General features: G+C 61.6%; 51 protein-coding genes and 1 tRNA gene. 20 read left to right on the top strand and 32 right to left on the bottom strand.

Translation table 11 applies throughout. The features are described from left to right. Positions 1-13: 13 nt before the first annotated feature. The 6 genes from CHEJ32_RS0121120 to chvE all read right to left on the bottom strand — a co-directional run bounded on the left by CHEJ32_RS0121120 (position 14) and on the right by chvE (position 7,807). Complete coding sequence (locus CHEJ32_RS0121120; RefSeq protein ID WP_028035559.1) at positions 14-946, bottom strand: Gfo/Idh/MocA family protein; 933 nt, start codon at positions 944-946, stop codon at positions 14-16. A 12-nt stretch (positions 947-958) separates the two neighbouring features. Then, positions 959-2,704: an L-arabinonate dehydratase gene (gene araD, locus CHEJ32_RS0121115; RefSeq protein WP_028035558.1), complete on the bottom strand. Its 1,746-nt coding sequence runs from the start codon at positions 2,702-2,704 to the stop codon at positions 959-961. A gap of 241 nt (positions 2,705-2,945) precedes the next feature. After that, positions 2,946-3,917, bottom strand: coding sequence for an AraD1 family protein (gene araD1, locus CHEJ32_RS0121110; protein ID WP_028035557.1), 972 nt, complete (start codon positions 3,915-3,917; stop codon positions 2,946-2,948). A 4-nt stretch (positions 3,918-3,921) separates the two neighbouring features. Further along, positions 3,922-5,154 (bottom strand): multiple monosaccharide ABC transporter permease, encoded by a 1,233-nt coding sequence (gene mmsB / locus CHEJ32_RS0121105; RefSeq protein WP_028035556.1) that lies wholly within the window; start codon positions 5,152-5,154, stop codon positions 3,922-3,924. After that, complete coding sequence (gene mmsA / locus CHEJ32_RS0121100) at positions 5,147-6,679, bottom strand: multiple monosaccharide ABC transporter ATP-binding protein (protein ID WP_028035555.1); 1,533 nt, start codon at positions 6,677-6,679, stop codon at positions 5,147-5,149. Before mmsA ends, mmsB begins: the two co-directional genes overlap by 8 nt. 60 nt (positions 6,680-6,739) lie before the next feature. Beyond that, positions 6,740-7,807, bottom strand: coding sequence for a multiple monosaccharide ABC transporter substrate-binding protein (gene chvE, locus CHEJ32_RS0121095; protein WP_028035554.1), 1,068 nt, complete (start codon positions 7,805-7,807; stop codon positions 6,740-6,742). Positions 7,808-7,984: 177 nt separating this feature from the next. Here chvE and CHEJ32_RS0121090 point away from each other — a divergent pair, with 177 nt between their 5' ends. Both CHEJ32_RS0121090 and CHEJ32_RS0121085 read left to right on the top strand, forming a co-directional pair. Further along, positions 7,985-8,923, top strand: a complete 939-nt coding sequence (locus CHEJ32_RS0121090; protein ID WP_028035553.1) for a LysR family transcriptional regulator — start codon at positions 7,985-7,987, stop codon at positions 8,921-8,923. Positions 8,924-9,008: 85 nt separating this feature from the next. Next, complete coding sequence (locus CHEJ32_RS0121085; RefSeq protein ID WP_028035552.1) at positions 9,009-9,929, top strand: carbohydrate kinase; 921 nt, start codon at positions 9,009-9,011, stop codon at positions 9,927-9,929. Positions 9,930-9,999: 70 nt separating this feature from the next. Here the strand turns inward: CHEJ32_RS0121085 and cysQ are convergent, their stop codons facing one another. From cysQ to CHEJ32_RS0121065, 4 genes are all read right to left on the bottom strand, one after another. Then, positions 10,000-10,812 (bottom strand): 3'(2'),5'-bisphosphate nucleotidase CysQ, encoded by an 813-nt coding sequence (gene cysQ / locus CHEJ32_RS0121080; protein ID WP_034658903.1) that lies wholly within the window; start codon positions 10,810-10,812, stop codon positions 10,000-10,002. Beyond that, positions 10,809-12,731: a sulfate adenylyltransferase subunit CysN gene (cysN, locus tag CHEJ32_RS0121075; protein ID WP_028035550.1), complete on the bottom strand. Its 1,923-nt coding sequence runs from the start codon at positions 12,729-12,731 to the stop codon at positions 10,809-10,811. The genes cysQ and cysN overlap by 4 nt, the downstream gene beginning before the upstream one ends. Next, a complete protein-coding gene (gene cysD, locus CHEJ32_RS0121070; RefSeq protein ID WP_084032897.1) occupies positions 12,731-13,702 on the bottom strand; it encodes a sulfate adenylyltransferase subunit CysD in 972 nt (323 codons plus the stop codon). Before cysD ends, cysN begins: the two co-directional genes overlap by 1 nt. 112 nt (positions 13,703-13,814) lie before the next feature. After that, positions 13,815-14,933, bottom strand: a complete 1,119-nt coding sequence (locus CHEJ32_RS0121065) for a DegT/DnrJ/EryC1/StrS aminotransferase family protein (RefSeq protein WP_028035548.1) — start codon at positions 14,931-14,933, stop codon at positions 13,815-13,817. 218 nt (positions 14,934-15,151) lie between these two features. On the opposite strand from CHEJ32_RS0121065, the gene CHEJ32_RS0121060 reads away from it, so the two are divergent. Further along, a complete protein-coding gene (locus tag CHEJ32_RS0121060) occupies positions 15,152-16,507 on the top strand; it encodes a phosphomannomutase/phosphoglucomutase (protein WP_028035547.1) in 1,356 nt (451 codons plus the stop codon). Positions 16,508-16,616: 109 nt separating this feature from the next. Here CHEJ32_RS0121060 and CHEJ32_RS0121055 read toward each other — a convergent pair. Beyond that, a tRNA-Gln gene (locus CHEJ32_RS0121055) sits at positions 16,617-16,691 on the bottom strand. A 236-nt stretch (positions 16,692-16,927) separates the two neighbouring features. On the opposite strand from CHEJ32_RS0121055, the gene CHEJ32_RS0121050 reads away from it, so the two are divergent. Together CHEJ32_RS0121050 and CHEJ32_RS0121045 are read left to right on the top strand one after the other, a co-directional pair. Next, positions 16,928-18,862 carry a nucleoside-diphosphate sugar epimerase/dehydratase gene (locus CHEJ32_RS0121050; protein WP_028035546.1) on the top strand — a complete coding sequence of 645 codons (1,935 nt, stop codon included), beginning with the start codon at positions 16,928-16,930 and terminating at the stop codon, positions 18,860-18,862. Positions 18,863-18,918: 56 nt separating this feature from the next. Next, positions 18,919-19,449: a sugar transferase gene (locus CHEJ32_RS0121045; protein ID WP_028035545.1), complete on the top strand. Its 531-nt coding sequence runs from the start codon at positions 18,919-18,921 to the stop codon at positions 19,447-19,449. A gap of 83 nt (positions 19,450-19,532) precedes the next feature. Here the strand turns inward: CHEJ32_RS0121045 and galE are convergent, their stop codons facing one another. Both galE and CHEJ32_RS0121035 read right to left on the bottom strand, forming a co-directional pair. Then, entirely contained in the window at positions 19,533-20,522 is a 990-nt protein-coding gene (galE, locus tag CHEJ32_RS0121040) for a UDP-glucose 4-epimerase GalE (protein WP_028035544.1), read from the bottom strand. 90 nt (positions 20,523-20,612) lie between these two features. Next, positions 20,613-21,215: a biotin transporter BioY gene (locus CHEJ32_RS0121035; RefSeq protein WP_028035543.1), complete on the bottom strand. Its 603-nt coding sequence runs from the start codon at positions 21,213-21,215 to the stop codon at positions 20,613-20,615. 91 nt (positions 21,216-21,306) lie between these two features. Here CHEJ32_RS0121035 and CHEJ32_RS0121030 point away from each other — a divergent pair, with 91 nt between their 5' ends. After that, positions 21,307-22,215, top strand: a complete 909-nt coding sequence (locus CHEJ32_RS0121030) for an MBL fold metallo-hydrolase (protein WP_028035542.1) — start codon at positions 21,307-21,309, stop codon at positions 22,213-22,215. Here the strand turns inward: CHEJ32_RS0121030 and CHEJ32_RS0121025 are convergent. Then, on the bottom strand, positions 22,212-22,997 hold the full coding sequence (locus CHEJ32_RS0121025) for a DUF1499 domain-containing protein (protein ID WP_028035541.1): 786 nt from the start codon (positions 22,995-22,997) through the stop codon (positions 22,212-22,214). The two genes, CHEJ32_RS0121030 and CHEJ32_RS0121025, sit on opposite strands and share 4 nt — an antisense overlap. Positions 22,998-23,202: 205 nt before the next feature. Between CHEJ32_RS0121025 and CHEJ32_RS0121020 the strand changes: the two genes are divergently transcribed. Then, a complete protein-coding gene (locus CHEJ32_RS0121020) occupies positions 23,203-23,565 on the top strand; it encodes a hypothetical protein (RefSeq protein WP_034658902.1) in 363 nt (120 codons plus the stop codon). A gap of 10 nt (positions 23,566-23,575) precedes the next feature. Here CHEJ32_RS0121020 and ppdK read toward each other — a convergent pair whose 3' ends face one another. Further along, a complete protein-coding gene (ppdK, locus tag CHEJ32_RS0121015; RefSeq protein ID WP_028035539.1) occupies positions 23,576-26,239 on the bottom strand; it encodes a pyruvate, phosphate dikinase in 2,664 nt (887 codons plus the stop codon). A gap of 190 nt (positions 26,240-26,429) precedes the next feature. Between ppdK and CHEJ32_RS0121010 the strand changes: the two genes are divergently transcribed. Next, positions 26,430-26,777: a VOC family protein gene (locus CHEJ32_RS0121010; protein WP_028035538.1), complete on the top strand. Its 348-nt coding sequence runs from the start codon at positions 26,430-26,432 to the stop codon at positions 26,775-26,777. A 2-nt stretch (positions 26,778-26,779) separates the two neighbouring features. Here the strand turns inward: CHEJ32_RS0121010 and CHEJ32_RS25635 are convergent, their stop codons facing one another. The 5 genes from CHEJ32_RS25635 to CHEJ32_RS0120980 form a co-directional block, all read right to left on the bottom strand. Continuing rightward, positions 26,780-27,187 (bottom strand): hypothetical protein, encoded by a 408-nt coding sequence (locus CHEJ32_RS25635; RefSeq protein ID WP_156936761.1) that lies wholly within the window; start codon positions 27,185-27,187, stop codon positions 26,780-26,782. Positions 27,188-28,215: 1,028 nt separating this feature from the next. Then, complete coding sequence (locus CHEJ32_RS0120995; protein WP_028035537.1) at positions 28,216-29,007, bottom strand: phytanoyl-CoA dioxygenase family protein; 792 nt, start codon at positions 29,005-29,007, stop codon at positions 28,216-28,218. A gap of 182 nt (positions 29,008-29,189) precedes the next feature. Then, a complete protein-coding gene (smc, locus tag CHEJ32_RS0120990; protein WP_028035536.1) occupies positions 29,190-32,648 on the bottom strand; it encodes a chromosome segregation protein SMC in 3,459 nt (1,152 codons plus the stop codon). Positions 32,649-32,693: 45 nt separating this feature from the next. Further along, positions 32,694-33,386, bottom strand: a complete 693-nt coding sequence (locus CHEJ32_RS0120985) for a DsbA family protein (protein WP_028035535.1) — start codon at positions 33,384-33,386, stop codon at positions 32,694-32,696. 106 nt (positions 33,387-33,492) lie between these two features. Next, positions 33,493-34,011: a DUF721 domain-containing protein gene (locus tag CHEJ32_RS0120980; RefSeq protein WP_028035534.1), complete on the bottom strand. Its 519-nt coding sequence runs from the start codon at positions 34,009-34,011 to the stop codon at positions 33,493-33,495. A gap of 55 nt (positions 34,012-34,066) precedes the next feature. On the opposite strand from CHEJ32_RS0120980, the gene mutY reads away from it, so the two are divergent. Beyond that, positions 34,067-35,170, top strand: a complete 1,104-nt coding sequence (mutY, locus tag CHEJ32_RS0120975) for an A/G-specific adenine glycosylase (RefSeq protein WP_034658899.1) — start codon at positions 34,067-34,069, stop codon at positions 35,168-35,170. A 5-nt stretch (positions 35,171-35,175) separates the two neighbouring features. Beyond that, positions 35,176-35,787, top strand: a complete 612-nt coding sequence (locus tag CHEJ32_RS0120970) for an HAD family phosphatase (protein WP_028035532.1) — start codon at positions 35,176-35,178, stop codon at positions 35,785-35,787. A 227-nt stretch (positions 35,788-36,014) separates the two neighbouring features. Here CHEJ32_RS0120970 and CHEJ32_RS0120965 read toward each other — a convergent pair whose 3' ends face one another. Beyond that, positions 36,015-37,148, bottom strand: coding sequence for a site-specific DNA-methyltransferase (locus CHEJ32_RS0120965; RefSeq protein ID WP_028035531.1), 1,134 nt, complete (start codon positions 37,146-37,148; stop codon positions 36,015-36,017). 187 nt (positions 37,149-37,335) lie between these two features. Between CHEJ32_RS0120965 and CHEJ32_RS0120960 the strand changes: the two genes are divergently transcribed. Continuing rightward, positions 37,336-38,025, top strand: a complete 690-nt coding sequence (locus tag CHEJ32_RS0120960; RefSeq protein ID WP_028035530.1) for an HAD family phosphatase — start codon at positions 37,336-37,338, stop codon at positions 38,023-38,025. A gap of 463 nt (positions 38,026-38,488) precedes the next feature. Then, entirely contained in the window at positions 38,489-39,352 is an 864-nt protein-coding gene (locus tag CHEJ32_RS0120955) for an alpha/beta fold hydrolase (RefSeq protein ID WP_034658905.1), read from the top strand. 314 nt (positions 39,353-39,666) lie between these two features. Here the strand turns inward: CHEJ32_RS0120955 and CHEJ32_RS0120950 are convergent, their stop codons facing one another. Continuing rightward, a complete protein-coding gene (locus tag CHEJ32_RS0120950) occupies positions 39,667-40,230 on the bottom strand; it encodes a hypothetical protein (RefSeq protein ID WP_051469826.1) in 564 nt (187 codons plus the stop codon). A gap of 126 nt (positions 40,231-40,356) precedes the next feature. On the opposite strand from CHEJ32_RS0120950, the gene thrC reads away from it, so the two are divergent. The 6 genes from thrC to dmeF all read left to right on the top strand — a co-directional run bounded on the left by thrC (position 40,357) and on the right by dmeF (position 48,014). Next, positions 40,357-41,754 (top strand): threonine synthase, encoded by a 1,398-nt coding sequence (gene thrC / locus CHEJ32_RS0120945; RefSeq protein ID WP_028035527.1) that lies wholly within the window; start codon positions 40,357-40,359, stop codon positions 41,752-41,754. A gap of 14 nt (positions 41,755-41,768) precedes the next feature. Next, a complete protein-coding gene (locus CHEJ32_RS0120940; RefSeq protein WP_028035526.1) occupies positions 41,769-43,061 on the top strand; it encodes a pitrilysin family protein in 1,293 nt (430 codons plus the stop codon). Between the two features lie 8 nt (positions 43,062-43,069). Then, positions 43,070-43,666, top strand: a complete 597-nt coding sequence (locus CHEJ32_RS0120935; RefSeq protein WP_028035525.1) for a GNAT family N-acetyltransferase — start codon at positions 43,070-43,072, stop codon at positions 43,664-43,666. 41 nt (positions 43,667-43,707) lie between these two features. Further along, positions 43,708-46,557, top strand: a complete 2,850-nt coding sequence (locus tag CHEJ32_RS0120930) for an EAL domain-containing protein (RefSeq protein ID WP_156936762.1) — start codon at positions 43,708-43,710, stop codon at positions 46,555-46,557. A 223-nt stretch (positions 46,558-46,780) separates the two neighbouring features. Next, positions 46,781-47,059, top strand: coding sequence for a metal/formaldehyde-sensitive transcriptional repressor (locus CHEJ32_RS0120925; protein WP_028035523.1), 279 nt, complete (start codon positions 46,781-46,783; stop codon positions 47,057-47,059). 7 nt (positions 47,060-47,066) lie between these two features. Beyond that, positions 47,067-48,014, top strand: coding sequence for a CDF family Co(II)/Ni(II) efflux transporter DmeF (dmeF, locus tag CHEJ32_RS0120920; RefSeq protein ID WP_156936760.1), 948 nt, complete (start codon positions 47,067-47,069; stop codon positions 48,012-48,014). Positions 48,015-48,060: 46 nt separating this feature from the next. Here the strand turns inward: dmeF and CHEJ32_RS0120915 are convergent, their stop codons facing one another. Continuing rightward, entirely contained in the window at positions 48,061-48,669 is a 609-nt protein-coding gene (locus CHEJ32_RS0120915) for a YqgE/AlgH family protein (protein WP_034658898.1), read from the bottom strand. A gap of 134 nt (positions 48,670-48,803) precedes the next feature. Here CHEJ32_RS0120915 and CHEJ32_RS0120910 point away from each other — a divergent pair, with 134 nt between their 5' ends. Together CHEJ32_RS0120910 and CHEJ32_RS0120905 are read left to right on the top strand one after the other, a co-directional pair. Next, positions 48,804-49,607 carry a protein-disulfide reductase DsbD domain-containing protein gene (locus CHEJ32_RS0120910; RefSeq protein ID WP_028035520.1) on the top strand — a complete coding sequence of 268 codons (804 nt, stop codon included), beginning with the start codon at positions 48,804-48,806 and terminating at the stop codon, positions 49,605-49,607. Positions 49,608-49,687: 80 nt separating this feature from the next. Next, positions 49,688-50,173 carry a peroxiredoxin gene (locus CHEJ32_RS0120905; protein ID WP_028035519.1) on the top strand — a complete coding sequence of 162 codons (486 nt, stop codon included), beginning with the start codon at positions 49,688-49,690 and terminating at the stop codon, positions 50,171-50,173. Here the strand turns inward: CHEJ32_RS0120905 and rnhA are convergent, their stop codons facing one another. The 9 genes from rnhA to CHEJ32_RS25630 all read right to left on the bottom strand — a co-directional run. After that, positions 50,174-50,671 carry a ribonuclease HI gene (gene rnhA, locus CHEJ32_RS0120900; RefSeq protein ID WP_028035518.1) on the bottom strand — a complete coding sequence of 166 codons (498 nt, stop codon included), beginning with the start codon at positions 50,669-50,671 and terminating at the stop codon, positions 50,174-50,176. It lies immediately after the preceding gene. Then, a complete protein-coding gene (locus CHEJ32_RS0120895) occupies positions 50,668-51,636 on the bottom strand; it encodes a homoserine kinase (protein ID WP_028035517.1) in 969 nt (322 codons plus the stop codon). The genes rnhA and CHEJ32_RS0120895 overlap by 4 nt, the downstream gene beginning before the upstream one ends. 75 nt (positions 51,637-51,711) lie before the next feature. After that, positions 51,712-52,716, bottom strand: coding sequence for a 4-hydroxy-3-methylbut-2-enyl diphosphate reductase (ispH, locus tag CHEJ32_RS0120890; RefSeq protein ID WP_028035516.1), 1,005 nt, complete (start codon positions 52,714-52,716; stop codon positions 51,712-51,714). Between the two features lie 50 nt (positions 52,717-52,766). Beyond that, positions 52,767-53,516 carry an SURF1 family protein gene (locus CHEJ32_RS0120885; protein WP_028035515.1) on the bottom strand — a complete coding sequence of 250 codons (750 nt, stop codon included), beginning with the start codon at positions 53,514-53,516 and terminating at the stop codon, positions 52,767-52,769. 252 nt (positions 53,517-53,768) lie between these two features. Then, on the bottom strand, positions 53,769-54,653 hold the full coding sequence (locus CHEJ32_RS0120880) for a cytochrome c oxidase subunit 3 (protein WP_028035514.1): 885 nt from the start codon (positions 54,651-54,653) through the stop codon (positions 53,769-53,771). 1 nt (position 54,654) lies between these two features. Then, positions 54,655-55,260, bottom strand: a complete 606-nt coding sequence (locus CHEJ32_RS0120875; RefSeq protein ID WP_028035513.1) for a cytochrome c oxidase assembly protein — start codon at positions 55,258-55,260, stop codon at positions 54,655-54,657. 7 nt (positions 55,261-55,267) lie between these two features. Then, the gene (locus tag CHEJ32_RS27485) at positions 55,268-55,426 is read right to left on the bottom strand and encodes a hypothetical protein (RefSeq protein ID WP_198023898.1); all 159 of its coding nucleotides are present in this window, start codon (positions 55,424-55,426) and stop codon (positions 55,268-55,270) included. A gap of 1 nt (position 55,427) precedes the next feature. After that, positions 55,428-56,360, bottom strand: a complete 933-nt coding sequence (locus CHEJ32_RS0120865; protein WP_028035512.1) for a heme o synthase — start codon at positions 56,358-56,360, stop codon at positions 55,428-55,430. A gap of 63 nt (positions 56,361-56,423) precedes the next feature. Continuing rightward, a partial coding sequence (locus CHEJ32_RS25630; RefSeq protein WP_034658897.1) for a cbb3-type cytochrome c oxidase subunit I occupies positions 56,424-56,931 on the bottom strand: 508 nt, incomplete at its 5' end.

Here is a 56,931-nt window from a genome sequence, read left to right as displayed (position 1 = left end):
TTTGTGCCCTTATCTATTCGTGGAAAGCCTCCACGTCCACCTTTCGCCCGAGAAGAAATGCATCGGCCACCAGCCTGTGCGGTGCAAGGTCGACATCACTCTCGCCCGCCTTCAAAAGCTCGGCAAAGCGATGATAGATACCGTCATATTCGGCTTCCAATCCGCTTGGCTGCTCATGGCCATCGATGGACATCCTGCTGCCGCCCTCGGAAAGGAGAAGCAGGCCCGCCTCCGTCTCGATGCGGATATCCCAGGTCTGTGGCCCCTCCTGGCGCCAGTCGAAATCGGCCGTGACACGGAAACCTGCAAGACTGCTCATGAGAAGATTGGCGGCGATCGGCGTCTGGCGGTTCTCCGGCATCTTCAGTGTCGCTTCGGTGACGAAGACCGGCTGCACGATGGCCGTCAAAATCGACAGCGCGTTGATCCCGGGGTCGAAAACGCCGAACCCCCCGGGCTCCCAGATCCAGGCCTGTCCCGGATGCCAGCGCCGCACGTCCTCTTTCCAGACGATATCGATGTGGCGGACCGCCTTGCCCTGCAGCCATCGTCGTGCCGGCTCAACACATGGCGCGAAGCGCGAATGCCAGGTGGCGAAGAGCGTCACGTTCTTCTCGCGCGCAAGCTCCACTAGTGCCTCAACTTCCCCGACTGTAGTGCCGGGCGGCTTTTCGAGGAGGACATGGCGGCCAGCCCTCAACGCCGCCACCGCCATTGCGTAACGCGGCACGGGTGGGACGCACAGCGCCACGGCCGGGATGTCCGGCCGCTCGCGCAGCATAGTCTCCAGATCGGTGTAATTGTCCACCCCGTCTACCTTGCCATGCCGGCTGACGGCAGCCGCGAGCTCGAACTCGGCGGAGCGCGCAATCGAGGGAAGATGCTGGTCCCGAGCGATCTTGCCGATGCCAACGACGGCGATCTTGGTGCCGGCTTCACTTACCATGGCTGTCTCCCCTCAGTGGGAATCCCTGCCCACGGCGCTGCCGCGGCAACCCTTGAGAAAATCGAAGTCCGCGCCCGTATCCGCGCCCTGCACATGGTCGTGGAAGAGCTGCGCATACCCACCCTCCGGCCTATGAACAATCGGCCGCCACTCGGCCAGCCGACGCCCCAGCTCCGCCTCGGATATGTCGAGATGCAGGCGCCGGTTGGGAACGTCGAGTTCGATCACGTCACCATTCCTCACCACCGCAAGCGGCCCGCCGACCGCCGCCTCAGGTGAGGTGTGGAGCACCACAGTGCCATAGGCCGTGCCGGACATACGGGCGTCGGAAATGCGCACCATATCGGTGATGCCCTTGCGCAGCACTTTGGGCGGCAGGCCCATATTGCCGACTTCCGCCATGCCGGGATAACCCCTCGGTCCGCAATTCTTCAGGACCAGCACACAGCTCTCGTCCACGTCCAGCGCCTCGTCATTGATCTTCGCCTTGTAGTCGTTGATGTCCTCGAAAACGACAGCGCGGCCGCGATGATGCATGAGATGCGGCGACGCGGCCGACGGTTTCAGCACCGCTCCCTTTGGTGCCAGGTTGCCGCGCAAGACCGCGATACCGCCCTGAGGCGTCAGCGCCCTTTCCACGGGGCGGATGACGTCGTCGTTCCAGTTCTTGACGTCCTTCACCTCGTCCCAGATCGGGCCGCCGGAGACGGTGAGCGCGTCCTTGTGCAGCAGACCGCCTTCGCCCAGCCTCTTGATCACCACCGGCAAGCCACCCGCGTAAAAGAACTCCTCCATCAGGTATTTGCCCGACGGCATCAGGTTCACGATCGTGGGGACGTCGCGTCCGAGCCGATCCCAGTCTTCCAGCGTGAAGTCGATGCCCACGCGGCCGGCGATCGCCAAGAGATGGATCACAGCATTGGTGGAGCCGCCGATCGCTCCGTTTACCCGAACCGCATTCTCGAAGGCGCGGCGGGTGAGGATGTCGGAAGGCTTGAGATCATCCTTCACCATCTGGACGATGCGCCGGCCGGACAAGTGTGCCATCACGCGCCGGCGACTGTCGACGGCTGGAATTGCAGCATTGCCGGAGAGGGCCATGCCAAGCGCTTCGGCCATGGAAGCCATGGTGGAGGCGGTGCCCATCGTGTTGCACGAGCCAGGCGAACGGCTCATCGCCTGCTCGGCGTCCAGGAAATCGTCCCGGCTCATGGTACCCGCCTTGATGGCCTCCGACATCTGCCAGAGCGCAGTGCCGGAGCCCACGCGCTCGCCGCGGAACCAGCCATTGAGCATCGGACCGCCCGAGACCAGGATCGCGGGGATATCGACGCTGGCAGCTCCCATCAGCAGTGCCGGCGTGGTCTTATCGCAGCCGGCAAGCAGGACAACCCCATCGAGCGGATTGGCGCGCAACGCCTCCTCAACGTCCATCGCAGCCAGATTGCGGTACATCATAGCGGTCGGGCGAAGCGCACTCTCGCCCGGCGAGAAGACCGGGAACTCCAGCGGCAGCCCACCCGCCTCGTAGATGCCGTGCTTCACCCGCTCGGCGAGGTCCCGCAGATGCGCGTTGCATGGGGTGAGCTGCGACCAGGTGTTGCAGATGCCGATCACCGGCCGGCCATCGAAGAGATCGGCCGGCAGACCCTGATTCTTCATCCAGGAGCGATGATAGATGTGGTCGCGCGAGGTACCGCCAAACCATTCCTGGGACCTTAGCTTCCTCGGCCAGGGTTTTGGGGTGAATCCGCTCATGCCAAACTTCCTTTCCGGTCCGCCGCCCGGGCTTCTTCTGCTTCGTCATCCGGGACGCCGGGAAACAAGCTCTCGGCGGCCAATTGCCGCGAGACGTGGAGTGCGTCCGGACTGCGATATCGACACCTTTCAGCACCGTCTCTGCGGAGATCGCGCCTTTCAATGGGCCCAAGTCTCGCTTCGCTCGGCGGGGATGACGGGTGTTGCATTGGCTCCGATCTAAAACCCGTGCGCCTTGGTCCTAGAGCGCCATCACCTTCGTATCGCGCTTCTTCTCCCGCCGGTGCGGATTCCGCAGCGGCAAGCCGAATTCGGGTGCGGAGATCTCGAACAGGTCACCTTCCCCGCAGGAAATACCATCCGTAAAGGAAAGCGTTGCCGTGCCGAACATGTGCACGTGCAGGTCGCCCGGTTGGCAGAAGAGCGCATATTTGAAGTGGTGATGCTCCAGATTGCCGATGGTGTGGGACATGTTGTCCTCGCCTGAGAGGAATTCCTTTTCCCAGACCACTTCGCCATCACGCCAGACGCGGGACACGCCGCGGATATCCGCAGGCAATTCGCCCACAAGAAGCTCGGGACCGAAGGAAGCCGGCCTGAGCTTGGAATGCGCCAGATAGAGATAATTGATGCGCTCCGTCACATGGTCGGAAAACTCGTTGGCCAGCGAGAAGCCGACGCGGAACGGCCGGCAATCCCTGCCGATAAGATAGAAGCCGGCAATCTCCGGCTCCTCACCTCCATCCAACGCGCAATCAGGTGAGACGAGCGGATCGCCGGACGCCACGGCATTGACGCCGGTTCCCTTGTAAAACCACTCGGGCTGCACCCCCTCTTTGCCCGGCCCCGGCTTGCCGCCCTCGAGACCCATGCGGAACATCTTCATCGAGTCCGTCATGCCGGCCGTATCCGCCGCCGCGTGCATCGCATCGCGGGCCGAGGCCGAGCCGAGATGCGTTAGGCCCGTGCCGGTCAAGAACATATGGGCGGGATCGGGATGGCGCACCGGCACATCCAACGCACCCTCCGCCGCAAGCCTTTCGAGATTCACCGCCTGGCCCAGCCCGCGACGCTCGACCGCCGCCGAGAGTTTCTCGCCCGTCTCGATCGCCTCCATGGCAAGCGCATAGGTGCTTGCCACCCCGTTCACGAGCCGTGCATCGGGACCGCGGCGGCAGATCACGCCGCCCTTCTTCAACTGTGAAAGATGCATGTTGCTAGGCCGCCTTGTTCTTGTTGTAGACGTCGAAGATCACGGCTGCGAGCAGCACGAGTCCTTTGATCACCTGCTGATAGTCGATGCCGATGCCGAGGATCGACATGCCGTTGTTCATCACACCCATGATGAAGGCGCCCACGACCGCGCCGGTGATCTTGCCCACACCGCCCGACATGGATGCCCCGCCGATGAAGACGGCAGCGATCACATCGAGTTCGAAGCCGACGCCCGCCTTCGGCGTCGCCGTATTGAGCCGGGCGGCGAAAATGAGCCCCGCGAGAGCCGCCAGCATGCCCATATTGGCGAAGGTGAGAAAAGTGAGCCGCTCCGTGCGGATGCCCGAGAGTTTGGCCGCCTTCTCGTTGCCCCCGAGCGCATAGATGCGGCGCCCGATCGTGGTCGAGTTGGTGACGAAAGTGTAGATCACCGTCAGCACCGCCATGGTGATGAGCACGTTCGGGAAGCCGCGATAAGTCGCAAGCAGGTAGGAGAGAAAGATGATCGCTGCGGCTATCAAGCCGTTCTTGGCGACAAAGAAAGCGAAGGGCTCGCCTTCCATGCCGTATTTGGTATGACGCTGGCGGTTGCGCATGGCCATAAAGACCAGCACCGCCGCGGTGATGGCGCCGAGCAGGATGGCGGTTATATTCGGCCGGCCGACGCCAAAGACGTCCGGGATGAAGCCGGTGCTCAGCAGTTGGAAGGAGCGCGGAAACGGCCCGACCGACTGTCCCGCCAACACCCAAAGCGTGAGGCCGCGGAAAACCAGCATGCCGGCAAGGGTCACGATGAAGGAGGGGATGCGCCAATAGGCGATCCAATAACCCTGGGCCGCACCTATGAGAATTCCGAGCAGCAGGCATGCCGGAATGACGCCGAGTGGGGAGATGTCGTACTGCACCAGCATGACGGCCGCGACTGCGCCAACGAAGCCTGCCACCGAGCCCACCGAAAGGTCGATATGGCCGGCGACAATGACGAGCAGCATGCCGAGCGCCATGATGACGATATAGCTGTTTTGAAGGATCAGATTGGTGAGGTTGACCGGCCTCATCAGCGTGCCGTCGGTGACCACCTGAAAGAAGCCCATGATCACGACGAGCGCGATCAGCATCCCGTACTCGCGCACATGGGTTTGCAGGTGGCTGCCGATCGAGGATACGGCTCCTTCCGCCTTGGTCTCGCCGAGAGGCTCGGCCGTCTTTCTCTGACGAGCAGACAACTCAGACATTGGATTTCGACCTCACGATCATGGACATGATCTTCTCCTGGCTCGCCTCGCTCCCTGCGAGCTCGCCTGCGATTGCACCCTCGTTCATGACATAGATGCGGTCGCACATGCCCAGCAGTTCCGGCATTTCGGATGAGATCATGAGGACCCCCTTCCCCTGTCCCGCCAACTCATTGATGATGCTGTAGATCTCGAACTTCGCGCCCACATCGATGCCGCGCGTCGGCTCGTCGAGGATCAACACCTCCGGCTCGGTGAAAAGCCATTTGGCCAAGACCACCTTCTGCTGGTTCCCGCCCGAAAGGTTCATCACCTTTTGGAACACGGTCGGCGTGCGCACACCCAGCGCCCTGCGATACCGCTCCGCCACCTGCCGTTCCTCGGCATTGTCGATCACGCCGCTCTTCGCCACACGCATCAAATTGGCGAGCGTGGTGTTGCGCAGGACATTCTCTTCCAGGATCAGGCCCAGCGCCTTCCGGTCCTCCGTCACATAAGCGAGGCCGTTGGCGATGGCGCGGTTGACGGTGGAGACGTCGATCTCCTTGCCGCGCAGCTTCACGGTCCCAGAGATATTGCGGCCATAGCTCCGGCCGAAAAGGCTCATGGCGAATTCCGTGCGGCCCGAGCCCATCAGGCCGGCAATGCCTACAACCTCTCCGGCAGCAACCCTGAGCGAGACATCGCGGATCATCTGCCGATCCGACTGGAGAGGATGCCAGACGTTCCAGTTCGTGACCTCAAGAAGTGTTTCGCCGATCTTAGGCGTGCGCTCCGGATAGCGGTGTGCCATGTCGCGACCTACCATGTCGCGGATGATATGCTCCTCGCTGATTTCTTCGGCCCCGCAGTCGAGCGTGGAAACGGTACGCCCATCGCGCAGCACCGTGATGGTGTCCGCGACCCGGTTCACCTCATTGAGCTTGTGCGAAATGAGGATCGAGGAGATGCCCTGTGCCTTGAATTCAAGGAGCAGGTCGAGAAGCTTCTGGCTGTCATTCTCCTGGAGGGCGGCGGTAGGCTCATCGAGAATGAGAAGCTTCACCTCCTTGGAAAGCGCCTTGGCAATCTCCACGAGTTGCTGTTTGCCGACGCCGAGCGTGTCGACCCTTGTGGAAGGGCTTTCCCGCAGGCCCACTTTCTTGAGCAGTCGCTCGGTGCGCGCGTTCGTCTCGGGCCAGTCGATAACGCTGCCCTTTGCGATCTCATTGCCGAGAAAGATGTTCTCGGCAATGGACAGAAGCGGCACCAGAGCCAGTTCCTGGTGGATGATGATGATGCCGATCTTCTCGCTATCGGCGATGCCGGAAAAGGCCACCGGACGGCCCTCGAAAAAGATCTCGCCCTGATAGGAACCGTGCGGATAGACACCCGACAGCACCTTCATCAGCGTGGATTTTCCGGCACCATTCTCTCCGACCAGCGCATGGATTTCGCCCCGCGCCACCTTCAGGTTGACGTCATCGAGAGCCTTCACGCCAGGAAAGCTCTTGGTGATGCCGCGCATCTCCAGAATAGGTTCCATGGGTAACCGCACCTAAAACGACCCGCCCGAACGGACGGGCGGGTCGGATCGCAGCATTCGTTACTGAATCTGGTCCTTGGTGTAGTAGCCGCTACCGATCAGCACTTCCTCCCAGTTCGACTTGTCGACCAGAACCGGCTTGAGGAGATAGGACGGCACGACCTTGACGCCGTTGTCATAGGTCTTGGTGTCGTTGATCTCGGGCTCGCCACCCTGCAGGAGCGCGTCGACCATACCGACCGTCACCCGTGCAAGCTCGCGCGTATCCTTGAAGATGGTGGAATATTGCTCGCCGGCGAGGATCGACTTCACCGAGGGTATCTCGGCATCCTGGCCTGTGACGATCGGCATTTTCAGGTCGCCCGAACCATAACCCACGCCCTTGAGCGAGGAGAGGATGCCAATGGACAAGCCGTCATAGGGCGAAAGGACGCCGTTCACCTCCTTGTCCGTGTAGAAGCCGGAAAGCAGGTTATCCATGCGCGACTGCGCAACCGCCCCGTCCCAGCGAAGCGTTCCGACCTTGTCCATACCCATCTGGCCGGACGGAATAGCGATTTCGCCGGAATCAATCATCGGCTGCAGAACCGACATGGCGCCGTCGTAAAAGAAATAGGCGTTGTTGTCGTCCGGCGAGCCGCCGAATAGCTCCACATTCCAGGGCTTCTGGTCTGGGAAACGTTCCTTCAGGCCATTAACCAGCGAGGTCGCCTGCTGAACGCCAACCTGGAAATTGTCGAATGTCGCGTAATAGTCCACGTGCTCGCTGTCGCGGATCAGTCGGTCATAGGCAATGACCTTGATGTCCGATGCGGCCGCATTCTCAAGCGCGTTGGACAGCGTGGTGCCGTCGATCGCCGCGATCACCAGCACGTTGACGCCCTTGGTGATCATGTTCTCGATCTGCGCCAGCTGGTTCGGGATGTCGTCCTCGGCATATTGCAGATCGGTTTCGTAGCCTGCCGCCTTGAACTGCTCGACCATCGAGTTTCCATCGGAGATCCAGCGGGCCGAGGATTTCGTCGGCATGGCGATGCCGATCAGCCCCTTCTCCTGTGCCTGAGCCGCACCGGTGAAGAGCGCAGCCCCCAGCGCGAGCGACGCGAAAATGGATGTGATTCTTTTCATTACTTCCTCCCAAGGACACCGGGCACGGCCCGGTTTGCAACATTTCACCGCGCCCGGCGGCAGTGCGCAAGAACGAACCGGACCAACCTGATCCGCCGGCGACCCTATTGGAGAGAAATCATACCAATCAAATGCATTTTTTGTTCATTCGCATACCAATTACGCTATGCTCATGCCATGAAAGATGCGACCTCGAGACTCAAGCTCAGCCACTACCGCCTGATTGCCGCCATTGCGGAGCACGGCCAGCTTAGCCCTGCGGCGGCGGCCCTTTCCATGACGCAGCCGGCGGCGTCGCGCATGCTTAGGGAGGTCGAGCTCCTTGTCGGTGCGCCTCTCTTCCAACGGCATGCGAAGGGCATGAACCTGACCGAAATCGGCAGGCTGGTCGCCCGTCACGCGGAATCCCTCCTTACCGAAATCCGCGAGACGATGGTGGAGGTGGAGGAGTTCAAGCTCGGCAAAGGCGGCCGGGTGCGCGTCGGAGCGGTTACCGGCGCGGCGGTCGGCTATGTGATGCCCGCGATTCAGAAGCTGAAGGCGACCTCTCCGAATGCCGACGTGCATATCGACGTGGCGCCCAGTGATGCGCTGATCCGCGATCTTGCTTCCGGCCATTTCGATTTCGTGCTCGGCCGCGTGCCGCCGCCCTTTGATGCGCGTGATTTCATCATCTCCCGGGGAAGAAATGAGATCGTCGATCTTGTGGTACGGGGAAACCATCCGCTTGCCGGCACCGACACGATCTCCATCGCAGACCTTAGCGATTACGAATGGATCCTGCAATCGGCCGGTACGCCATTGCGCGTCGTCGTGGAGGAGGCGTTCCTTGCCGCCGGTGGCGCCGTGCCCCGCAACATCATCAACACGACTTCCCTGCTCGCCATGATGGCTCTCCTCGTCACCTCGGATGCGATCGCGCCGCTCTCGCGCGAGGTTTCCGATCTTCTCGGCGGCAATGGCGGAGGGCTCGGGCTTGCCGTCTTGCCGATCCGCGAAGCACTGGTGGTTGCCCCCTACCATCTGCTTTCGCTGAAAACCCGGCCTCTCTCGCCGCTTGCCTCGCGGCTGAAGGAGCTGATCCTGAAGGAACTCGACCGTTTTGAGCCCGCTTAGATCTTCACTTCTTTCCGCGATGCTGCTGCGGGAATACGCTCAGCACGAGCATAGCTCCTGATTCGGTTCGGTTGGAGGAACAAGTATGATCCTTTGTTGCGGAGAAGCGTTGATCGACATGCTGCCGCGCGAGACGGCGGATGGCGATGCCGCATTCGTACCGCATGTGGGCGGCTCGGTCTTCAACACCGCAATCGCGCTCGGGCGGCTCGACATCCCCGTCTCCTTCTTTTCCGGCCTGTCGGAGGATCTTTTCGGGGTGCGGCTTCAAGATGCGTTGCGCGCTAGCGGCGTTGACCTCACCCACGCCATTGTTTCGAGCCGTCCGACGACGCTTGCATTCGTTTCACTCAGCGACGGCCAGGCGAGCTATGACTTCTATGACGAGAACACGGCAGGGCGGATGCTGTTCGAAGCCGATCTGCCGGACCTGGACGATGGCGTGGAGGCGCTTCTTTTCGGCGGCATCAGTCTTGCAACAGAACCCTGCGGCAGCACCTATGAGAGCTTGATGGCACGGGAGAGCTCCACGCGCGTCATCATGCTTGATCCCAACATCCGCCAGGCATTCATTCGCGATCCACTGGCACATAAGGCACGCATGCGGCGCCTGATGGCCATTGCGGATATCGTCAAGATTTCCGAGGAGGATCTCGCCTGGTTCGGAGGCCCTGCCTCGGCGGCGGAGGTGGCACAGGTTCTGCTCGCAGCGGGAACCAAGCTGGTTATCGTGACCACGGGCCCCAAAGGGGCGTCGGCCTATTGGCGGGGCGGAAGCTTCGTCATCAGCGCCGTCAACGTGACGGTTGTGGACACCGTCGGTGCCGGAGATTCATTCAATGCCGGTATCCTGGCTGCACTCAGGAAGACAGGCTTTCTCAAGAAGGAAAGGCTGGCTTCTCTGACGACAGAGGTTGTCCGGGACGCCCTCTCCTTCGCCACCCGCGTTGCGGCCGTGACCGTTTCGCGCGCCGGAGCCAATCCACCCTGGGCGGATGAGATTTAGCCCGATTCAATAATAACGATACGCCTAAACAGGAGGCGCCAAAGGGTCCACCGGCGTTTCCACACCATCATCAAGCGCGCCCTTCGGCGATGAAAAAGGGATTGGCGAACGCCTCAAGCCCCTCTCCTTCCCTCGGACCATAGGTGAGTAGCTCACCGTCAAGGGTTAGCGTCCGGCCGCCCGCCGCACGGAGCACAGCGTCGCCCGCCGCCGTATCCCACTGCATGGTGCGGCCGAAGCGCGGATAAAGATCCGCTTCGCCGCGGGCCAGCATGCAGAATTTCAGCGAAGAGCCGATGGAGACGGTATGCGCGCCCGGGTATCGGGCGATGAAGTCCTCGGTCTCCGGCGTCGAATGGGAGCGGCTTGCAAGTATCGCCGGTGGATTCCTGCGCAATCGGGCACAGATCTGACGGCGGCTCTTCTCTACCCCCTCTCTGCATTCCACCTCGAAGGCGCCGCCGATCCTCCCTGAATAGAGCAGGCCTCGTGCGGGGGCATAGACGACACCCACGACCGGCGCGGCGTTCTTTATCAGGGCTATGTTGACGGTAAAATCCGGCCGATGCTCGATGAACTCCCGGGTGCCATCGAGCGGATCGACCAGGAAGAAGCCCTCGTCGACACAGGCCGGCAGCACGCCGCAAGAAGCCTCCTCTTCGGAAACGCAAGGTGTTCCCGAGACGGAAGACCTGAGCCCGGTCAGAATAATTCTCTCGGCGGCGCGGTCGGCCTCGGTCACCGGAGACGCATCGGACTTCCGTTCGACGCGGACCCCCGCTTCGTAATGCCTCATGATCTCACGGCCCGCGCTCAGCGCCAGTTCTTCGAAAAGCGCCAGAAGAGCGGTTTCGTCCGTGGCGGACCGGGTGGCATGGTTCAACAATAGCCTCGCTCCCGCAGCCAGCTTTCCAACTCGTCCGCCATATTTTCGAGCGAGCGGCCCAGGGTACGCAAGTGGAGATCCGGATTTTCCGGTATTTCGTAAGGGGAATCCACGCCCGTGAAGTTCTTTAGTTCACCCTTAAGCGCCCGCGCGTAGAGCCCCTTCGGATCGCGCCTGGCGCATTCCTCGAAGGGCGTATCGACGAACACCTCGATGAACTCCCCGTCTCCCATCAGGTCGCGCGCCATACGGCGTTCGGCCTGGAAGGGAGAGATGAAGGATACGAGCACGATGAGCCCGGCATCCACCATCAAGCGGGCCACCTCGGCCACGCGGCGGATGTTCTCCACCCGATCCTCCTCGGTGAAACCCAAATCCCGGTTCAGACCGTGGCGCACATTGTCGCCATCGAGGATATAGGTGTGCCGTCCCGCTGCGTGCAGCTTCTTTTCCAGGAGATTGGCGATCGTCGATTTTCCAGAACCCGAAAGGCCGGTGAACCAGAGCACAGCCGGCTTCTGGTGCTTCAGGGCGGCACGGGAGGCTTTCGTGACGTCCATTGCCTGCCAATGAATGTTCGCGGCTCGGCGAAGCGGATGCAGGATCATGCCCGCGCCGACCGTCGCGTTCGTTACCCGGTCGATCAGAATGAAGGAACCGGTCGATCGGTTCTCCTTGAAGGAATCGAAGACGATGGGGGCCTGGAGCGACAGATTGCAGACGCCGACCTCGTTCAGGTCGAGGCTCTTGGCCGCCTCGTGGGCGAAGTTGTTGATGTTCACCCGGTGCTTCAGATGCGTAACCGTGGCGCTTACCTCCTCCGTCTCGGTCCGCAGCAGATACATGCGGCCGGGCAATAGCGGATGCTCATCGAACCAGACGACATTGGCCGCAAACTGGTCCGCCACGTTGGGCCGAGATTCCGGTGTTACCAGCATCTCGCCGCGCGACACCTCCACCTCGTCCTCAAGCAGCAGCGTGACTGCCTGGCCCTCGGACGCGCTCGCCAGGTCCCCGTCATAGGTGACGATGCGCTTCACACGCGTGCGCCGCCCGGATTTCGCGACCATCACCTCGCTGCCGACGGCAATGGAGCCGGAAGTGATCGTGCCCGCAAACCCGCGGAAATCGAGATTGGGCCGGTTCACATATTGCACAGGGAACCGGAAGGGCCGCGCCCGGTCCTCGGCCCCAATCTCCACGTTTTCCAGATGCCCGATCAGCGAAGGGCCCGCATACCAAGGAGTGCGCTCGGAAACGCTCGTGACATTGTCGCCGTGGCGAGCCGATATCGGGATTGCGACCACCGAGGAAAAATCGAGATCGCTCACGAAGGATTCATAGTCGGCAATGATACGCTCAAAGGCCTGCTGATCGAAATCGACGAGATCGATCTTGTTCACCGCCAGCACGATGTGTCTGATCCCGAGCAGCGATGCGATGATCGAATGGCGGCGCGTCTGTTCCAGGACGCCCTGGCGCGCATCCACCAAAACCACAGCAAGATCGGCGGTCGAGGCGCCGGTAGCCATGTTTCGGGTGTATTGCTCATGGCCGGGCGTGTCCGCGACGATGAATTTGCGTTTCGGCGTGGAGAAGAAGCGATAGGCCACATCGATGGTGATGCCCTGCTGGCGCTCGGCTTCCAGACCATCGACCAGCAAGGCCAGATCGATGTCACCTCCCGTCGTGCCGTGCTTCTTCGAATCCTGCTCCAGCACGGAGAGCTGATCCTCGAAAATCAGCTTCGTGTCGTAGAGCAATCTGCCGATCAGCGTCGACTTGCCATCATCGACGGAGCCGCAGGTCAGAAACCGCAGGAGCGTCTTGCGTTCCTGGGTTGCGAGATAGGTGCGGATATCTGCAGCTTCCGCCTCGGTGTCGAGAAGCGCGGCTGCGGCATTGGCAGTCAGCATCAGAAATATCCCTCGCGCTTCTTCTTTTCCATCGAGCCCGCCTCGTCGCTATCGATGAGGCGCCCTTGGCGCTCCGAAGTCCGTGCGGTGAGCATTTCCGAGACGATGTCTTCGAGCGTCGCAGCGGTGGAATCGATCGCTCCGGTCAGCGGATAGCAACCAAGTGTGCGGAAACGCACCATGCGCTCCTCCACCACCTCTCCCGGAAGGAGCTTCATCCGCTCATCGTCGACCAGGATCAACATCCCGCCGCGGTTTACCACGGGCCGCTTCTTCGCAAAGTAAAGCGGTACGATCGGGATACCCTCGTGCAGAATGTATTGCCAAATGTCGAGCTCGGTCCAGTTCGACAGCGGGAACACCCGGATCGACTCGCCAGGGGCCACGCGGGTATTGTAGATCTTCCACATTTCGGGGCGCTGGTTCTTGGGATCCCAGGCATGGTTTGCCGTACGAAAGGAGAAGATGCGTTCCTTGGCGCGGGACTTCTCCTCATCCCTCCTGGCACCGCCGAACGCCGCGTCGAAGCCGTATTTATCGAGCGCTTGCCTCAGTCCCACGGTCTTCATGATGTGCGTGTGCACATTCGAGCCGTGGTCGAACGGGTTGATACCGTCCCGCACACCCTCTTCATTGATATGGACGAGGAGATCAAACCCCAGTTCCGCCGCCATGCGGTCGCGGAAGGCGATCATCTCCCTGAATTTCCACGTGGTGTCCACATGAAGAAAGGGAAAAGGCGGCCTGGCCGGATAGAAGGCCTTCATCGCCAGATGCAACAGCACCGACGAATCCTTGCCTACGGAATAGAGCATCACCGGTCGTGCAAAATTCGCCGCCACCTCCCGCATGATGTGGATCGATTCGGCTTCGAGCCGCTGGAGGTGGGTGAGATCTGCCGCCATTTCGACCAATGACCTGTTCCGGATAGCGGCCCTAAGCGCCGCTTGTCGGAAATAGCATTGGGCCATCAGCCACCTCAAGGTGACCAAAACTAAAGGCGCGGCAGGATCGATCCTGCCTTTGCGCCATTTGCGGCTAAAGCGAAAACTTCTTCCGTCAGCGCTTTCGCACGGAAGCTGACTACCCTTCCACGGCTTGGCGGATGGTGAGGATGATGCGGTCCTGATCGGCTTCCGTGAGGTAGGGGTGCATCGGCAAGCAGAGAATGCGCTCGGGCAGGCTCTCTGAAACCGGCAATCCCTTCGGCGTCCGCGGATAGGCGGCATATGCCTCCTGCAGGTGCAGCGGCTTTTCGTAATAAACGACGGAGGGAATGCCTTCATCCTTTAGTGCTGCCCTGACCTTGTCGCGGGCCGGCGTCTCGATCGCGTATTGCGCCCAGGCCGAACGATTGCCGGCGGGAATCACCGGAACCTTCACCACCTCGGCGAGGGCCTCGCTGTAGCGCGCCGCGACCTTCTGGCGAAGCTCCATCTCCTCCGGGAGTATGGCGAGCTTCTCGATCAGGATCGCCGCCTGCATCGTATCGAGCCGCGAATTCAGCCCAACCCGGACATTGTCGTATTGGCTTTTGCCCTTGCCATGGAAGGCGACGGAACGGAGGATTTCTGCAAGCTCGGCGTCATTGGTGAACATGGCTCCGCCGTCCCCGTAGCAGCCGAGCGGTTTTGCCGGATAAAAGCTGGTGCCCGCCACATCGCCAAAGGCGCCGCACATGGTGTTCCCCTGAGCTCCGCCGATGGCCTGGGCCGCATCCTCGATCACGAACAGGCCTTCGCGCGCCGCGATCCTGCCGATCGCACCATAATCGGCGGCCAGACCGAAGAGATCGACGGGGATGATTGCCTTCGGTGTAAGCTCGCTCTGTTCCCGAACTGCCGCAATCGCAGCCTCGAGGCTTTCAATATCGATATTATAGGTGTCCGGGTCGACGTCGACGAAGACCGGCGATGCGCCGGCAAGCGCCACAACCTCCGCAGTCGCCGCGAAGGTGAAGCTCGGGACGAATACCGCATCGCCCGGCCCGATTCCCTTTGCCATCAGCGGCATCAGCAGCGCGTCGGTGCCGTTCGCACAGGCCACCACATGCTTGACGCCGAGATAGGCCGCGATCTTCTCTTCGAATTCTGCGACTTCGGGCCCGAGAATGTAGCGCCCCTCGGCCAGCACCTTCGCCAACCTCTTCTCCAGCCTGTCCTGAATGCGTTCGCGCTGCTTGCCGAGGTCGATGAATTGCATGCCGGTTGCCCTGTACGTGGTGTGGTGTGATTGGGTGAATAGGCGGGCGCCCGGCGTTTCGCAACAAAAAGGAACGTTCACTCTGTCGCAGGCGTTGTTACACGCGGTGACCAAGGGCCGAGGCTTGGCGTTTGCGTCTGAAAAATTTCACATCTAACAAATAACCAGTTTCGTATTTCGACCAATCCAACTCTCTGTCAGACAGGAGACAGGAACGCATGAGTGCTCCCTTCAAGGCCTATGATGTCCGCGGCCGGATTCCGGAGGAGATCAACACGCCCTTTGCTTATCGCTTCGCCCAGGCGATGAAGGAGGCGCTGGGATCGAAAACCGTCGTGATCGGTCACGACATGCGGCTCGACAGCCCTGCTCTTGCGGGCGCGCTGACGCAAGGACTCCTCGACAGCGGGGTGGATGTGCTTCCCGTCGGCCAGTGCGGTACGGAAGAGGTTTATTTCCATACGGCGCGCTCCGGGGCGGATGCCGGCCTGATGGTAACCGCGAGCCACAATCCACCGGATTATAACGGTATCAAGATGGTGCTGAAGGGAGCCTCCGCCGCCACGCCGGACAACGCCTTCAACCCGATCGAAGAGCTGCTGCGCTCCGACAGGGTTTTTCCGACCGCCACCAGCTACTCGTCACGCGGCACGTTGCATCCGGTCTGCGATCGCAATCTCTACATCGAGCGCCTGCTCGAGGAAGTGGCCGGCCAGGACCTCAAGCCGATGAAGATCGTCTGCCATGCAGGCAATGGCTGCGCCGGCCCGATCATCGACCTCTTGGAAAAACACCTGCCCTTCACCTTCATCAAGATCGACCACGATCCCAATCCGTGGCTGCCCAATGGCGTGCCGAATCCGCTTCTGCCGGAAAAGCGCGAGAAGGCCAGCAAGGCGGTTGTGGAGCAAGGAGCGGACCTTGCCATCGCCTGGGACGGGGATTTCGACCGCTGCTTCCTCTACGACCACAAGGGCCGGTTCGTGGAGGGCTATTACCTCGTCGGCATGATTGCCCAGCGCATGCTCAAAAAGGCGCCGGGCAGCACGATCCTCTATGATCCGCGACTCACCTGGAACACGATCGACGTCGTGGAAAGTGCCGGCGGCGTCGCAAAACCCTGTCGTACCGGACACGCCTATTTCAAGCACATGATGCGCGAGGAGAACGCCATCTATGGCGGCGAGATGAGCGCGCACCATTATTTCCGGGACTTCGCCTATTGCGATTCCGGCATGCTCACCTGGCTCGATGTTGTCTGCGAGCTTTCGGCCACCGGCGTCACTCTCGCGGAAACGCTGGAAGAGCGCATCGCCGCCTTCCCCTGTTCCGGCGAGATCAATTTCACGGTGGCCGATTCCAAGGCCGTCCAGGAGAGGGTTGCAGAGCACTACCAGCGCTTCAATCCCACGCTGGAAACGATCGACGGTCTCGGCATGGCTTTCGACGATTGGCGCTTCAATCTGCGCGCCTCAAACACGGAGCCGCTGCTGCGCCTCAATGTGGAAACGCGCGCCGACCAGAAGCTCCTCGAGGAGAAGGTGCAGGAACTGCGTGGGCTGATCGAAGCTTAGCCAGCTCTGTCCGGGTTCCTGGCGGAGTTCCAATTCCGCCAGGGAGCCTCCAGACAGGAGGAGCCGTTCGCATGGACGGTCGGATCGTTCATTTCAACGAGAGGAAACTTGGCTGGGGCGCCAGGATTCGAACCTGGGAATGGCGGTACCAAAAACCGCTGCCTTACCGCTTGGCTACGCCCCATCGCCGACACAAGGCCGGTGTCAGAGCCCGCTCATATATTGGTTTCGGCTGTGCGGCGCAACGGCCAAAAATGGCCTGGATTGCGTGTCACGCCTCTATTCACAGATTACAACTTCTCCCTTTCCCCGATACGTAAATTGATCGACCATCGACTGTTAGACTGCTAGGAGGGCTCAGTTGTTTGCGGAAGTTTCAAGCTTTTCGCCTATTCTGTTCATGAAAACCGAGGGTGAGATATGCGGCTAAGTCGCGCGGTCGAGTGGCTTCATATGCGCTCGCGCCGCTCAAAGAAGATCATGTTGCTGACGGCCGACATTGTCGGTCTGGTCGCGATCGTCTGGCTGGCCTTCTGCTTCCGCTTCAACCGATTCTTCGTTCCCAATTTCGAGCAGACGCTTCTCATCCTGGCAGCGCCTGCCATCGCCATCCCGATCTTCGTCCGGATGGGCCTTTATCGAGCCGTCCTGCGCTATCTTCAGGAACGGGCGATCTGGACCATGATCAAGGCCGTTACCTTCGCCAATCTCGCCTGGGTCTCGCTGGTCTTCATCACCCTCTCCTATGGAGCCGAGGGCATCCCGCGCACGATCGCCGTGCTCTATTGGGCGGGAAGCCTGGTCGGCGTCATCGGCAGCCGTCTCGGTCTGAAGTGGCTGCTCAATGGCGGGATAGCACACGACACCCACAAGAACCGGGTCATCATCTATGGCGCGGGCGACGCGGCCATGCAGCTTGCGAACGCACTGAGCGCATCCGGAGACCGGCAGGTCGTCGGCATCGTCAGCGACGATCGCAGCCTGCATGGCATGGAGATCGTCGGCATCCGCGTATACCCCTCCGAACAGCTCGAAGAGCTGGTCTCGGATACCGAGGCCCAAGAAGTCATCGTAACCGCCTCATCATCCAGCACTCGGCGTCGCAGGGAACTGGTGGCGCGGCTGGGACGGTTTCCCGTGAAGATCCGCGTTCTTCCGTCAATTGCCGACGTGGCCACGGGTAAATATCTCGTCAGCTATGTGCGCGACATCGATATCGACGACCTTCTGGGCCGTTCTCCCGTTCCTGCCGACCCCGAGCTGATGCGTTCAAGCCTGGAAGGCCGCATCATCATGGTCACGGGCGCGGCCGGATCTATTGGTTCCGAGGTGTGCAGGACGATCGCCCAGGGCAACCCGACAAAGCTCGTGCTCTTCGAGATGAACGAGCTTGGGCTCTACAACATCGAACGGGAACTGCGGCGCTATGGTAATTTTCCGATAGTCCCCGTGCTTGGCTCAATCGGAGACGCGCGCCTCGTCCGGCGGACGCTCATAGAGCACGAAATCCAGACGGTTTATCATTGTGCTGCCTACAAGCATGTGCCGCTGGTGGAAAGCAATCCGCTCGAGGGCGTGCGCAACAACGTATTCGGCACCTTGACCCTGGTGGAAGAAGCCTGCGCTGGCAATGTGCAGAACTTCATCCTCATTTCTTCGGATAAGGCCGTGCGGCCGACAAGCGTCATGGGCGCAACGAAGCGATGGGCGGAACTGATCGTGCGCTATTACGGCGAGGAGGCGCGCAAGAAAGACGAAAGCCGGGTCTTCTCCTCCGTCCGCTTCGGCAATGTCATCGGGTCGAGCGGCTCGGTCGTGCCGCTCTTCAAAGAGCAGATCGCCGCAGGTGGACCGGTCACCCTCACGCATGAGGACATGACGCGCTATTTCATGTCTGTGCGCGAGGCGGCGGGATTGATCGTGCAGGCGGGTGCCCTTTCACGAAGCGGCGACATCCTTCTCCTCGACATGGGCGAGCCGATCCGGATACGCCAACTCGCCGAAGACATGATCATGCTTGCAGGCTTCTCCGTCCGCAACGAGGACAATCCGGATGGCGACATCGAGGTCGTCACCGTCGGCATGCGCGAGGGCGAGAAGCTGCACGAGGAGCTCTTCTACGACCCGACCGGAGTGACGACCACGCGTCATCCCAAAATCCTGCGAGCGGCCCAGTTGGGAACGACGGAGCAGATACCGGCGATGATCGCACAGCTGAAGCTTGCCATGGAGCATGCCGATGTGGCGGCGGTGCGCGAGGTGCTGTTCAGCCTGATCGGCGAGAATGGCCGACTTGCCGCGGTACCCAGGCTGCCCCCCGCTCCCTCGGACAAGGATCTACGGCGCCTGGCGTGAGCGAAGAATCCCCTACATTGCCTCCGGCGCTCCTGCGGGATCAGCGGGCACGGCGGATGAAGCGCCTGCTGGATCTGGCCATCGCAGTCCCAGGACTGGTGATCGCCATTCCCGTCATCGCAGTGGCTGCTATCCTCATCCGTGCCAGTTCGAAGGGGCCAGCTATCCTGGCGCAGACGCGCGTCGGGCACAACGGTGTGCCCTTCACCTGTTACAAGTTGCGGACCATGTATGCCGATACGCCGGCCGTCCCCACGCACGAAGCCCAGCGAAGCGCGGTGACGCCGCCCGGTCGCATTTTACGGGCGACAAAGCTCGATGAACTGCCGCAGCTCTGGAACGTGCTCAGGGGTGAAATGAGCTTGGTCGGCCCGCGTCCATGCCTGCCGACCCAGCAAGAACTGATCCAGCACCGTGCGCGACTGGGTGTCCTGGCCGCGTTGCCTGGGATTACCGGCCTTGCCCAAGTCCGGGGGATCGACATGTCGCAGCCTGCGCTGCTCGCGGAAATTGATGCCGAGTACTTGCGGGACTGGTCGCTGCGGCTGGACCTGGAGCTGATGTTCAGGACCGTCTGGCGGGACTGAACATCATTGGTATGTGGCGAAGTGCCGACTTCAAACGACTCCCAAACCACTCCGGCTTTTGGACCGATACGTAGGTGCCCGGCCTATACGCGGTTGCGCTTTGCCAGGATCTCTTCCCAGCGGAGCGCATCGCTGACAATCTCTTGAAGATCGTCGTGCACGGGCTTCCAGCCTAGCTCCGAAAAGCAGCGTTCGGCGCTCGCGACGATGGCGACCGCGTCACCGGCGCGCCTGCCGCTTTCGACCACCTTGACGTCCGTTCCCGAGACGCGCTTTACGGCGTCAATCACTTCCAGAACGGAGTAGCCCCTCCCGTAGCCGCAGTTCGCAATGAGGCTTCCCCCACCACTCCGCAGACGCTGCAGCGCCAGATAATGCGCGTTCACGAGATCGGAAACGTGGATGTAATCGCGCACGCAAGTGCCGTCGGGGGTCGGATAATCGGTTCCGAATACTTCCATGAAGGGCCGCTTCCCGGTGGCGGTCTCGCAGGCCACCTTGATGAGGTGCGTCGCTCCCTTGGTGGATTGGCCGGTTCGGCGCTTCGGATCCGCACCGGAGACGTTGAAATAGCGCAACGCCGTATAAGCGAAGTCGTGGGCCGCGGCCGTATCGCGCAGCATGATCTCGGTCATGAGCTTGGACGTGCCGTAAGGAGACTCCGGCTGCAGCGGTTCGTCTTCGGTAACCGGGTTCTTCTGCGGCGTCCCGTAGACGGCGGCGGTGGACGAGAAGATGAAATGCTTCACACCGCAGCGAAGGGCGCTTTCGATCAGCGCGCGGGACTTCACGGTGTTGTTCAAATAGTAGCCCAACGGATCGGCCACCGATTCCGGAACGATGATGGAACCCGCGAAATGGATCACCGCATCCACATTGCGGCGCTTCATCACTCCCTCGACCAGCGCCTGGTCGCCGATGTCACCGACGACAAGCTCTGCGCGATCGGGCACCGCCCAATCAAAGCCGGTGGAAAGACGGTCCACCACCACGACCTCTTCGCCGTGGTCCAGCAGTTCCCACACCATATGGCTGCCGATATAGCCGGCGCCGCCCGTCACAAGAACCGCCATGCCTCACCTCTCGATCAAAAGGCCATGGGCGCATCCTCGCCCATGGCCCTCGTCTTCATATCTGCCCGAAAATGGACAAGTACCCGAATATCAGCGGGCGATCCCCAGCCCGCGGAGTGCCGACCAACCTGCCGGAACCATGCAGGCGGCAAGCGCCACTTTGATCAGGTCGGGCACGAGGAACGGCAGCACGCCGAACGTCCATGCGCCTTCAGCACCGATGAGCACGGAGAGCCAAGCAAATCCGAACGTCAGCAGAGCGATCTCCGCGACAAGCATCGCGCCGAAGAACTTCACCACATTGCGGTCCCAGCCACGATCGGCGGCATAGCCGGCGATGGCCGCCATCACGGCGAAGCCGACCAGATAGCCACCCGTCGGGCCCACCATATAGGCAAGGCCGATGCCCTTTTCGGGCGAGCTCTGGAACACGGGGAGACCCATCGCGCCTTCGGCGAGATAAAGCAGAAGCGTGGCAAAGCCGAGCCGTGCACCGAAGCAGGCCCCGATCAGAAGCACCGCAAGTGTCTGAAGCGACATGTCAACGGGGCCGAGCACGACTTTCGTCTTGGCCGAAACGGTAAGAAGAAGCGTGCCTGCGACAACCAGAAAGGCCTGAAGCATCAACCGCGCCGGGCGCGACTCGGGCATGGCTAGAGAAACGAGCGGTCGGAAAGCGATCGCCTGCGACATGGGGCCTCCGTGGATTGGTTTATCAGAATTCGCATTCTTCTATAGTCGGTTCCATGATAGGCGGCAACACGGTGCAAGTGAGGCAACGGCGATGACGCTCGAATTCGACACGCACTTTGAACCGCGCTACGGAGAACCGGTTGAGATCGCACCGGGCATCCGGCGCGTTACGGTGCGGAATCCAAGTCCCTTCACCTTCCATGGCACCAACTCCTACATTTTAGGCAGTGAGGGCTCTCTCGCCGTCATCGATCCGGGTCCCGAGGACCAGGAGCATCTCGAGGCGCTTCTGGCCGCAATCGGCGACCGACCGTTGACTCATATCTTCGTCAGCCACACCCATAGGGATCACTCTCCGCTTGCGGCGAAGCTGGCGGAGATCACAGGGGCAAAGACCGTCGCGGAGGGGCCGCATAGACCGGCACGGCCCCTTGCGATCGGCGAGACAAATCCGCTCGACGTGAGCGCCGACACCGCGTTCCAGCCGGATATCAAATTTGCCGATAACGGATTGATCAAGGGAGACGGCTGGGCAGTCAGGGCAATCCATACGCCGGGGCACACCGCGAATCATCTAGCGTTCGCCCTCGAGGGCACCGGGATTACTTTCTCGGCCGATCACGTGATGGCCTGGTCAACCACGATCGTCGCACCGCCCGACGGAGCGATGACCGATTACATGGCCTCGCTTGACAAGCTTATCGCGCGGGAAGACCGCCTGCTGCTGCCTGGACACGGCGGCCCCGTGCTCAAGCCGCAACAATTCCTGCGCGGGTTGAAGGCGCATCGCAAAATGCGCGAGCGTGCCGTCGTGGAACGGCTTGCGACCGGCGACCGCACGATCCCTGAGATCGTGAAAGCCATCTACCGCGACACGGATCCAAGGCTGCACGGCGCCGCGGCCCTTTCAGTTTTCGCTCACCTGGAAGATCTGGTTGCCCAGGGACGCGTCAGGACGGAGGGCACACCCACTCTCGACTCCGCCTACCTTCTTTCCTAAGGAGCCGCCTGCGCTCGGATCCTGCTGTCCAGATCGCTCAGGAAACGCTGAATTCGGGTGGCGTTCTCACCTAGGTCGTGTCGGCCATAACGGGACGCGGAGCGCATATCGACATAGGTGGCTTCGCCGCGATCTTCGATGCGCACCGATACGTCGGACGGAAAGCCAAGCAGATAGGAATAGGCGACAGCCTCGATCACCACGTTCTGGCTGCTCACCGCGTCGGCTGGTCGTGCCGGCGAGACAACCTCCCATCCCCGATCTTCCATGAGCGCCACGACTTGTTCGACCACGTTCTCACGGGGCTGTTCATAGAGCTTCCCGCTCAACTCGGGATAGGCTTTTTGCTGCAACGAGATCGTCTGCTGGGTCGGGTCCGCGACAGCGTTCATCGGGAGCAGCCGCACGGCTGCAGCAAATTGCAGCGGAGGAGGACGCGTAGGATCCGTCGAGATATCGCTCAGCGGCGGATTCGCGAATGAATGATAGGCAGACACGCCATAGGGCACCAAGGCGCCCAACGACAGCAGCGCACCCAAAGTTGCATCCGTAATCCCGCTCACGCCTCGCCGCCACATCTGGGTGAAGGCCAGAGCGGATACCAGCAGCCCGATCACCGCAAGCAAGAAACAGAGGCCGAGCAGCCAGAGAAACGGTGGAGTGTCAATCAGCCGAAAGCGGTGAGAAAGCGCGGCTGTCAGAAAAAGCACCACCGTAAAGGAGCCCAGCCATCGCGCCCAGGGCGCAGCCGACGAGGCGCGTTGTTCCAATATTGCCGGCATCGCACTTCACCCCCAAGCACACCCGCCGCGTTTTACCTGTTCGGACACAATGGGTCAAAGAACGTGACGGTAAAGGCGCCCGCCCTGGATTGTACATCCTACCCCGTGAAGCTAGCTTCCCGAATCGATATGGCAGCATACGGAACCTTTCCGTACTTCTTTCATTTTGAATAGCTTTTAGGGTTTGGGGAAGCGATTGTAGGGAATGACAGCGGATACGATAGAAAAAGAGAACGCCCCTCCACCTTCATTGGAACTTGTAGAGCTTGAACTAGCCCTCCGACACCAGAATCTCCTCGAACTCGGTTTCGAAGGTGTCGTGCGCCAGGCGCTGGATCGCGTTGGGGGAGAGCTGTTGTTCCGGATGCGTATGGATGGCGTGGCCGGTTATGATTGGCTCGCGGCGGTGGCGCTCGATTCGGACGGAGAGCGCAAGCTGGCGCTTGTGGCCCAACCAACGGAGGGTGGGCCGCTCCGCGTCGAGGATGCCGAAGCGAGCGACACCTCTATCGCTCGCGTCGCCACCGCCTATGCGAATTTGGTGAAGAGCCTCGGAAGGCTCTCCTGATCTTTCAGCTTCACGCTTTGCGGCAGGCGGCCTGGGCGGCCGCCAGACGGGCGATCGGCACGCGGAAAGGCGAGCAGGACACGTAGTCGAGCCCCACCTCCTCGCAGAATGCGATCGAAGCGGGATCGCCCCCGTGCTCGCCGCAGATCCCGAGCTTCACGCCGCTGCGGGCTTCCCTGCCCTTCTCGGCCGCCAGCCGGACCAGCGCGCCCACACCGTCCACATCCAGCGTGACGAAGGGGTCATGCTCGATCAGGCCCTTCTTGCGGTAGATCTCCAGGAAGCCTGACGCATCGTCGCGCGAGATGCCGAAGGTGGTCTGGGTCAGATCATTGGTGCCGAAGGAGAAGAACTCCGCCTCACGGGCGATCTCACCTGCATTGAGGGCGGCGCGCGGCAGTTCGATCATGGTGCCGACGAGATATTCGATCGTCGCTCCCCGTTCCCCCTGCACCTTCTTCGCGACGTCATCGATGATCTTCTTCACGAAGGACAGCTCGGAGGAAATGCCGACGAGCGGCACCATGATCTCCGGCACGACCGGCGCGCCACTCTTCTGAGCCGCGTCCACGGCGGCCTCGAAGATCGCCCTCGCCTGCATCTCCGCGATTTCAGGGTAGGAGATCGCCAGCCGGCACCCGCGATGGCCGAGCATCGGATTGAACTCATGCAGGCTTTCGGCCTTCTGGCGCAGCTTTTCCTGGTCCACGCCCATGACGGCCGCCACTTCGGCGACTTCCGCCTCGCCCTGCGGCAGGAACTCATGCAAGGGCGGATCGAGCAACCTGATCGTCACCGGCAGGCCCGCCATGATCTCGAACAGCTCGGTGAAATCCGCACGCTGCATCGGCAACAGCTTTGCAAGGGCCGCCCGCCTCTGGTCCTCCGTCTCTGAGAGGATCATCTCACGCATGGCGAGAATGCGTTCTCCGTCGAAGAACATGTGCTCGGTCCGGCAAAGGCCGATGCCTTCGGCCCCAAACGAGCGCGCCGTGCGCGCATCGGTCGGCGTTTCGGCGTTGGAACGCACCTTCATGCGGCGCAGTTCGTCTGCCCAGCCCATGAGCGTGGAGAAATCGCCGGAAAGCTCAGGCTGTTGCATGGGCACCGCGCCCGCAAGCACCTGCCCCGTCGATCCATCGATTGTGATGACATCGCCGCGCTTGAAGCTCCTGCCCATGGCCAGCATCGTCCCCGTGCGGGTATCGACGCGCAACGTTCCGGCACCCGACACGCAGGGCTTTCCCATGCCGCGCGCCACGACGGCAGCATGGCTCGTCATGCCGCCTCGCGTAGTGAGAATGCCTTGGGCGGCATGCATGCCGTGGATGTCTTCCGGGCTCGTTTCCACGCGCACCAGGATGACGTTCCTGCCGCGGCCTGCCATCTCCTCGGCCTCGTCGGGCGTAAAGACGATCTCACCCGTGGCCGCGCCCGGAGAAGCGGGCAGACCCATTGCGATCATGTCACGCTTGGCGTTCGGGTCGATGGTGGGGTGGAGAAGCTGGTCGAGCGAAGACGGGTCGATGCGGCATACGGCTTCCGCCCGGGAGATCAGCCCCTCATTGGCCATATCCACCGCGATCTTCAGCGCCGCCTTGGTGGTGCGCTTGCCCGAACGGGTCTGCAGCATCCACAGCTTGCCGCGCTCGATTGTGAATTCCAGATCCTGCATGTCGCGGTAATGCCTTTCCAGCTTCTCCGCGATATCGACGAACGCGGCGAAAGCTTCCGGCATGACTTTCTCGAGCGACGGCTTGTCGGAACCGGCCTCGCGGCGCGCAGCTTCCGTCAGGTTTTGCGGCGTACGGATGCCCGCCACCACGTCCTCGCCCTGGGCATTGACCAGGAACTCTCCGTAAAGCGCCTTCTCCCCTGTTGACGGATTGCGGGTAAAGGCGACGCCCGTCGCGGAGGTCTCGCCCATATTGCCGAAAACCATGGCCTGGACGTTCACCGCCGTGCCCCAGTTTTCTGGAATATCGTGCAGCCTGCGATAGGTGATGGCGCGCGGGTTCATCCAGCTCGAGAAAACGGCGCCGATCGCGCCCCAGAGCTGTTCGCGCGGATCCTGCGGGAAGGGCTTCCCGAGTTCGCTCTCTACCTTTTCCTTGTAGAGTTCGACCACCTCCCTCCAGTCCCCTGCGGAGAAATCCGTATCCACGTCATAGCCGCGCCGCGCCTTCTCATCCGAGAGGATCTCCTCGAACACTTCATGCTCAAGGCCGAGCACCACGTCGCCATACATCTGGATGAAGCGGCGGTAGCTGTCATAGGCGAAGCGCTCGTCCCGCGCCTCCGCGGCGAGCGCCTCGACCGTCTCGTCGTTCAGGCCCAGATTGAGGACCGTATCCATCATTCCCGGCATTGAAGCGCGCGCGCCGGATCGCACCGAAACCAGGAGCAGCCGCTCGGGATCACCGAAACGTCGACCGGCAATCCGGCCCACTTCTTCCAGCGCGGCATTCACCTGCGCCTCCAGCTCGCCGGGATAGGCGCGGCCGTTAGCGTAGTAATGGGTACAAACTTCGGTCGTGATCGTAAATCCAGGAGGAACCGGCAGGCCAAGACTGCACATCTCCGCCAAATTTGCGCCCTTGCCGCCCAACAGATTCCTATCCGTGGCCCTGCCCTCGGCCTTCCCGTCGCCAAAGCTGTAGACCCATTTGGTCATGATACCCCCAAGTGGATTGCGCGGCATTCTGCACCGCAACAAGAGCGGTAACCGCCGACAGCACATCTGGCAAGGCGCCCGTTCAGCCGCGTCCTCAACTCAATCGATTTTTGTCGTGCGGAGAGACCTTGACGGGCCGACGCAACGACGTCAAAATCAGAACATATGGAGAACAATGATGGAGGGTTCAATGCGCGAGACAGGGAAGCTCGATTATCTCGAGATGCCCGCGACCGGCGGTACGCTCGACAGCGTAAAAGCTTTTTACGCCAATGCCTTCTCCTGGACCTTCACGGATTACGGTGCCAGCTATGCCGCTTTCGACGAGGGCATCGAGGGTGGCTTCTACGGCAGTCCTCTGGAAGGCACGGACAAGCCGCTGCCAGTGCTCTATTCCAGCGAGTTGGAGGAGACCTTGAAGCGGGTGGAGGATGCAGGCGGACGCGTGGTGAAGCCGATTTTCTCCTTCCCGGGCGGCCGACGCTTCCATTTTATCGATCCGGCCGGCAATGAGCTTGCGGTCTGGAGCGAAAAATAGGTTCAAGCCGCCTTGTCGGGCAGCTTGGCGAGAACCCGGCGCAGGCCACCGGTGGCGAGTGCGACATCCGGCGCGTTCTGCAGTGCGATCAGATAGCGAAGGCGGAATTCGCTGTCTTCCCCTTCCTCCTCCCCCAAGAGGCGCGCAACCTCGCCGCGGAATGGCAGAAGATCTTCGCGGGAAGAAATCTCGCCGTCCGCCAGCATTTCGTCGAGCCGGACGATCAGTTGCGAAAGACCGCTGGTCCAGGCGAAGCGCGGATCGCCAATGACGGCGAAGAGGAGCGTATAGGGGTTCTGCAGGGTGGGATCATCGCCCGCCTCCGCCAGGATCAAAGCGCGATGGAATGTCTTGAGCGCCAGCGAAAGCTCGCCTGCCAAGGCCGGCACGATGCCGTTCGGGTCTTCCAATTCGCGCTCCTTTCCCGAGAGCCGTTTTTCCACGAGGTTCGAATTCGCCGTTATAATTAGGGCATTCACGGTCCCAAGCCAAATTGGAGATGAAGCCGGAGCTTGCTGTTGGATTGAACACTCGTGCGCGACACTTGCTTTAGCCTGTGGCGACTAAGAGAACCGGAGAGGGGCCACTTGTGGTCACTCCCACTTCGTTCCAAGTGCTTGTCCGAGAGGGGCATCTGCTTGGGCGATAGCCTTTAAATGAGCTATCGTCCCCAGACTAGCAGCCTCGGGGCACCATGAAATTCTTTAATTAATCGTCTCGCAACCGCGAATCCAGCCAGACAATACACTTAAATATTGGCGCCGTCAGCGCGGTTGGTAGACGGCCGTTATGCCCTCTTCATCCGGAGCGATCGAAAGGTTTTTCACAACGAGGACTTCCTTATCGGATTTACATATTCTTTCCGAATGGGGCAATTACTCGCCCATGCATTTGGCCCGCCTAAAAAACATCCAGATGTTGATGTCTATGCTTACATGGTGACGGACTTTGTGAATGCGGCTCGCGACTGCCTCCAAACCAGAGGGGTCGGAGAGCAAAGACCGACCCAGCTTCCCCCGGGGGCGTCTCTCTGGCCGGTCATGCGGGCCGGCTCTTCTCGATTGGCCCAGACTATCAGGTTGCAGAAAACAGCAGCGGGTTCGATGCATGCGGGTGTGGAGACCTCATCGCTGTGGGTGCACTTGCGGTGAGCGAGAACGTGAAGCCGGAAAAGCGCATCAAAGATGCGCTGATGGCTGCGGTGCGCCTTTCAGACGGTGTACGAGGCCCCTTCATATCGAGGTTCTCTGACGTTCGGTAACGCTTCAGGATTCCGGATCTGCCCATTACGTTTTAGGCATCTGAACAACTCCATAGGACGCGGAAATTGTCGGCGTCGCCATCGTCAAAGAGCTGGCTTCAGCTTGCCGAAGAAAAACGTGAAATCGCAACAGGTGTGAGACATGGGGACCGAAGCGGTCCCCATGTTGTTGTCCAATCAGAAGGTCAGGCCGCATGCCCGGCGAATCGCGATCTGGACCGGCGACGGCGGCAGCGCGGGGTCGAACTCACCTTTCGGCAATAATGGTGGTTGCGCCATGAAGCGCGGCTGTTTCCCGCGATGCGGCTGGGCAGCATGAACGAGGAAGGGGTGGCACAGATAGACGGTGCCTGCCGCGCCCGTGGCCAGCTCGACCTCGCAGTCTTCGGTGGAAGCGTAGCCTTTGGCGGAGAGCTGTCTCAGCGTCGCGCCCGCCTCGCCATAGGGTAACAATTCCCGCGCGATGGTGGCGTGCGATCCTTTCCGGATCCTCGTCGGCGCGTCGTCCGGGCCGACATCGGAGAACAGGAAAAGCATAAGCAATGCGCGGCCGCTGCTCTTCACATTGGCGCGCCACTCCATGAAATCCGCGTTGTCGGTGCCGAAGCTCACATCCACATGCCAACCATCGTCGCCAGGGGAATCCGACGAAGGAAAGCGGATCGGAAATGTGCCGAGCGCCTTTGGCGCAAACCAGCGGCCCTCGCCAACGATCTGATCATAGGCCCTGTGGAGACGCGGCGTGTTTGCGGCCTCGATAAAGGGAGGTGAGGATTTGTGTCCCACCCGGATTACGGGTTCCTTCCAGGTTTCGGGCTCGTCAGGCGACAAGCCGATTTCCACCCACAGCTCGTCTCTGCATGTTTTTGCAAGTTCCGTGCCGAAGGCGCTCTCGACCTTGACGAAACCGTCGTCGATGAAGTTCTGGACCTGATCGGATGTCAGGCCGACATGCTCGATTTTTGGCATTTTCACATTCTCTGTCCAGCTGCCGCGTCAGCGGAGCCGTGTTGATCTTATGGCGCAGGCGCGCCGGAACGCTGAGGCCGTTCAGATCAGGGGGAAGAATGTGGACATGAACATCATGGTTAGGGACTATACCGAGGGAAAAACAGAATCAAGTTACCGGCGACTTATCCCACCGGGCGGCCTCAGCTCGCCTCGCGCAGGCGCTCCGCAGTCTGCAGATCGACGGAGACGAGTTGGCTAACGCCCTGCTCCGCCATGGTGACGCCGAAGAGGCGGTTCATGCGCGCCATGGTGATGGGGTTATGCGTGATGACGACAAAGCGGGTTTCCGTCGAAGCCGCCATCTCGTCCATCAGATTGCAGAAGCGCTCGACATTGTGATCGTCGAGCGGCGCATCCACCTCGTCGAGCACGCAGATGGGCGCCGGATTGGTGAGGAACACGGCAAAGATCAACGCCATGGCCGTCAGGGCCTGCTCGCCGCCTGAAAGCAGCGTCATTGTCTGCGGCCGCTTGCCGGGCGGGCGCGCGAGGATCTCGAGACCGGCCTCGAGCGGATCGTCGGATTCGATCAGCTGCAGTTCCGCCGTGCCGCCGCCGAAGAGATGCGTGAAGAGGCGCTTGAAATGGGCGTCCACTTCTTCGAAGGCGGCAAGCAGGCGCTCGCGGCCCTCCCTGTTGAGATTCTGGATCGCCTGGCGCAGCTTGCGGATCGCTTCGATCACATCCTCCCGTTCCGAGACGATCACGTTGAGCCGCTCCGAAAGCTCGTTCTGCTCTTCCTCGGCGCGCAGGTTCACGGCCCCAAGCCGCTCGCGCTCGATCTTCAGACGCTCCAGACGCCTTTCCACCTCCGCAGGATCGGGAAGCGGATCGTCCGGCTTCAGTTCGGCTTGCCGGATGACGAGATGCGGGGCAACGCCGAGCGCCTCCTGGATGCGCGCTTCGGCCTCCCTTCGGCGCTCTTCGGCGGCGGCCTCGCGCTCCTCTGCCCGCACCCGGCTTTCGCGAGCGGATGCAAGGGATTGAATCGCTTCGTTCGCGCGCTTGTCGAGTTCCGTTTGCCGGTTCTCGGCTTCCTGGAGGCGGTCGGCCGCGGCCTTGCGAAGGGCTTCCGCCTCCGAAATTTGCGTCAGCAGGGCGCGGCCGCGCGCTTCTATCTCGTCCGGCGCCTCCATCAGCGCTTCAAGCTCGGCGGCAGCCTCCGCGCGCCGCTCGCCGAGCGCGGCGATCTGCTGGTCGGCGTTTTGGGCGCGGAGCATCCAGCGGTTGCGCTCCTCCGCGATTGCAGTCAGTCGGCGTTGCCGGGCTTCGGCCTCGCGCTTGAGACCGTCATGGGCGGCGCGGGCTTCGGCAGCCTTGGCCCTTGCCGAAGCAACATCGGCGGTTGCCCGGTCGAGCCGGGCCTGAAGATCGGCCACTTCCGGCGCCGTGGCGAGGGTCGCTTCGGCCTCGGCCATCGCGTTCACGGCGTCCTCATACTCCTCCGCGAGCCTGTTGCGGGCGTCCTCAAGCGCCGTTCGCCGACTTGCAAGCTCGCCGGAGGCCCGTTCGGCAGCGGCAAGTGTATCGCGGGCCACGGCGACCGCGCGCTGGATCTCGCGCAGGCGTTCCCGCGCCTCCCTCTCGGCCTCGGTGGCGTTCTTCACCGACGCTTCAGCCTGGGCAAAGGCTTCTTCGACGGCGCGTAGCCGGCGCGTGGCCTCGACAGCCTCGCTATCAAGCTCGGCCAGACGGTTTTTCTGGGCAAGGCGCTGGGCAGCGGCAGTGGGAGCGTCGGCGCTGGCAATGAAGCCGTCCCACCGCCAGAGGGCGCCGTCGCTGCTGACCAGGCGCTGGCCTGGTTTCAGCTCTCGTTGCAGCCTGGCCCCGTCTGCCGCATCCACCACGCCGATCTGGGCGAGTCGGCGAGCGAGCTGATGCGGTGCACGCACAAGCTTGGCGAGCGAGCGGACGCCTGCCGGAAGAGCGGGATCGTCGCCGGCGGGCTCGACACTGCCCCAATGGGCGGGCGCGGCCGGATCGAGCGGTGCATCCAGGTCCTCGCCCAGGGCAGCGCCCAGCGCGGTTTCGAACCCGCGCTCCACCCGCACTTGCTCCAGCACGGCGGGAAAGAGGTCGTTGCCGCCAGCGTTCAGAATTTTCGCAAGCGTGCGAGCCTCGGTTTCGATGCGCTGCAGTTCGGCACGTGCCTCCGCCACGGGCCAGCGTGCTGCAGCCTCCGCGTCGCGCGCATCGACCACGGCCTGTTCGGCCGCCGCCACGGCCTCGTCGGCCGCTTCCTGGGCAGCAATCGCTTCTTCAAGCTCCAGACGCTTTTCCACCGGGTCAGGAAGCCGGGCGATCTCGGCGGCGATTTCGGCGAGCTGGCTGTCTGCCGCCTCGAGCTGGCGCGTCAGGCGGTCGCGCCGCTCCGAAGCCTCGCGCACGGCACGTTCTGCCTGCGTGCGAATGGCGGCCGCCTCGGCCCGCGCGGCGGTCAGCGTGGTCAACGCCTCCTCATGCCCGGTCAGTTCGGCCAATGCCTCCTCGAGCGCCTCAGCAAGGGAAGCCTCCCGCTCGTCCCCGCCGGCTTCCGCGGCGCGAAGGCTTTCCTCTTCCATCTCCAGCCGCTTCAAGACATCCGCGTTGTCGCGGACCATCTGCTCCTCGCGGGCGGCATCGGCATCGAGCTGTTCGATGCGCTTGGTCAGCTCGGCCACCCGGCCGCGCATGCGGCGGGCCTCCTCCTCCATCTGCGTGCGGGCTATGGTCAGGCGTTGGAGAGACGCGGCGGCGGCAGCTTCGGCGTCGCGCAGTTCCGGAAGGCGCCGGGCCGCAATCGCCTGTTCCTTCGCCGCTTCCATCTGCGCGCTCGCCCGCTCGGCCACAAGGGCCGTAGCCTGAGCCAGAGCGGATTTCGCCTCCGCCTCCTGCTCCTTGGCGTGTGTCCAGCGAAGGTGAAGGAGGATCGCTTCCGACTTGCGGATATCGGCTGAGAGGTTCTTGAAGCGTGAGGCCTGCCGGGACTGGCGCTTCAGGCTTTCGATCTGCGTGTCGAGCTCGCGCACCACATCGTCGAGCCGTTCGAGATTCTGCTCCGCCCCGCGCAGCCGCAACTCCGCCTCATGCCGGCGCGTGTGGAGGCCGGAAATACCCGCCGCCTCTTCCAGGAGCGCCCGGCGGGCCTGGGGCTTGGCCTGGATGAGTTCCCCGATGCGTCCCTGCCCCACCATTGAAGGCGAGCGGGCGCCCGTCGACTGGTCGGCGAAGAGAAGCTGCACGTCACGTGCCCGCGCCTCCTTGCCGTTGATGCGGTAGACCGAGCCTGCCTCGCGTTCGATGCGACGCGAGACCTGAAGCTCGTCGGCATCGTTGAAGGCCGGCGGAGCGGTACGGTCCGTGTTGTCCAGAAAGAGTGTGACTTCGGCGGTGTTGCGGGCGGGCCGTGTGGCAGAGCCGGAGAAGATCACATCGTCCATGCCGGAGGCGCGCATGTTCTTATACGAGCTTTCGCCCATCACCCAGCGCAGCGCCTCGACCAGATTGGATTTTCCGCAGCCATTCGGCCCGACGACGCCCGTCAGGCCCGGCTCAATCACGAACTCGCCCGGCTCCACGAAGGACTTGAAGCCGAGGAGACGAAGCTTCGTGAACTTCATGCCCGCGCACCCGGGCGCGCGGGAACGCCACCGCTATGGGCTACGTCAAAGCAGAGGATCGATAATCGCCGACATCTGCTCAATCGACATTGCTCCCGGATACTTCTTCCCATTGATGAAGAAGGTGGGCGTCGAATCCACGCCGAACTCCGCGCCACGCGCGCGCATAGCTCTCACATCGTCCAGAAGCTTCTGGTTCGTCAAGCAAGCCTCGAAGGACTCCTGTGTAAAACCAGCAATTTTCGCGATGTTGAGGAGTGCTGTGCGGGCATCTTGCACCGCCGCCCAGTTGTTCTGCTGCTTGAACAGCACGTCGATCATCGGAAAATACTTGCCCTCGGTGCAGCGGGCAAGCATGAAGCCCGCTTCAGCGCGCGGATCGAAGGGGAATTCGCGCAGGATGAAGCGCACCTTGCCCGTATCGATATATTTCTCCTTCAATGCGGGATAGGTCGTTTCGTGGAAATGAGCGCAGTGAGGGCAGGTCATCGAGGCATATTCGACGATGGTCACCGGCGCATCTTCTGGGCCCTGGGCCTGATCGGGCAAGGAGCCGGGCTCAAGCAGCTTGGCCATGTCGACGGTGCCTGTCGATTCGGGTGCGGTCGCAGCCGTGGTAATCGTCTCGTCCGCCTGGGCTTCCCCGTTCTCGCCCTTGCTGCATGCAGCCAGCAGAGAAAGCGCCGGAATGGCGGCCACCGACATCAGAAAGCGCCTGCGCGTCGTCGTCTCAATCATGCGAATCACCTGGTCTCCTGCGTTTCTCCGCCGAATAGATGCGGCAAGAATTGAATTGAAATAAGATATTCCAGATCAAGCGCCAAGCGAATTGCCGCGATTTTGCTCACGAGTTCGCGAGGGGTGACTTGCGGCTGGAGGCGAGGATGCTGGCGCCGAGCTTTTCGAGACTTTCGCGCAGGCCGGGGTCTTCGATGCCCTCGGTCAGGCCGGCGAGACGCTGCCGCTCCGCATCGGCAAGGGGCCGCAAGGCCTTCTTCCTTTCCGGCCTAGCAGTCGAGATCGGCTTCTGCACGATCTTGATGCGGCCGATCGCTGCAAAGCCCAGAAAGGCGTTGGCGCGGGAGATGATCTCGCCCGTCTCGTGCTGCACGTGGAGCGCAGCCGGCCCCTCGCAGGCGATGACGAGGGTCGCGGGCTCGAAGGGATCGTCCTCATGCAACCTGCGCGGCCAGGCGATCTTTTCAGGCCGCGTGCGCGAAGCAAGTCTTTCCCCGACGATTTCGGCCCAGGACTGAACGAGATCGATGGACAGGCCGGCCCTGCGACGGAGCACAGGGTCGAGCAATTCACTGGCGAGATCACTCACCGGTACGGGATTGCCTGTGTGCATCTTCCCTGTCATGTCCTTACCTCACGGAAGACAAACTAGCGCATTGCGGCGGGATATGACACAGCGAATGACGGCGGAAGAATGGTCGGTGGCGGATGAGCCATCCATCGCCGAAGCTCTGCTTGCCTGGTACGACCGGCACCACCGCCGCCTCCCCTGGCGCATGCCGCCCGACCTGATCCGCCAAGGGCGACGTCCCGATCCCTATCGGGTCTGGCTTTCCGAGATCATGCTGCAGCAGACGACAGTCGGCGCGGTGAAACCCTATTTCGAAAAGTTCCTGGAGCGCTGGCCAACGGTCGAGGCTCTGGCCGCTGCCGAAACGGACGACGTCATGAAGGCCTGGGCTGGCCTCGGCTACTACTCGCGCGCCCGTAACCTGAAGAAATGCGCGGAGGCGGTGGTGGAGCTCCACGGAGGCAAGTTTCCCGATACCGAAGCCCGCCTGAAGGATCTGCCCGGCATCGGCGACTACACGGCTGCGGCCATCGCCGCGATCGCCTTCAACAGCCCTGCCGCCGTAGTAGATGGTAATGTGGAGCGGGTGATCACCCGCCTGAGGGCGATCGAGACGCCCCTTCCCGCGGCCAAGCCGGAAATCCGCGCCGTGGTCGAGAACCTGCTTCCCGACGCGCGCCCCGGCGATTTCGCGCAGGCGATGATGGATCTCGGCGCCACGATCTGCACCCCACGCCGCCCATCCTGCATCCTGTGCCCAGTGGCGAAGGATTGCGCGGCGCGGGCGCTTAAGGCGCAGGAGCGGTTTCCGGTCAAGGCGCCGAAGGCGGACAAGCCGCTTCGCCAGGGTGCCGCTTTCATCGCCGTCCGCTCGGACGGGGCGGTACTCCTGCGCCAGCGGCCGGAGAAAGGGCTGCTCGGAGGCATGACGGAAGTGCCGACCAGCGCCTGGACCGCACGGCAGGATGGGGAACGAGACATTTCCGCCGCCCCCTTCCCCGGCTCTTGGAAGAGCTGCGGCGCGGTAACGCATGTCTTCACCCATTTTGCTCTCAATCTGTTCGTATTCCGGGCAGAAGTCCCGGCGATCGAGGCGCCCGCCGGCCATTGGTGGTCGAGGCCGGCAGAACTGCATGGAGAGGCGCTGCCGACTGTCATGAAAAAAGCGATCGAGGCCGCTATACCCGGCGCCACAAAGGCAAGGAGACCGTAAGGGAAATGAGTGAAATCCATCACATCGTCTTCGATATCGGCAAGGTTCTGATCCACTATGATCCGGAGATCCCCTACTCCCGTCTGATCCCCGATGCGGAGGAGCGCCGCTGGTTCTTCGAGAATGTCTGCACCCACGACTGGAACCTGGAGCAGGACCGGGGCCGGACCTGGGAGGAAGCCGAGGCGATGCTGATCGCGCTTCACCCGACGCATGAAGAGAATATCCGAGCCTTCCGGCGTTCCTGGCACGAGATGGTCTCGCATCCCTACGAGGATTCGGTCGCAATCCTCGAGAGCCTTATCGATGCCGGCCACGATGTCACGATGCTCACCAATTTCGCGAGCGACACGTTCATGGAAGCGCGCAAGCGTTTCCCATTCTTGAACAGGCCACGCGGCGTGACCGTGTCCGGCGAGATCAAGCTGATCAAACCGGATCGCGAAATCTATGAACATCACGCGGAAAGCTTCGGGCTGGAGCCTGCGGCGACCCTCTTCATCGATGACAATGCCGATAATGTCGCCGGTGCGCAGGCGGCTGGCTGGCAAGCCGTGCAGTTCGTCGGCGCGGAGAAGCTGAAGAAAGATTTGAAGGAGTTTGGCCTGGAGGTTTAGGAAGCAAGCACTTGCCCGGCGCGAGGGTGCGAATTCTCCTCCCCTCCTCACCCCGGCCAAGCGACGCAGAGCCCGGCCTTATTGAGGATGAGGCCGGTCTCCGCAAACGTTTAAGGTGCTGACAAGAACGGACGAGCCGTCCCTGCCCATGACCCCAGAGAAAGTCCCGGTCTCCTCCGGCTGCCGGGATGACTCTCAAGAGGCTTTGCTCAATCGCAAATCTTGCCTCAGGCTTCCACCCGACCCATCGCAAGCCGCGCTACCCGGCGCAATTCATCGATAGGCTTGAGCGCGCCTTCCTCCTCGAAATGCCAGAAGGTCCAGCCATTGCAGGCTTCGAGGCCCTGGACGCGAGCGCCAAGACGGTGGATCGAGCCGGTCTCGGGTCCCACTGCCAGCGTGCCGTCTGCCCGCACATGAGCGGCCCAACGCTTCTTGCTGTCGAAGAGCTGCATACCGGGCCTGACGAGACCCGAATCCAAAAGGCTGGAGAAAGCAACCCGCGGTTCCTCCCGCTTGGTCGCCATCGGAGCGAGCACCGCTTCGTCAAGCGGCTCGACAGCAGCAATCCGTGCCCGGGCGGCTTCTATATAATCCCGATCGCGCTCGATGCCGACGTAATGGCGGCCGAGGCGCTTGGCGACAGCGCCGGTCGTTCCTGAGCCAAAGAAGGGATCGAGCACGACGTCGCCGGGTTTCGTGGAGGAAAGGAGCACACGCGCAAGCAATGCTTCCGGCTTCTGCGTGGGATGCACCTTGCTGCCATCTTCGTGCTTCAGCCGCTCCTTGCCGGTGCAGATCGGGAAGAGCCAGTCCGAACGCATCTGCAGATCGTCATTGGCAGCCTTCATGGCCTCGTAGTTGAACGTGTAGCCTTTGGCGTTGCGGTCGCGTGAGGCCCAGATCATCGTCTCGTGCGCGTTCTGGAAGCGCCGGCCACGAAAATTCGGCATCGGGTTTGTCTTGCGCCAGACAATGTCGTTCAGGATCCAGAAGCCCAGGTCCTGCATGATGGCACCGACGCGGAAAATGTTGTGGTAGGAACCTATCACCCAGATGGTGCCATTCGGCTTGAGCACCCGGCGGGCGGCGAGCAGCCAGGCACGGGTGAAGGCATCATAGGCGGCGAAACTTTCGAACTGGTCCCACTCGTCGTCCACGGCGTCGACCAGTGACTGGTCCGGACGATGGAGCGCCCCTTCGAGCTGCAGGTTGTAGGGCGGATCGGCAAAGATCACGTCCACCGATTTTTCGGGAAGCCGCTCGAGAGCGGCAACGCAGTCGCCTCTCAGGATCTTGTCCAGCCAATCGGCCTTGGCAGGAAGCGGGGAAAGCTCCTCAAGAGGACGCACAGCGGACATACGCAAACCTCGACGCAAACTGTTAACCTGCCATTATGGTTACTGAAGAGGGTAAATATTCCGTAAGGGCGGGAACCGGGCCGTCAGCTCCAGACTATAGGAAGGATATTCGGCGCCGGTAGTTGATCCCCTGGCCGTTCGGGGTTATGGCGTCGCCTCCTCCCTCCATTTTCCGCGAAGTGTCACCATGTCTCAACTTGATCTCGTCATCTTCGACTGCGACGGCGTTCTGGTCGATTCCGAAATCGTCGCCGCCCGGGTCGAGGCGGAGATGCTGCGCGAAGCCGGTTACGACATTAGTGCGGAGGAACTCGCTGAGCGCTATTCCGGCCTGACCTTCAAGGACATCATGATGCATATTGAGAAGGAGGCCCAGATGCTCTTCCAGGCTTCTCTCATCGAGCATGCGGAGGCCAGGGTGGACGAAAGGCTGAGGGCGGAGGTGAAAGCCATTCCCGGGGTGGCGGAAGCGATCAGTTCCCTTTCGGTGAAGCGGTGCATCTGTTCCAATTCCCGAGAAGAGCGAATCGAAGCCATGCTCCGGCGCACGAATCTCGCTCGCTTCTTCGAGGACGTCATCTTCTCTTCCTTTGCCATCCCCACCAAGCGCCCGAAACCCGCACCCGACGTCTTCCTCTACGCCGCCGAGCAGATGGGTGCGGATCCGGCGAAGACGATCGTGATCGAGGATTCGGTGCACGGGATCGCAGGCGCCAAGGCAGCGGGAATGCGCGTGATCGGATTCACGGGCGCTTCGCACAGCCATCCCCGGCATGCCTCCATGCTGATGGAGGCGGGCGCGGAAACCACGATCAGCCGGATGGCTGATCTGAAGGCCACCCTCGCCGCCCTGGCGGAATGGTCGGCGGAGGGGTAAGGCATTTCGCCCATAGGCACGAACTAAAGGATATAGCGCTGACCCTGCCTCGGCAGTTCTCCCGCGTCGTCCCGGTGGACCGCAGACATCGCGCATGATGCTGACGAGATACGTGGAGATCTTGTGTTTGCTCTCGTGCCGCGGCGTCAAGACCAATGGAATGCGCTGCCTCGACTCCGGAGCGGGCCGGACGATTTCGACGGCACCCAATCGTTCGCATCCGCCCGAGGAATCACATTCGCGATTCGCCGTGTCCAGCCCGCTACCGCTGCGGGGGGCGGGCGGCCTTGTTCCGTTCGCGGCGAGCATGTATGAGCCGATCAATTCCGGATGGGACGACAATGAAACTGATCCGTTAGCGAAGCTCGCAGAACATTCACCGCCCGCCAATAAGAGGCAGGGCCGTTTTCTGCATTCACGATTACGGAGCGCAAGGGAAACACACCCTTGCGAATATGTTCTGATGTCTCATCCCTCGAACACCCGCGCAGTGCGCGGCACGATCCTGCGCGACGGTTTCTCCTTCGGCTATTCGATAGAGGGACAGGGGCCGACGCTTCTGATCGTCGGCAGCCATGTCTTCTATCCGCGCACCTTCTCCGACCGGCTTCGCAACAGGCGGCGGCTCGTCTTCATAGACCATCGCGGCTTCGCGCGAGCGGAGCGTCCGCTTGAACCACGCGATGCCGAACTGGTAACCGTGATCGACGATATTGCGGCGATATGCGACGTGCTCGATCTCGGCCAAGTCGATCTGCTCGGCCATTCCGGTCACGGCTATATGGCGCTGGAATTCGCGCGGCGTTTGCCAGAACGGGTGCGCAAGACTGTCCTTGTGGGTACCGGGCCAAGCCATTCGGCGGCTCACATGCAGGCGGGAGCGCGGATATGGGAGGCCCTCGCGGCTCCCGAGCGCAAGGCCCGGCTGGCGGCCGACCTGGCTGCTATGGAGATCCACATCGCCGTCGAACCCGAGCGGCGCTTCATCTGGATGTGCCTGGGCATGGCCGCGCGAAGCTGGTTCGATCCGGCCTATGATGCGACAGCGCTGTGGGCCGGCGTCGGCGTCAACATGCCCGTCTTCGATCGGCTGTGGGGCGAAGTCTTCGCCAGCTATCCTACCCGCGACGCGCTGGCCGAACTCACGCGGCCGCTGCTGATCTGCATGGGGCGCCACGACCATCTGGTGGCGCCGATAGAAACGTGGCTGCCGCTGCTTCCGGAAGGCGATATGCCAAAGCTCGCACTTTTCGAACGCAGCGCCCACACGCCGCAACTCGAGGAAGCGGAGCTGTTCGATACGGTCCTGCTTGACTTCCTGAGCTAAACACACGGGCCCGTGCGGCATAGCTGTGCGGGCCCGACTCCTTCGCAGAGCGGCCGTCACAGCCTTATCGATCCGTCACAAGCGCCGCTTCCAGACGATCGAATCTGCTCAAGGAAGCACACCGCGATTCGGCGTGTTCAACGCCTAAGTTGGCGCCCATGATTGCGCGCCTTTGTTTGCGTTCCAGCGCTTGACATTCGCCGTGCCTCGTCTGAGGCGTGAAGCGCATTCTCCCTGCCGGGAGCGTCTTCTGCAGTTACGAAGGGCCTGCTCCCCAATACATCTTTGGAAATTCAAAAAGGGCGGTATGGAACTTACCGCCCGCTCCCCTCGTCAAAGCCGACCTGCAGCGTGACACCACGATCGATGCCGCCGGGAACCGGGATGTCGGGCACGGTCAGCACGAATTGCGTAGCGCCGGAAACATCCGTCACCGAGACGGGATGCCGGTAGATCTGCGAATGGAGAACCTGGTCGCCTCTCAGCATAGCGACCCGCAGTGGCAGGGTGATGCTGCCAGCGCGTCCCTTCGGTCCCGGCACCACTTTGCCGGCGATCGCGACAGTAACGGACCCCGTGCCGGCGCCATATTTGCAGGTCCGCGTCGTCTCGGAAATCGACGACAGGTAGATGACCCGATTTGGATCCTCTTCGCCGCCGCGCTCGTAGGTGGTGCTAAAGGCCGTGCCGTCCCGAATAGTCACGGAGGGGCAGTAGGCCCTCAATTCACTTTCGCGCACCGCACCGCCAGTCGTTTCCGCCGGCTGGGCGGGGGACTGACCGCCGATCCCGCCTTCACCCGATGCGCCCGACTGACAAGCAGACAATAATGCGGAGCCGGCCAGGATCATCCCTGCAGCAAAAACCTTCTTCAGCAAATGGACGCCCCCGATTGCACTTTTCTAGGACAAGGTCGCTGTTCTATATCAACGGCGCAGTGAAATTTCGACCGCCTGTTGATTATTTTCTGCTAAGCGGTTCTCGCGCGCAGTGAAGGAATGGCAATGGAATATGTGAGTACCCGCGGCGAGGCCCCCGCATTGGGCTTTTCGGACGTGCTTCTGATGGGCCTTGCGCGAGACGGTGGCCTCTACGTGCCGCGCGAATGGCCGCAATTCTCGCCGCAGGAGATCCGCGCCCTACGCGGTCGTTCCTATGCGGATGTGGCTTTCGCCGTGATGCAGCCTTTCGTTGCCGGCGAGATCCCCGACGCGACGCTGAAGCGGATCATAGACGAGAGTTACGCCACATTTCGCCACAACGCGGTCTGCCCCATTGTGCAGACCGGCCCGACCGAATTCGTCCTGGAGCTGTTTCATGGGCCGACGCTGGCCTTCAAGGATGTCGCCATGCAGTTCCTGGCGCGCATCATGGATCACCTGCTTTCCGAGCGTGGGCAACGCGTCACCATCGTGGGGGCCACCTCCGGCGACACGGGAGGAGCGGCGATCCACGCCTTTGCCGGATCGAGCCGGGCAGATGTCTTCATTCTGTTTCCTCATGGCCGCGTGTCACCCGTGCAGCAGCGCCAGATGACCACCTCCGGGGCCGCGAATGTGCAGGCGCTTGCGATCGAAGGCACGTTCGACGATTGCCAGGGGCTCGTGAAGGCGCTTTTCAATGACCACGCGTTCCGCGACCGAATGTCGCTTTCCGGCGTCAACTCGATCAACTGGGCCCGCATCATGGCCCAGATCGTCTACTACTTCACCTCGGCGCTCTCGTTGGGCGCGCCCGACCGCTCCGTATCCTTCACCGTGCCCACCGGAAATTTCGGAGACATCTTCGCCGGTTACGCGGCCAAGCGCATGGGCCTCCCGATCGACCGGCTGATCATCGCCACCAATGAGAACGACATTCTGGCGCGTACGCTCGACACGGGCCGATACGCCACCCGCCCCGTTGTCGCCACAACTTCGCCATCGATGGATATTCAAATTTCTTCGAACTTCGAACGGCTGCTCTTCGAGGCATCCGGGAGGAAGGCGGAAGAGACCCGGGCCTATATGGAAGGCTTGAAACAATCGGACAGCTTCACCCTCAGGGACAGCACGCTTCGGGAGATTCGCGCCGGGTTTGCCGCCGGCCGTGCCAGCATGGAGGAGACCGCATCCACGATCGCCTCTGCCCTTGAGGAGAGCGGCTATCTCGCCGACCCGCACACGGCGACAGCGCTCAAGGTCGCTCGTGCGCAGATGCAGCCCGGTGAGACCATGGTCGTGCTTTCGACCGCGCATCCCGCCAAATTCCCGCAAGCGGTGGCGGAGGCCTGCGGAACATCGCCTGCCCTTCCGCAGTGGCTGAGCGGGCTGATGGAGGGCACGGAGAATTACACGGTCCTTCCCTCGGACCTGAAAATCGTGGAAGATCATATAAGCCGCCACGCAAGGGCGGGAGGATAGAAAGCGAGTAACATATGGGCGTAGAGGTAAGCCGTCTGTCGAACGGCTTGACGGTTGCAACCGAGACCCTTCCGCATCTCGAATCGGTTGCCCTGGGCGTGTGGGTCAAATCCGGATCGCGGAATGAGCGGGAAGAAGAGCACGGGATCGCTCATCTGCTCGAACATATGGCTTTCAAGGGCACGACCAAGCGCACGGCCCTTCAAATCGCTACGGACATCGAAGACGTCGGCGGCGAGATCAATGCCGCCACGAGCGTCGAGACCACGGCTTTTTATGCCAGGGTGCTCAGGGACGACATGTCGCTTGCCATCGACATCCTCGCCGACATCCTGACCGATTCCAAATTCGACCCGCATGAGCTCGAGCGGGAGCAGAACGTCATCCTGCAGGAAATCGGCGCGGCGCATGACACGCCTGATGACGCCGTGTTCGACCGGTTCACCGAAACCGCATTCCGCCATCAGGCCATCGGCCGTTCGATCCTCGGTACCCCCGATACGGTGGAATCCTTCACCTCCGACCAGCTCCGCCGTTTTATGGAGCGCCAATATGGCGCGGACCGCATGGTCGTCGTTGCGGCAGGTGGCGTGAGCCACGACGAATTCGTGCGGGAGGTCGAGATGAGGCTCGGGAGCTTCCGCGACAAGACCGATACCGCAGTTCCGCAATACTCCAACTATGTCGGCGGCGATTATCGCGAGCATCGCGACCTGATGGATGCCCAGATCATCCTGGGCTTCGAAGGCCGCGCCTATCATGTGCGCGATTTCTACGCCTCGCAGATGCTGTCGATGGTTCTTGGCGGAGGCATGTCCTCGCGCCTCTTCCAGGAAGTGCGGGAAAAACGCGGCCTGTGCTATTCCGTCTATGCCTTCCATTGGGGCTTCTCCGACACCGGCGTCTTCGGCGTGCACGCCGCAACCGGGCAAAGCGACCTGGGCGAACTGATGCCGGTGATCCTGGGTGAACTGCAGAAGGCCGGCGAGAAGATCGAGCAGGCCGAACTCGACCGCGCGCGGGCGCAGTACCGCGCAGGCCTGATGATGTCTCGCGAAAGCCCGGCAAGCCGGGCCTCGCAGATCGCGCGCCAGCTGCTGCTTTACGGGCGCCCCATCGAAACCGAGGAACTCATGGACCGTCTTGCCGGCATTACCGTGGAGCGATTGGCGGATCTTTCCAATCGTCTTTTCTCTTCCAAGCCGACAGTGGCGGCCATCGGTCCCGTGGGGTCGCTTGCCCCGTTCGAAGCCATTCGCGATACGTTGATTACGCCCGGTCCGACGCTGCGGAAGCTCGCCGTTTAGAGCGCTTCATGTTCCAGCTTCCCTTCTTTCGCCGAGATCTGCCGGCGCTTGAAGGCCAAAGGGTGCGGCTGCGCCTGCCTGGTTGGCAGGACTATGCCGAATGGGCCGCTTTGCGCGCCGAAAGCCGCGCTTTCCTCGAGCCCTGGGAGCCGCGTTGGGCGCCCGACGAGCTTTCCCGGGCCGCGTTCCGCCACCGCGTGAGACGCAGCAAACACGATTACGAACAGGGCACGGGCATTTCTTTCTTCGTTTTCGAAAAGGCCGAAGGCCGGCTTGCGGGCGGCATCTCGCTCAGCAATATCCGTCATGGCGTGGCGCAGTCTGCAAGCATCGGCTACTGGATGGGAGAGCGCTACGCCGGCAAAGGCCTCATGCATGAAGCCCTTCGGCTCATTATCCCCTTCGCATTCGAACAGCTGAGGTTGCACCGACTGGAGGCGGCCTGTATTCCCAGCAATACGCGCTCGATGCGCCTGCTTGAAAAAGCCGGATTCCAGCGCGAAGGGCTATTGCGGTCCTATTTGCGTATCAATGGCGTCTGGCAGGACCATCACCTTTACGCGCTGATTGCCGGCGAGCATCAGGCGCCACCAGGACGGGGTTGAGTTTGCTGAAGTTGAAACCGGCAATGCTGACGGCGATGGCTATGCTGGCATGGCTTGTGCTGGCTTTGGGCGTAGCGCCAGCCTCGGCGGTTGAGCCCATCAAGATCTCGCGCGAAGACGTCGCTCTCGACCTCTCGAAAGCTGTTGAGATCTATCGCGACCAGGGGGAAAACTTCCAGGTCTCCACGGCTCCCGGTGCAGATGGCATCGTACGCCGCATCGAAGTGGAGGCGCAGGACACGCGTTCGACCGGCGATTGGGCCGTTTTCGCGCTGGCAAACACCACCGACGAGCAGCTCGACCGTCTCATCGTGGCGCCGCATTTCCGCCTGGTGGGCTCCGGCCTGGTCTGGCCGGATCTCGGCTCTCAGCGGATCGCCGCAATCACGCCCTCCGAAGGCTTCGCCCTTGACCGTCAGCCGAGCAGCGATGCCGACGAGTTTCTCGTCACGCTCAATCCGGGGGCTGTGGTTACATTCGTGGCTGAGCTTTCCTCGCCCAATCTTCCCCAGGTCTATCTCTGGGACCCGGCCGCCTATAAGGACACGGTCAATTCCTATACGCTCTTCCGCGGCATCGTCATCGGCATCGCCGGCCTTTTGGCGCTTTTCCTGACCGTGCTTTTCGTGGTCAAGGGCACGTCCATGTTCCCGGCCACAGCGGCCCTTGCCTGGGCGATCCTTGCCTATATCTCGATCGACTTCGGCTTCCTCTCGCGCATTGTCGACATTTCGCCGGGGACGGAACAGCTCTGGCGAGCGGGCACGGAGGTGGCATTGGCGGCGACATTCGTCGTCTTCCTCTTCGCCTATCTGAATCTGGCGCGCTGGCACAACCATTTCAGCTACGGCATGCTGGGCTGGATCCTCGGGCTTGTCATCATCGCGGGTGTCGCCGTCTTCGATCCACCGATCGCGGCCGGAATCGCGCGAATCTCCTTTGCAGCCACCGCCATCATCGGTCTCGGCCTCATCGCCTATCTGGGAATGCAGGGGTACGATCGGGCGATCATGCTCGTGCCCAGTTGGCTCATGGTGCTGGTCTGGTTGAGCGGCGCGTGGATGGCCGTAACCGGCACGCTCGACAACGATATCCTGCAGCCTGCGATCAGCGGCGGCCTTATCCTCATCGTCCTCCTGATCGGTTTCACCGTGATGCAGCACGCGCTGTCCGGGAGCGCCATCTTCCAGGGGCTGTTCAGCGACATGGAGCGGCAGGCGCTCGCCATCAGCGGCTCCGGCGATATCGTCTGGGACTGGGACGTGCTGCGCGACCGTGTCACCACCAAGCCCGATGTCAGCAAGCAACTTGGTCTCGCCGCCAATACGCTGCACGGTCCCGCTCGAAGCTGGCTGCCGCTGCTTCACACGGATGACCGCGACACTTTCCGCACCACGCTCGACATGGTGCTGGAGCATCGGCGCGGGCGTATCGCACAGAATTTCCGGCTGCGCGGGGCGGACGGGCACTATCACTGGCTGGCCTTGCGGGCCCGCCCGGTGGTGGGGTCCGATGGCGAGGTGATCCGCTGCGTGGGCACGATGGTCGACGTCACCGAGCAGAAAAAGGCCGAGGAGCGGCTGCTGCATGATGCGGTGCACGACAACCTCACCGGCTTGCCCAACCGTGAGCTTTTCCTCAACCGGCTCGATGCCACGATTGCCATGGCCGGCAAGCAGCGGAAAATTCGTCCGACCGTCCTGGTCATCGACATCGACCGCTTCAAGCATGTCAATGACGAACTCGGCATTTCCGCGGGCGACACTATTCTGCTGACGATCGCGCGGCGCCTGCATCGCATCCTGAAACCCGGCGATGCGCTCTCCCGCGTGGCTGGCGACCAGTTCGCCATGATGGTTCTTTCGGAGCAGGAGCCGGCGCAGATCGCCGCCGTGGCGGATGCGGTTCGCCTTGCAATTCGATCGCCGATCACCTTCGCCAAGCGGGAGATCATCCTTACCGCCTCCATCGGGCTCGTGTCCTGGACCACGGTCCAAACCTCGGCGGAAGAGATGATCAAGGACGCGGAACTGGCCATGTACCAGGCAAAGCGGTTCGGCGGCGATCGCATCGAGCCCTTCCGTCCGGCCTTCCGTTCCATCGGTGCAGACCGTCTTCAAATGGAATCCGATCTCCGCCGGGCCGTGGACCGCAAGGAGCTTCGTGTGGCCTACCAGCCAATCGTGCGGCTGGAGGATGGCACCGTTGCCGGCTTCGAGGCTCTCCTGCGCTGGGACCATCCGCGCCGGGGCACCATCCCGCCAGCGGATTTCATCCCGATCGCCGAAAGCTCGGGCCTGATCGTGCAGCTTGGTCTGTTCGCCATGCAGCAGGCGGCCGAGGACCTCTATTCCTGGCAGAAGCAGCTTGGAGACGTGCCGCTCTTCATGTCCGTGAATCTATCGAGCCGGCAGTTCATCCGCCGGGACCTTGTGAGCGACGTGCGCTCCATCATCGCACGAGCGAACATCAAGCCGCGCTGCTTCCGGCTGGAGCTGACCGAATCCGTGGTCATGGATAATCCCGAGCAGTCCGCCCATGTGCTCGCCAAGCTGAAACAGATCGGCATCGGGCTCTCGCTGGACGACTTCGGGACCGGCTACTCCTCCCTTTCCTATCTCACCCGCTTCCCGTTCGACACAATCAAGATCGACAAGACCTTCCTCAATGATCCGAGCTCCAAGGGCAATGTGCTGCTCAAATCCATGATCACCATGGCGCATGACCTCGGGCTCTCCGTTGTTGCAGAGGGCGTGGCTGACGAAGCTGATCTCTCGCAGCTGCGCCAGATGGGCTGCGAATATGGCCAAAGCTTCTATCTCGGGGAGCCGGCCGACGCCGAGGCGAGCCTGAAGCTTCTGACGGAGCAGAACCCGGTCACCGCGAGCTAGCCTAGCGGGCTGGATCGGAGCATTCTGGCGTAAAGATTTTGCCTGAGACCTAGGGCCATTAGCGCCGCTGCTCCTGCTCAGCCGACAACAAAGCCAATGCCTGCCGAAGTGAGCAAAACGGGCCTTCGTCCTTATCCCTGCAGTCGCTTGCCTGATGTCTGCGTAATGGACCGTCCATCACGCTACTTGCTGGGCCGGGGTATATAGGGTACCCTCCTATCCTATGGCTCATCTACAAAAGAACAAGGCGAAGTTGGTCGCGAGGGTGCGCAGGCTGCGCGGGCAGATCGAAGCAATCGAGCGGGCACTCGAGGGTGATGCACCCTGTGGCGAAACGCTTCAACTGATTGCGTCCGTTCGGGGCGCGGTGAACGGACTGACGCTTGAACTTATCGAGGATCACATCCGCTTTCATGTGGTGGATCCCGACAAAGAGACGGATTCCGCCAAAGCTGAAGGGGCGGCGGAACTCATAGCGGTTCTGCGCACCTATATGAAATGAGGCTTTGATGGAACGGCATCGTCCTTCCGAATTGCGTGGCCACGACCACATCTTCTTGGGCGAAAGCCATGGCCGTAACGAGCGGCGCGTGTGGTTCGTGATCGCTCTTACGACGGCGATGATGGTCGTCGAGATAAGCGCCGGCCTGATCTTCGGTTCAATGGCATTGCTGGCCGACGGTTTTCACATGTCCACGCACGCGGCCGCCATGCTTATAGCGGCCGGCGCATATTTTTACGCCCGCAAGCATGCCCGGAATCCCCGTTTCACATTCGGCACCGGCAAGTTTGGCGATCTTGCCGCCTTTGCCAGCGCAATCATCCTGGCGTTGATCGCCCTTTTCATCGGCTATGAAAGCCTTCTTCGCCTGGCCAATCCCGTTCAGATTTCCTTCAACCAAGCCATTGTTGTCGCCGCTGCCGGCCTGGCGGTGAACCTCGCCAGCGCATGGCTGCTCCGTCATGACCATTCTCACCACCATCACGGGCACGAGCACCACCACCACCACGCGCATGGACGCAGTGGCACCGATCACAATATCCGCGCAGCCTATCTCCATGTCCTGGCTGATGCGTTGACGTCGGCGCTGGCGATTGTCGCGCTTCTTTTCGGCAGTCTTTACGGGTGGATATGGCTCGATCCAGTGATGGGCGTGGTGGGAGCAGCTGTTATTGCCCACTGGTCATGGGGTCTCATTAATCAAGCCGGTGGCGTCCTCCTTGATTATATTCCGGAGGATGAGGAGCTGCCGCGAGAAATTCGGGAAACGATCGAAGCGGACGGGGACCATATCGCAGATCTCCACGTATGGCAGGTGGGACCCGGGCATCACGCCGCGATCGTTTCTGTCGTCACAGAAAACGTCCGGCCGCCCTCCTTCTACCGCCAGAAACTTTCTCATCTCCATGAGCTGTCGCATCTGACGGTGGAAATTGAACCGCATAAGGCTGCTTGAGCAACATCTATCGCAGCGGCCGAGGGCTCCTTGCCAGCTGGACTGCTTATGCGTGTCCCGCCACCTGACTTAGATGGAGAAGGTCAATGCCGTTGGAGGCAAGGATACGGTCGTAGATCGTGTCGATTTCCGCATCGAACAGAAGGTCCGGCGATGCCGGGCAGGCAAGCCAGCCATTGTCGGCGATCTCCGCCTCGAGTTGCCCCGCGCCCCAACCGGAATAACCGAGAGCCATCAATGCCTGTTTTGGCCCTCTCCCTATGGATATAGCACGCAGAATGTCCACCGTGGCGGTAAGGCAGATCTTCTCGGACACGGCCATGGAGGATTCCACGACATAGTCGTCGCTGTGCAGCACGAAACCGCGGCTGCGGTCGACTGGTCCACCGCTGCGAACGGAAATGTTGCGTGCGCGCGCGGGCAAGCGGATGGATTGGCTCCGATCCAGAATGCCAAGCTCCACGAGGATATCCGTGAAACCCAGTTGCTGTCCGCGGTTGATGATGATCCCCATGGCGCCTTCGGCATTGTGGGCGCACATATAGATCACGGAGCGCGCGAACCTTTCATCCCGCATGCCTGGCATGGCTATCAGGAAGTGGTTCTGCAGCGTGGCTCCGTGGCCAGCAGCGTCTGCGCTGATCGTTTGTACCATGGCACAAACCTAGCCGCTTTCGGTGAAGCTTGAAAGACGTGACATGCAGCGACCGGTGCATTCACATCAAAATGAGCAACGCACCCCGTCTCCGCTCGTTGCAATTGTGATCTTCTAAAGCCATTGTCGCGCCCATGCTCCATCGCTTGCCCTTTCTCCTCGCCTGTCTTGCCGTTTCCGCCGCGCCCGCCGCAGCTTCGTCTACGCCGTGGTTGAAGAGCGACGGGGGCGCCATCCGCATCGTGACTTCCGGTCTCAGCGACGAGGACGGAGCGCTTCGCGGCGCGTTGGAGATCGATCTGAAGCCGGGATGGAAAACCTATTGGCAGGCTCCCGGGGAAGCGGGCGTGCCGCCTGAAATCAACCTCGCGCCCACCTCCGACACCCGACACGTCGAGCTTCTCTTTCCCGCGCCCGAGCGCATCAGCGACGCTTACGCGATCTGGGCAGGGTATCAGCACCCCGTCACATTGCCGGTCGTCTTCGACTTCCCGCAGGCTGAGATGGCCGGCATCGTCGAGGGAACGCTTTTTCTCGGCATTTGCGAAACAATCTGCGTTCCTGTGGAGATTCCTTTCTCCTTCGATGCAGGCGCTGATCCTGACAATCCCGCCGATGCGATCACGGTGGAGGCTGCTTTTGCGGCACTGCCGGATGTCGCGCGTGCCGATTTCGGCGTGAGCACTGCCTCCCGGACGGAGTCGCAGATCGAATTCCATGTGACATTGCCGGACGAGCCTGGAGCTCCGGCACTTTTCGTGGTGCCGCCCAAACACGTGCAGATCACCATGCCGGAGCTTCGGAAGCGGCAGGGAAAGACGGCGATCTTCACCTCGCAGGCGCTTGGCGAGGCTGCCGCTCTGAAAGGCCCGCTTGAGATAGGTTATACGCTGGTGGCGGGGGAGAAGGCCGTTGCAGGGCAAATTGCTCTTCCCTGACCGATTGCCTATGGTGCGCCCGCACACAGCACCTTCCTTCCGGGAAGTAATATTTGCCCTTTAGGCCCAGGAGATAGCGCATGACGATTTCAATTGGCGAACGGCTGCCCAACATCACGGTCAGGAAGGCGACGCCCAATGGCGCCGAGGAAGTGACCACGGCAGATTTCTTCGCCGGCCGGAAAATTGTTCTGTTCGGCGTCCCCGGCGCATTTACGCCGACCTGCAGCAACAACCACCTGCCCGGTTTCGTGGAGAATTACGATGCCATAAAGGCGCGCGGGGTCGACGCAGTGGCGGTCATAGCGGTCAATGACGCATTCGTCATGGGCGCGTGGGCACGGTTCACGGGCGCCGAAGACAAGCTGGTGTTCCTGGCGGACGGAAGCGGCGATTTCGCGCGGGCGATCGGCCTCGATCTCGATCTTGCCGCACGCGGCATGGGCCTGCGCTCGCAGCGCTATTCGATGATCGTCGATGACGGCGTGGTCACGGCACTCAACATAGAGGAAGTGCCCGGCCAGGCAGTGACCAGTGGGGCAGCACGCATCCTGGAGCAGCTCTGATTATTCACCGGAGCGGCGACGCGTATTTGTTTCTAATGAAGCAGCTGTGTCGCCGCCCCGTTTCTTCTTGAACGGCGCCATGCCGGCGCGCGCCAGCGCATCCGCCCGCTCATTTTCCGGGTGCCCTGCATGCCCGCGCACCCAATGCCAATGAACCTTATGGCGCCGGCGCGCCTCATCCAAGGCCTGCCATAGCTCGGCATTCTTGACCGGCTTCCTGTCCGCCGTCCGCCAGCCATTGCGCTTCCAGCCTTCGATCCAGCCGGAAATACCGTCACGCAGATAGTTGCTGTCCGTGTGAAGATCGACCTCGCAGGGTTCCTTCAACGCATTCAGCGCCTGGATTGCCGCCGTCAGCTCCATCCGATTGTTCGTGGTTTCCGCTTCGCCGCCGGAAAGCTCTTTCTCAACGCCGTTATAGCGCAGAACGGCCCCCCAGCCACCGGGACCGGGATTGCCGGAGCAGGCGCCGTCGGTGAATATCTCTATGTGCTTCACGCGAGCTTGATCCCGTATTCGGATGCCGACTTCACCTGCCGGTGGAAGCGCAGGCGGCGGAGATATTCAAGCGGATCGCGCTTCTTCACCAACGCGCCATCCGGAATGGTCAGCCAGTCATAGAGGCGCGTGAGCATGAAGCGGAGTGCCGATCCACGCGCGAGCAGCGGCAGCATTTCGATTTCCTCCCGCCGCAGCGGCCGCATGGACTGGTAGCCCGCCAGAAGCGCCGTCCCTTTGGTGAGATTGAAGGAAATGTCCTTCTCGAAACACCAGGCGTTTAGGCAGGTTGCAAGGTCGTAGGCCAAAAGGTCATTGCAAGCGAAATAGAAGTCGATCAGCCCGGACAGCTCGCCGCCGAGGAAAAAGACATTGTCGGGGAAGAGATCCGCATGGATGACACCGGAAGGCAGATCCCTCGGCCAGTTGCTCTCGAGTATCTCGAATTCGGCATCCACTTCCCGCGCCAATCCGGGCTCGACCTCGTCGGCACGGGCTCGCGCGCCTTCCCAGAGTCGACGCCAGCCATCCGGGCCCAGAGAATTGGCGCGCGTCAGCGGGAAATCCTCTGCCGCCTCGTGCAACCCCGCAAGCGCTTTGCCCACCGCCTTGCAATGCTGCGAATTCGGCCGGCGCATCCACATGCCTTCAAGAAACGTGATGACGGCGGCAGGGCGACCGGCAAGCTCGCCGATCAGCCCATCGTCAAGCCGTTTCACCGGCAGGGGGCATGATATTCCCTTTCTGGCAAGATGTTCCATCAAGCCCAGGAAGAACGGCAGGTCGCGGCTGTCTACCCGCCGTTCATAGAGCGTGAGGATATAGGCGCCAGTCGTCGTGTGCAGGAGATAGTTCGAGTTTTCTGTGCCTTCGGCAATGCCCTTGTACGACAGGAGCTCGCCGACCGGATAATGACGCAGAAAAGCCCCGAGCTCTTCCTCGGAAATGTCGGTGTAGACAGCCATGGCTACAACACGCCCGGGCGACGTGGAAAAGCGGCGTCTCTCGCCAGATTGTTTCCGCCAAGAACCATGCTGCCCCTACCCCATCCCATTGACGAAGGCCATGTCGGCTTTTGTCAGTTCCACGTCGCGCAAGGCACGCATCACCGGAAAATTTTCCAGTTCTTCCGCGGTGACCGCCAATTCGACGGAGACGTCGTAACGCTCGGCGAATGCTTCGATGATTTCGTTGACGATGATTTCAGGAGCCGAGGCGCCGGCGGAAAGTCCGAGCACCGAAAGGTCTGCGATATCGTCCCACGGGATTTCCGACGCGCGCTGTACCAGCAGTGCATGCTTGGCTCCAGCCCTCTCCGCCACCTCGACGAGGCGGCGCGAATTGGAGGAGTTGGGCGCGCCGACCACGAGGAACAGATCCGAGCCCGGCGCAGCCGCCTTTACCGCGTCCTGCCGGTTGGTCGTGGCGTAGCAGATCGATTCAGCCGCAGGCGCATGAATATTCGAGAACCTTTGTTCCAGCGCAGCGATAATCTCGGCCGTGTCCTCGACCGAAAGCGTGGTTTGGCTGACATAGCCAAGCTCGACGCCCATTGGCGGTTCGAACCAAGCAGCATCATCCACGGTCTCGACCAGCGTGACGGCTCCATCAGGCAACTGCCCCATCGTGCCGATTACCTCCGGATGGCCGGCATGGCCAATCAAGAGCACATGGCGGCCCAGACGCTGGTGGCGCATCGCCTGCTTGTGCACCTTGGAAACCAGCGGACAGGTAGCATCCAGATAGAAGAGATTGCGCGCATTTGCATCGGCGGGGACGGATTTCGGCACCCCATGGGCGGAAAAAACGACCGGGCGCTCGCGATGGCCATCCGGAATCTCGTCCAGCTCCTCGATGAAGATTGCACCGCGCTGCTGCAGCCCTTCGACCACATAGCGATTGTGGACGATCTCATGCCGCACATAGACCGGGGCGCCATATTTCTTAAGCGCGAGCACGACGATCTGGATGGCCCGGTCCACGCCGGCGCAAAAGCCGCGCGGCCCGCAGAGTCTAATCGTCAGTGCCTGTCTATCCGTGCTCATTCGATTCCCCTGTTCGTCGCCCGGTAAGTGGGAGCGGGCGGGCTTCCCTGTCAAGCCTGGCCACGGTCATCATTGCGCCGCCAGAACCACGCGACGAGAACGCAGACGAGCGCAAATGCCAAACCGTACCACGTGACCGCATATTGCAGGTGATTGTTGGGAAGGTCTATCAGCGTCACGCCCCCGACAGGCAAACCGCCCGGGTTCGGCGCGTCATTCGCATCCACATAGAAAGGATAGACTTCGGCCTGCTCAAGGCCCGCCGAGCGCGCCATCGCCGTTAGATCCTTCCAATAGAAGATGTTCTTGGCGAGATCATTGTCGGGGACAAGAAAGGACGGTTTTTCAGCAGGCGCCATGCGCGCCAGGCCCGCGATTTCGGTTTCACCCCCCACCTGGCCCTGCAAACGTGTCGCAGGATCCTTCCGGTCATAGGGCACAAAGCCGCGATTGACGAAGATGTATTTCCCGTCGGAGAGCCTCAGCGGCGTGTGGACGAAGAAACCGGACTGTCCCTTCCATGTGGCCAGATAATGCCGCTCCCGGTCGTGAAGGAAGGTCCCCGACAAGACCGTGGGGCTGTAATCAATGTCCTCGCCTCGTTCGTAAAGTCCCAGCATCTCATCCAGGGGCGCGGGTTCGGCGGCGAGCCGCTCATCGATCCGGGCAAGAAGACCCTCCTTCCAGTGCAGGCGCTGCACCTGCCAGGTGCCGAGCGCCAGAAGGATAAGCAGCATGGGGATGCTGAAGGCCAGCAAGACCCATGCCGACCGCCTCCCACCTTTCCGTTCGATGCTCATTCCAGTTGTCCACTTTCTTGAGAGTCTTCGGCGCTGCCGCGCATCCAAGGGCCTCGATCGTGCCAGCGGCAATCAGCCAGAGACGACGCGGCACATAGCCGAACCATCGCAGAAAACCCGTGCCGCGGGGATGATTTGCCGTGCAGAGGCACCGTTGCTTGTTCCGAAAGCCGTCATCCCGCCTGTATTCCGAAAAAGCAAGGGGCAGCCGCCATATCGGCGGCCGCCCCCTTTGCAGAACATCAGCTGTTCTTAGACGTGCGCGATCGTGGCACCCGACGACGCCCAAACATAGATGAAGGCGAAGAGGAACAGCCAAACCACGTCGACGAAATGCCAATACCAGGCAGCCGCCTCGAAGCCGAAATGCTGCTTCGGCGTGAACTGCCCTGCCATGGCCCGGAGCAGGCACACGGCCAGGAAGATCGTTCCGATCAGCACGTGGAAGCCATGGAAACCGGTCGCCATGTAGAAAGTTGCGCCATAAATGGAATCGCTGAAGCTGAACGGTGCGTGCATGTACTCGTAAGCCTGCACGAAGCTGAAGAGCACGCCGAGGGCGACCGTGATGACGAGGCCGGTGACAAGGCCCTTACGATCGTTCTCGAGCAGCGCGTGGTGCGCCCAGGTCACCGTCGTGCCCGAGAGCAGCAGGATGATCGTGTTGTAGAGCGGCAAGTGGAACGGATCGAGCACCTCGATGCCCTGGGGCGGCCAGGTGCCGCCGGTGAATTCGGCGCGGCTTATCTGCACGGGATCGCCGGGGAAGAGGCTCGCATCGAAGAACGCCCAGAACCATGCCACGAAGAACATCAGTTCGGAGACGATGAACATGATCATGCCGTAACGCAGGTGCAGCGAAACGACACGCGTGTGATGGCCTTCTTGCCCTTCCCTGATTGTATCGCCCCACCAGGAGAACATGGTGTAGAGAACGATCAGGACACCAACCAGGAAGATCCAGAAGCGTGCTCCCGCTAGATCGATCCCGAAGATCGGGAAAGACGTGCCCTGGAGCGACTTCATCCACGCCACGCCACCGAGCGCCATGACCAGCGCGCCGACGGAGCCGATGAACGGCCAGGGACTCGGATCTATTATGTGATAATCATGTTTTTTTACGTGGGCATCTGCCATTTTATCCCCCGAGCTTCTGGGTCTTTGCCGCATCCGCTGCCGGCGCTTGCGCCGACTCCTGATGCTTTGGATAGAAGGTATAGGAAAGCGTGATCGTCTTCAGGTTCTTCAATTCCGGTACATTTACAATTTCCGGATCGATGAAGAACTGCACCGGCATTTCGTAGGTTTGTCCGGGTTCAAGCGCCTGCTCGGTGAAGCAGAAGCATTGAACCTTGTTAAAATAGGCTCCTGCGAGCGCGGGCGCCACGTTGTAGGTGGCTGTTCCGGTCGTCGTGGTCGGCGCTGTGTTGCGGGCGATGTAGGAAATCTCCGTCGTCTCGCCGATCCTGAGCGTGACCTCGCGCTGCTTGGGTTTGAACTCCCAGGGAACGCCGTTCGTGTTCGCATCGAAACGCACGGTGATGGTCTTGTCGAGGATCGTGTCGGAATACTGCTCGACACGCTGCGTCGTCCCACCATAACCCGTAACCTGGCAGAACAGCCGGTAAAGCGGCACGGCTGCGTAGGACATGCCGACCATGGCTACAAAAACACCGGCGCAGGTCAAGGCCACGCCGCGGTTGCGACGATCGTGCTTAGGTTCCGATTTGGTAGGGGTCGTCATCTCGTCCTCACATCGCCCGGTCGAACACGGCCGGGCCCAGCTTATACAGGGTCCCCAGATAGACGATGATCACGAAGGCAACCAACGCAAGCCCGATGGCAATCGAGCGGCTGCGCCGCGCCTTCAACTGAGCCTCGGTAGGCTTTACGCGATCTTCATCCGGCATCTCAGGCTCCAAAATGCGCGATCAGGCCGTCACAAAGCAGGGCAGCGAAGATCGCGAAGAGATAGAGAACCGAATAGCCGAAAAGCGCCTTCTCCGGCCGCGACTTAACGTCCTGCCCCTTGGCCGCCAACACGCGCCAGGAGTACCAGACGAAGGCGATGCCGAGGACAGCTGCGGCGAGACCGTATGGGAGGCTGGCGAATCCCATGAGCGTGGGCAGAACACCGCTGATCGCGACCAGAACCGAATAGACAAAGATTTGCCTGCGCGTCGAGGCCGCCCCGGCGACATTGGGCATCATCGGGACACCAGCGCGCTCGTAGTCACCGCTCTTGAAGAGAGCGAGCGCCCAGAAATGCGGCGGTGTCCAGAGGAAGATGATCAGGAAGAGCACCAGGCTTTCCAGGCTGACAGAGCCAGTGACCGCTGCCCACCCGACGACCGGAGGGAGGGCGCCGGCGGCGCCACCGATAACGATGTTCTGCGGCGTCGAGCGCTTCAGCCACATCGTGTAGATCACAGCATAAAAGAAGATCGTGAAGGCCAGCAGACTGGCAGCGAGCCAATTGGCCATCAAGCCAAGCGTTCCGACCGAAAAGGCCGAGAGGAAAAGGCCGAAGCCGAGCGCCTCGCCGGGCGCGACACGACCGGCCGGCACCGGCCTGGTCGCCGTGCGCGCCATGACCGCGTCGATATCGGCGTCGTACCACATATTGAGCGCGCCCGACGCGCCGGCACCAACCGCGATGGCAAGGATCGAGATCAGTGCCAGGAACGGGTTGGGGCTTGCCGGCGCGAGCACCATCCCGACGAAAGCGGTGAAGACGACGAGAGACATGACCCTCGGTTTTAGAAGCGCGATGAAGTCACCGGCCGTCGCCTCTGAAAGGCGGCCCGCTTCCTCATTGATATGCTCGCGCTCAACCAGTGCCATGTCTTCTCGTTCGCCCCATAGTTAGCGCGGCCCGGTATGTACTCCAGGCCGCGCGATTGCTCCTTATCGGATTTTCGGCAGCTCTTCCCACTGGTGGAAAGGCGGCGGAGAGGAAAGCTGCCACTCGAGGGTGGTTGCGCCTTCGCCCCACGGATTGGCGCCAGCGACGCGCTTCTTCGCGAAGGCTTCGATCACGCCATAGAGGAACACCAGCACGCCNANGGCNGNNAGNTANGANCCNTAAGANGANACCATGTTCCAGCCGGCGAAGGCGTCCGGATAGTCGATATAGCGCCGCGGCATGCCGGAAAGGCCCAGGAAGTGCTGCGGGAAGAAGATCAGGTTCACGCCGATGAACGTGATCCAGAAGTGCAGCTTCGCNACGAAGGAGTTGTACATGTAGCCCGTCATCTTCGGGAACCAGTAGTACCAGGCGGCGAAGATGGCGAACACCGCACCCATGGACAGCACGTAGTGGAAGTGCGCCACGACGTAATAGGTGTCGTGCATCGCCCGGTCGAGGCCGGCATTGGCGAGCTGCACACCCGTGACGCCGCCGACGGTGAACAGG

Origin of the sequence: Chelativorans sp. J32 (assembly GCF_000518985.1) — a bacterium.
Taxonomy (GTDB): Bacteria; Pseudomonadota; Alphaproteobacteria; order Rhizobiales; family Rhizobiaceae; genus Chelativorans.
This window is presented reverse-complemented; position numbering and strand designations above follow the sequence as displayed.

Bases quoted from the DNA above. Each gene is read 5' to 3' on its own strand.
- dmeF (WP_156936760.1), top strand. From the start codon at position 47,067: ATGGAACGGCATCGTCCTTCCGAATTGCGTGGCCACGACCACATCTTC.
- CHEJ32_RS0121025 (WP_028035541.1), bottom strand. From the start codon at position 22,997: ATGCCGGCAATATTGGAACAACGCGCCTCGTCGGCTGCGCCCTGGGCG.
- CHEJ32_RS0121020 (WP_034658902.1), top strand. From the start codon at position 23,203: ATGACAGCGGATACGATAGAAAAAGAGAACGCCCCTCCACCTTCATTG.
- CHEJ32_RS0120875 (WP_028035513.1), bottom strand. From the start codon at position 55,260: ATGACGACCCCTACCAAATCGGAACCTAAGCACGATCGTCGCAACCGC.
- CHEJ32_RS0120930 (WP_156936762.1), top strand. From the start codon at position 43,708: ATGCTGGCATGGCTTGTGCTGGCTTTGGGCGTAGCGCCAGCCTCGGCG.
- CHEJ32_RS0120865 (WP_028035512.1), bottom strand. From the start codon at position 56,360: ATGGCACTGGTTGAGCGCGAGCATATCAATGAGGAAGCGGGCCGCCTT.
- CHEJ32_RS0120880 (WP_028035514.1), bottom strand. From the start codon at position 54,653: ATGGCAGATGCCCACGTAAAAAAACATGATTATCACATAATAGATCCG.
- CHEJ32_RS0120940 (WP_028035526.1), top strand. From the start codon at position 41,769: ATGGGCGTAGAGGTAAGCCGTCTGTCGAACGGCTTGACGGTTGCAACC.
- CHEJ32_RS0120915 (WP_034658898.1), bottom strand. From the start codon at position 48,669: ATGGTACAAACGATCAGCGCAGACGCTGCTGGCCACGGAGCCACGCTG.
- CHEJ32_RS0121030 (WP_028035542.1), top strand. From the start codon at position 21,307: ATGACGCTCGAATTCGACACGCACTTTGAACCGCGCTACGGAGAACCG.
- CHEJ32_RS0120885 (WP_028035515.1), bottom strand. From the start codon at position 53,516: ATGAGCATCGAACGGAAAGGTGGGAGGCGGTCGGCATGGGTCTTGCTG.
- CHEJ32_RS0120905 (WP_028035519.1), top strand. From the start codon at position 49,688: ATGACGATTTCAATTGGCGAACGGCTGCCCAACATCACGGTCAGGAAG.
- ppdK (WP_028035539.1), bottom strand. From the start codon at position 26,239: ATGACCAAATGGGTCTACAGCTTTGGCGACGGGAAGGCCGAGGGCAGG.
- mmsA (WP_028035555.1), bottom strand. From the start codon at position 6,679: ATGGAACCTATTCTGGAGATGCGCGGCATCACCAAGAGCTTTCCTGGC.
- mmsB (WP_028035556.1), bottom strand. From the start codon at position 5,154: ATGTCTGAGTTGTCTGCTCGTCAGAGAAAGACGGCCGAGCCTCTCGGC.
- CHEJ32_RS0120980 (WP_028035534.1), bottom strand. From the start codon at position 34,011: ATGACAGGGAAGATGCACACAGGCAATCCCGTACCGGTGAGTGATCTC.
- araD1 (WP_028035557.1), bottom strand. From the start codon at position 3,917: ATGCATCTTTCACAGTTGAAGAAGGGCGGCGTGATCTGCCGCCGCGGT.
- CHEJ32_RS0121050 (WP_028035546.1), top strand. From the start codon at position 16,928: ATGCGGCTAAGTCGCGCGGTCGAGTGGCTTCATATGCGCTCGCGCCGC.
- ispH (WP_028035516.1), bottom strand. From the start codon at position 52,716: ATGAGCACGGATAGACAGGCACTGACGATTAGACTCTGCGGGCCGCGC.
- CHEJ32_RS0120910 (WP_028035520.1), top strand. From the start codon at position 48,804: ATGCTCCATCGCTTGCCCTTTCTCCTCGCCTGTCTTGCCGTTTCCGCC.
- CHEJ32_RS0121035 (WP_028035543.1), bottom strand. From the start codon at position 21,215: ATGTCGCAGGCGATCGCTTTCCGACCGCTCGTTTCTCTAGCCATGCCC.
- CHEJ32_RS0120935 (WP_028035525.1), top strand. From the start codon at position 43,070: ATGTTCCAGCTTCCCTTCTTTCGCCGAGATCTGCCGGCGCTTGAAGGC.
- CHEJ32_RS0121060 (WP_028035547.1), top strand. From the start codon at position 15,152: ATGAGTGCTCCCTTCAAGGCCTATGATGTCCGCGGCCGGATTCCGGAG.
- CHEJ32_RS0120925 (WP_028035523.1), top strand. From the start codon at position 46,781: ATGGCTCATCTACAAAAGAACAAGGCGAAGTTGGTCGCGAGGGTGCGC.
- CHEJ32_RS0120970 (WP_028035532.1), top strand. From the start codon at position 35,176: ATGAGTGAAATCCATCACATCGTCTTCGATATCGGCAAGGTTCTGATC.
- CHEJ32_RS0121010 (WP_028035538.1), top strand. From the start codon at position 26,430: ATGCGCGAGACAGGGAAGCTCGATTATCTCGAGATGCCCGCGACCGGC.
- cysN (WP_028035550.1), bottom strand. From the start codon at position 12,731: ATGCTGACTGCCAATGCCGCAGCCGCGCTTCTCGACACCGAGGCGGAA.
- CHEJ32_RS0121045 (WP_028035545.1), top strand. From the start codon at position 18,919: ATGAAGCGCCTGCTGGATCTGGCCATCGCAGTCCCAGGACTGGTGATC.
- CHEJ32_RS0121090 (WP_028035553.1), top strand. From the start codon at position 7,985: ATGAAAGATGCGACCTCGAGACTCAAGCTCAGCCACTACCGCCTGATT.
- smc (WP_028035536.1), bottom strand. From the start codon at position 32,648: ATGAAGTTCACGAAGCTTCGTCTCCTCGGCTTCAAGTCCTTCGTGGAG.
- mutY (WP_034658899.1), top strand. From the start codon at position 34,067: ATGACGGCGGAAGAATGGTCGGTGGCGGATGAGCCATCCATCGCCGAA.
- chvE (WP_028035554.1), bottom strand. From the start codon at position 7,807: ATGAAAAGAATCACATCCATTTTCGCGTCGCTCGCGCTGGGGGCTGCG.
- CHEJ32_RS0120995 (WP_028035537.1), bottom strand. From the start codon at position 29,007: ATGCCAAAAATCGAGCATGTCGGCCTGACATCCGATCAGGTCCAGAAC.
- CHEJ32_RS0120965 (WP_028035531.1), bottom strand. From the start codon at position 37,148: ATGTCCGCTGTGCGTCCTCTTGAGGAGCTTTCCCCGCTTCCTGCCAAG.
- CHEJ32_RS27485 (WP_198023898.1), bottom strand. From the start codon at position 55,426: ATGCCGGATGAAGATCGCGTAAAGCCTACCGAGGCTCAGTTGAAGGCG.
- CHEJ32_RS0120985 (WP_028035535.1), bottom strand. From the start codon at position 33,386: ATGATTGAGACGACGACGCGCAGGCGCTTTCTGATGTCGGTGGCCGCC.
- CHEJ32_RS0120895 (WP_028035517.1), bottom strand. From the start codon at position 51,636: ATGGCTGTCTACACCGACATTTCCGAGGAAGAGCTCGGGGCTTTTCTG.
- CHEJ32_RS0120960 (WP_028035530.1), top strand. From the start codon at position 37,336: ATGTCTCAACTTGATCTCGTCATCTTCGACTGCGACGGCGTTCTGGTC.
- galE (WP_028035544.1), bottom strand. From the start codon at position 20,522: ATGGCGGTTCTTGTGACGGGCGGCGCCGGCTATATCGGCAGCCATATG.
- CHEJ32_RS0121065 (WP_028035548.1), bottom strand. From the start codon at position 14,933: ATGCAATTCATCGACCTCGGCAAGCAGCGCGAACGCATTCAGGACAGG.
- CHEJ32_RS0121120 (WP_028035559.1), bottom strand. From the start codon at position 946: ATGGTAAGTGAAGCCGGCACCAAGATCGCCGTCGTTGGCATCGGCAAG.
- CHEJ32_RS0121085 (WP_028035552.1), top strand. From the start codon at position 9,009: ATGATCCTTTGTTGCGGAGAAGCGTTGATCGACATGCTGCCGCGCGAG.
- cysD (WP_084032897.1), bottom strand. From the start codon at position 13,702: ATGGCCCAATGCTATTTCCGACAAGCGGCGCTTAGGGCCGCTATCCGG.
- thrC (WP_028035527.1), top strand. From the start codon at position 40,357: ATGGAATATGTGAGTACCCGCGGCGAGGCCCCCGCATTGGGCTTTTCG.
- araD (WP_028035558.1), bottom strand. From the start codon at position 2,704: ATGAGCGGATTCACCCCAAAACCCTGGCCGAGGAAGCTAAGGTCCCAG.
- CHEJ32_RS0120955 (WP_034658905.1), top strand. From the start codon at position 38,489: ATGTCTCATCCCTCGAACACCCGCGCAGTGCGCGGCACGATCCTGCGC.